This window comes from Okeania hirsuta, assembly GCF_003838195.1.
Lineage (GTDB): Bacteria > Cyanobacteriota > Cyanobacteriia > Cyanobacteriales > Microcoleaceae > Okeania > Okeania hirsuta.
Genome location: NZ_RCBY01000032.1, coordinates 1 through 49,058, shown reverse-complemented (window position 1 = coordinate 49,058; position 49,058 = coordinate 1). Strand labels below are relative to the sequence as shown.

27 protein-coding genes and 1 pseudogene are annotated in these 49,058 nt (G+C 35.6%); 15 read left to right on the top strand and 13 right to left on the bottom strand.

Annotated features, from left to right (window positions below):
- Nucleotides 1-51 precede the first annotated feature (51 nt).
- Entirely contained in the window at nucleotides 52-576 is a 525-nt protein-coding gene (locus D5R40_RS34850) for a hypothetical protein (RefSeq protein WP_161564762.1), read from the top strand.
- Nucleotides 577-1,290: 714 nt separating this feature from the next.
- On the opposite strand, the gene D5R40_RS08120 is transcribed toward D5R40_RS34850, so the two are convergent.
- The 7 genes from D5R40_RS08120 to D5R40_RS08085 form a co-directional block, all read right to left on the bottom strand.
- A complete protein-coding gene (locus D5R40_RS08120; protein WP_124142753.1) occupies nucleotides 1,291-2,442 on the bottom strand; it encodes an extracellular solute-binding protein in 1,152 nt (383 codons plus the stop codon).
- Nucleotides 2,439-3,005 (bottom strand): phycobiliprotein lyase, encoded by a 567-nt coding sequence (locus tag D5R40_RS08115; RefSeq protein WP_124142754.1) that lies wholly within the window; start codon nucleotides 3,003-3,005, stop codon nucleotides 2,439-2,441. The genes D5R40_RS08120 and D5R40_RS08115 overlap by 4 nt, the downstream gene beginning before the upstream one ends.
- A 303-nt stretch (nucleotides 3,006-3,308) precedes the next feature.
- A complete protein-coding gene (locus D5R40_RS08110; RefSeq protein ID WP_124142755.1) occupies nucleotides 3,309-4,448 on the bottom strand; it encodes an ABC transporter ATP-binding protein in 1,140 nt (379 codons plus the stop codon).
- Nucleotides 4,449-4,814: 366 nt separating this feature from the next.
- Nucleotides 4,815-5,909 carry a patatin-like phospholipase family protein gene (locus D5R40_RS08105; protein ID WP_124142756.1) on the bottom strand — a complete coding sequence of 365 codons (1,095 nt, stop codon included), beginning with the start codon at nucleotides 5,907-5,909 and terminating at the stop codon, nucleotides 4,815-4,817.
- Nucleotides 5,910-7,145: 1,236 nt separating this feature from the next.
- On the bottom strand, nucleotides 7,146-8,222 hold the full coding sequence (locus tag D5R40_RS08100; protein ID WP_124154478.1) for an ABC transporter substrate-binding protein: 1,077 nt from the start codon (nucleotides 8,220-8,222) through the stop codon (nucleotides 7,146-7,148).
- A gap of 823 nt (nucleotides 8,223-9,045) precedes the next feature.
- A complete protein-coding gene (locus D5R40_RS08090) occupies nucleotides 9,046-9,954 on the bottom strand; it encodes an ABC transporter permease (RefSeq protein ID WP_124154477.1) in 909 nt (302 codons plus the stop codon).
- 8 nt (nucleotides 9,955-9,962) lie between these two features.
- Nucleotides 9,963-10,850: an ABC transporter permease gene (locus D5R40_RS08085; RefSeq protein WP_124154476.1), complete on the bottom strand. Its 888-nt coding sequence runs from the start codon at nucleotides 10,848-10,850 to the stop codon at nucleotides 9,963-9,965.
- A 1,239-nt stretch (nucleotides 10,851-12,089) separates the two neighbouring features.
- Here D5R40_RS08085 and D5R40_RS08080 point away from each other — a divergent pair.
- From D5R40_RS08080 to D5R40_RS08070, 4 genes are all read left to right on the top strand, one after another.
- Nucleotides 12,090-12,341, top strand: a complete 252-nt coding sequence (locus tag D5R40_RS08080) for a hypothetical protein (RefSeq protein ID WP_124154475.1) — start codon at nucleotides 12,090-12,092, stop codon at nucleotides 12,339-12,341.
- A gap of 215 nt (nucleotides 12,342-12,556) precedes the next feature.
- Nucleotides 12,557-12,724 (top strand): hypothetical protein, encoded by a 168-nt coding sequence (locus D5R40_RS34845; protein ID WP_161564291.1) that lies wholly within the window; start codon nucleotides 12,557-12,559, stop codon nucleotides 12,722-12,724.
- A gap of 219 nt (nucleotides 12,725-12,943) precedes the next feature.
- Entirely contained in the window at nucleotides 12,944-14,314 is a 1,371-nt protein-coding gene (locus D5R40_RS08075) for an AAA-like domain-containing protein (RefSeq protein WP_124154474.1), read from the top strand.
- A gap of 70 nt (nucleotides 14,315-14,384) precedes the next feature.
- Complete coding sequence (locus tag D5R40_RS08070; protein ID WP_124154473.1) at nucleotides 14,385-14,879, top strand: hypothetical protein; 495 nt, start codon at nucleotides 14,385-14,387, stop codon at nucleotides 14,877-14,879.
- A 643-nt stretch (nucleotides 14,880-15,522) separates the two neighbouring features.
- Here D5R40_RS08070 and D5R40_RS08065 read toward each other — a convergent pair.
- The 6 genes from D5R40_RS08065 to D5R40_RS08040 form a co-directional block, all read right to left on the bottom strand.
- Nucleotides 15,523-16,656, bottom strand: a complete 1,134-nt coding sequence (locus tag D5R40_RS08065) for an agmatine deiminase family protein (RefSeq protein WP_124142763.1) — start codon at nucleotides 16,654-16,656, stop codon at nucleotides 15,523-15,525.
- 195 nt (nucleotides 16,657-16,851) lie between these two features.
- On the bottom strand, nucleotides 16,852-17,088 hold the full coding sequence (locus D5R40_RS39300; RefSeq protein WP_124154472.1) for a hypothetical protein: 237 nt from the start codon (nucleotides 17,086-17,088) through the stop codon (nucleotides 16,852-16,854).
- Between the two features lie 139 nt (nucleotides 17,089-17,227).
- Nucleotides 17,228-19,213, bottom strand: a complete 1,986-nt coding sequence (locus tag D5R40_RS08055) for a tetratricopeptide repeat protein (RefSeq protein ID WP_124142765.1) — start codon at nucleotides 19,211-19,213, stop codon at nucleotides 17,228-17,230.
- Nucleotides 19,214-19,439: 226 nt separating this feature from the next.
- Nucleotides 19,440-20,795: a vWA domain-containing protein gene (locus D5R40_RS08050; RefSeq protein WP_205127194.1), complete on the bottom strand. Its 1,356-nt coding sequence runs from the start codon at nucleotides 20,793-20,795 to the stop codon at nucleotides 19,440-19,442.
- On the bottom strand, nucleotides 20,758-21,876 hold the full coding sequence (locus tag D5R40_RS08045) for a hypothetical protein (RefSeq protein ID WP_124142767.1): 1,119 nt from the start codon (nucleotides 21,874-21,876) through the stop codon (nucleotides 20,758-20,760). Before D5R40_RS08045 ends, D5R40_RS08050 begins: the two co-directional genes overlap by 38 nt.
- Before the next feature lie 804 nt (nucleotides 21,877-22,680).
- Nucleotides 22,681-22,905: a hypothetical protein gene (locus D5R40_RS08040; protein WP_124142768.1), complete on the bottom strand. Its 225-nt coding sequence runs from the start codon at nucleotides 22,903-22,905 to the stop codon at nucleotides 22,681-22,683.
- A 22-nt stretch (nucleotides 22,906-22,927) separates the two neighbouring features.
- On the opposite strand from D5R40_RS08040, the gene D5R40_RS08035 reads away from it, so the two are divergent.
- The 10 genes and pseudogenes from D5R40_RS08035 (at nucleotide 22,928) to D5R40_RS08005 (ending at nucleotide 48,739) form a co-directional block, all read left to right on the top strand.
- On the top strand, nucleotides 22,928-23,254 hold the full coding sequence (locus D5R40_RS08035; RefSeq protein WP_124142769.1) for a hypothetical protein: 327 nt from the start codon (nucleotides 22,928-22,930) through the stop codon (nucleotides 23,252-23,254).
- A gap of 335 nt (nucleotides 23,255-23,589) precedes the next feature.
- A pseudogene (locus tag D5R40_RS43470) lies at nucleotides 23,590-23,723 on the top strand (hypothetical protein); the annotation flags it as partial.
- A gap of 33 nt (nucleotides 23,724-23,756) precedes the next feature.
- The gene (locus tag D5R40_RS08030) at nucleotides 23,757-32,321 is read left to right on the top strand and encodes a type I polyketide synthase (RefSeq protein ID WP_124154471.1); all 8,565 of its coding nucleotides are present in this window, start codon (nucleotides 23,757-23,759) and stop codon (nucleotides 32,319-32,321) included.
- Nucleotides 32,322-32,331: 10 nt separating this feature from the next.
- Nucleotides 32,332-32,853 carry a beta-ketoacyl synthase N-terminal-like domain-containing protein gene (locus D5R40_RS40875; protein WP_282433614.1) on the top strand — a complete coding sequence of 174 codons (522 nt, stop codon included), beginning with the start codon at nucleotides 32,332-32,334 and terminating at the stop codon, nucleotides 32,851-32,853.
- Nucleotides 32,850-33,785 carry a beta-ketoacyl synthase N-terminal-like domain-containing protein gene (locus D5R40_RS40870; RefSeq protein ID WP_339379477.1) on the top strand — a complete coding sequence of 312 codons (936 nt, stop codon included), beginning with the start codon at nucleotides 32,850-32,852 and terminating at the stop codon, nucleotides 33,783-33,785. Before D5R40_RS40875 ends, D5R40_RS40870 begins: the two co-directional genes overlap by 4 nt.
- A 34-nt stretch (nucleotides 33,786-33,819) precedes the next feature.
- Nucleotides 33,820-37,929 (top strand): SDR family NAD(P)-dependent oxidoreductase, encoded by a 4,110-nt coding sequence (locus D5R40_RS08020; RefSeq protein ID WP_124154470.1) that lies wholly within the window; start codon nucleotides 33,820-33,822, stop codon nucleotides 37,927-37,929.
- 54 nt (nucleotides 37,930-37,983) lie between these two features.
- A complete protein-coding gene (locus D5R40_RS34840) occupies nucleotides 37,984-38,133 on the top strand; it encodes a hypothetical protein (protein ID WP_161564955.1) in 150 nt (49 codons plus the stop codon).
- Nucleotides 38,130-45,524, top strand: a complete 7,395-nt coding sequence (locus D5R40_RS08015) for a non-ribosomal peptide synthetase (RefSeq protein ID WP_124154469.1) — start codon at nucleotides 38,130-38,132, stop codon at nucleotides 45,522-45,524. The genes D5R40_RS34840 and D5R40_RS08015 overlap by 4 nt, the downstream gene beginning before the upstream one ends.
- A gap of 224 nt (nucleotides 45,525-45,748) precedes the next feature.
- Complete coding sequence (locus D5R40_RS08010) at nucleotides 45,749-46,969, top strand: ScyD/ScyE family protein (RefSeq protein WP_161564292.1); 1,221 nt, start codon at nucleotides 45,749-45,751, stop codon at nucleotides 46,967-46,969.
- A gap of 390 nt (nucleotides 46,970-47,359) precedes the next feature.
- Nucleotides 47,360-48,739 carry a cytochrome P450 gene (locus tag D5R40_RS08005; protein WP_124142775.1) on the top strand — a complete coding sequence of 460 codons (1,380 nt, stop codon included), beginning with the start codon at nucleotides 47,360-47,362 and terminating at the stop codon, nucleotides 48,737-48,739.
- The last annotated feature ends 319 nt before the right edge of the window (nucleotides 48,740-49,058 follow it).

The following is a 49,058-nucleotide window of genomic DNA, read 5'->3' as shown; positions in this document are numbered from 1 at the left end:
TTCTTCCTTCTTCCTTCTTCCCTCTTCCTTCTTACTTCTTACTTCTGAATAATGACTAAATTTTTCCTTCTACCTTCTTCCCTGTTCTTGATTATTTCTTCCTTCTTCCTTCTTCCTTCTTCCCTCTTCCTTCTGAGTGCTACTGCCACACCGAAAATTATTTTTCCCACCTGCCCTAGAAATGAAATTTCTAAGCTACCTCAACCTCCTTTATCTCAAACTCAACCAAGTATTCCTAGTCTGTGGTTAACCCAAGATTTCTTTGGTGAAGAACTTATTTATACTTGGTTTGTTGACTCAGATGATATTTGGGTAATGTTGGTAGTCAGAAAATTAATTTGGGATAAAAAAGGCTACCTAGAACGTTATAAATTTATTAACCATTTTGGTAATGTAGCTAGAGAATATGGCTATAACTTACAAGTATGCGAACCTCGTAATAAAAAACCAATTGCTGCCTATTTTTGTGACTTTGAAACTGCTCCATTAAATTGTAATGTAGAAATTGATTATAGATTTGGTAGAAGTTTATTTCGTTCACCTAAAGGCTTTACATTTCCTCCCACAGTAGAGTGAATATTTATCATGACTAGATTTCTTTATTCCCAATTTTTCAAACAATTTTTAGAAGAATTATAGCAATTTCCATACTGGCGAGGTACAAAATTTTAGGTTTGAGGGAACACCGGATCTGGGAACGGGGAACAGGGAATAAAAATACGAAAAGATCACTGTACCTCACGAGCTTGAGAAACGCTATACTATCAATTATTCATACAGTAAAAGTACGCTATGATCTACAGATAAATCCGATAAATAGATGTTGTGGTAATAACGAATATCTTTGTTTATTTTTGTCGTGAAAATTATCAGATGTAAACAAGCGATCGCTCCCTAAGTAATAATATTAAATTCGATAGTATTGGCATTATTTAGGATACATAGCACAAGGAAGAAGGAAGAAGGAAAAATCTTACGTTATCTGGGTTTTAAGCTTTTTATCTGTCTTAACCTTTCCTTCGACTGCTATAGCAATAAGGTGAAAATTTTAGGGGCAAACGGCCGTTTACCTCTACTGATACTAGAAATTATATTACTCGGTAATATTATGTCCGCTTAATTAGTCAGAAAAAACTTTTTCCTCTCTCTCATTTTTGGCATTTTTTCCCTTTATTCCTTTTTTCATCTTCTCCAAATTTCGTTTATTCAGTATTCAAACAGAAATGATATAGGTACAAAAAATCAAAAACATAAAATTATATTTAATATTACAAGAAGTCATTAAAATATTTAACCAGATTTCATCTCAACAGATAGACGAATTTCTTGCCATAATTGGCTATATTGTTGAATAGTACTATCTGCCAGTGGGTAGAGAAAATCACTTTTTTCTAGAATATCTTCTGGAGGTAATAGCAAAGAATTATCTTTAATTTCTGAAGTTAATTCAGTTGGATTTATCCCTGGTATAATTGGAGAGGTAGTCTGAGTTATCAGAGACATTTGTTCTGCTATCTGAGGTTCCCAACAAAAATCAATCCATTTTTCTGTTAAGGAAGTCTCCACAGTAGCAGCAGGTTTTACCCATAAATTAGACCATAAAGCTGTACCAGATGTAGGTATTACCGCAGCAATATCTTTCCGTGTTTTAACCAATGGTAAAATATCGTTAGACCAACCAACAGCTAACCAAGTATCTCCAGTAATTAGAGATTGTAAATAATTATTGGAAGCGTAATATTTAACTTGTTGATTTAGTTTAACCAGTTCCGATTTTAAATTTTCAACTTTACTAAGATTTTTAGCATTATAAGATTTACCCAATTTTTTCAGAGTTAAACCAATAACTTCTCTAGGTTGATTTAACAAAGAAAATCTATGGCGTAACTCCTCTCTCCATAGATCGTTCCAGTCTTTAGGTTGCCATCCCAAAGTTTTAAATTTATCAACTCGATAAGCAATTAATGTTGTACCCCACTGATAAGGTGCTGCCCAAATTTTTCCTTGGGGGTCTGCATAACCTTGATTATTACGCTTCACTAACTTTTGCCATTTTTCCGGCAATTTATTCCAATTTTGTAAAGCTTCAGAATTAAGAGGTTGAATTAATTCTTGTTTAATAGCATTTGCTAACCAATAATCTCCTAAAGTAACGAGATTAGCAATATTTATATTTGTTTGTTCTGTAGATGATTTTTGCTCTTCTAATAAAAGTTTTCTCTGCCAACTTTGCAACAGAGAAAATAATTCTGTTAAATTTTCTTGAGGATTAAAGTTTAATTTAGGCTGAGATGTTAATTCCCTCTTAAACTTTGACACCATTTGAGCAGGAATAGTGTTTTTTAACAGTTGAATATTTAAATCTCCCTGACCTTCACATCCTGCTAAAAATTCAGCTAAAGTTATTGCTGTAGCTCCGATTAAAAAATTCCGTCGCTTCACTTTTTCTGATTATTTAATATACGCTTTTCTAGATATTGACCAATCATTTTTTGTTCGCCCGCACGGGAAATAATAGTTTGCCGTGTCCGGTATTTATGGCCGATTTGTTTAATTTCTTCCTCAAATACAGACCCATTGTACTCTGTTCTGAGACATAATGTGTTAGGGTCAGATAGATGATATCCAGCTATGATGGGGTTACTTGTAGCAAAACCGCGATCGCGATACAAAATTAAGCCTCGAACTCCGAATATTGTTGAACCTTCAGATTGTTTCTTACCTGATACGGAATCTTGACTAAGCCAACTGACTAATGAACCACAAATCATAGCTGTTTCAGGATTATGTAGTTTATGGAGTTTGGCTAATTCTATAAGTTCTGGACTTCCTAGCTCGAGAAATTTAATTGTTAAATGACTGACTATTTCTTGGGTATTTCCTTCGGGTAAAGTATAGTAACGTCTTTCTGAATGCCATTGACCTTCGGAGCGTTGAAAATATTCAGTAATTCTTGAATCTGCAACTTCTAATACTTGTGTGGTATTCTTTACGCCTAATTCCATTTAATTTTATCCTCTGGGTTTTCTTTTGTATCAAACTAACTGTGATTTGTCAAGAGTTTTGTTTAATTTGTTACTCCTATTAATATATCCTGTTTTTTTTAATAGTTTCCGGACTGGCCATCTGGTTGATGCTTAGTTTGACAGGAGGGGTTGATTTGCGCGGATGGGTAGCTGTACAAGATCAAGGGTGAAAAAAAATTGCTGAAGTTAAGTTTGGGCAAGGTTTAGAGCTTTGTGGAGGAGTATAGGTGATCGTCGCAATTTAGTAAATCCCTATTAGAGATTGAAACTTCAACCAAAATGCTAATTTTTTCCCAACTTCAACCTTTCTTTTTCTGATAAATTTTCTTCCAGCATACTAATATTTTCCACAGGAATATTAACTTTAACTGCCTCACCAATAGCATATTGATTGAGATGAAAACGATTAATATTTTGCCTGCGGATAACTATCTTAGTTTTGTAAGTTAAACGCACAACATAACGAGTATCCGTACCAATATAAACAATATTTTCTACTATCGCTGAAAAATCTGCTTCTTCTGTATAAGTTGATGGATAAATTTCTATTTTTTCCGGTCTGACAACTAAGGTAATAATTGTATCTATTGGCAGATGATTAGCAGAGGGTATTAATAAAGGCAAATCTTCATCTACTAACACCAAACTTTTATCCTCTTGATGTGCAGTTATTCGCCCAGTTAAAAAGTTACTTTCCCCGATAAACTCAGCCACAAAACGAGTTTTTGGTTGTTCATAAATTTCCACCGGAGTTCCCACTTGTAAAACTTCTCCTTGGTACATAACTGCTATTCGGTCAGACATAGTTAAAGCTTCTTCTTGGTCGTGAGTAACATATATAAAAGTAATACCCAACCTTTGCTGCATTTGTTTTAATTCTAACTGCATTTCTTTGCGTAATTTCAAGTCTAAAGCACCCAAAGGTTCATCAAATAATAGCACTGCTGGTTGTTTAATTAATGCTCTTGCTAAGGCGACTCTTTGTTGTTGCCCACCAGATAATTGTCGGGGATAACGCTTTTCCATATCTGTTAATTTTACTTGAGTTAAAGTATCAGTTACCCGACGATTTATTTCTGGGCGCGAAATATTTTCCATTTCTAATCCAAAGGCAATGTTTTCTGCCACTGTGAGATGGGGAAATAAAGCATAATTTTGAAAAACTGTATTGACTGGGCGATGAAATGGCGGACTATTTCCCATTAGTTTGCCTTGAATATAAATTTCTCCCGATGTAGGCACTTCAAAACCAGCTATCATTCTTAATGTCGTAGTTTTACCACATCCAGAAGGACCTAGTATAGAAAAAAATTCTGATTTTTCTATCTGGATATTGATGTTATTTACAGCGATAAATTTTTTTTGATTTTGACTTTTGAATACTTTGGAAATGTTGATGAGTTTGACGGTCTGAGATAGCATATTTTGGCGTTGGTGAATTAGTGTATGATATTAATCTTAATTATTGAGGAGTCAGGAGTCAGGAGTCAGGAGTCAGGAGGGAAGAAAGAAGAATAAAGAGGAATATAAGGAGAAAGTTTTTTGTTCGCGCTCTTATCCGGACATAATATCATACCTCTTTTCACCAACGCCCATATTTTTATGATTAACCCTTGAAATATAGAAGGAAGCACCCCTATTTTTTTCAGCAAATAAATGCAAATTAATATTTTCATAAAGTCCGGTATTTTTCAAGCATTTCAAATGCTACTGTATGACTTTTTTTTGTTCGCTCTACCTACAGAAGTTAGTTTTATCTAGACCAAATATCTACAGATTTATCATTTACTAATTAAGATTAATAAAACGAGCGATCGCTTCTTTAACTAAGGGATAATTTACTTGATTTTCTAAGTCTACATAAGGAACTTTACTTTGCTCAATAAATGCTTCTGTGACTCTGATTAATTGATTAATTTGAGGTTCTCTAGCATCATCTATTGCTTCACTTACTTTTTCATTTATATAAGAGTTAATTACCTTTTTCTCAGTTGTTCCTTGCTGAAAAATATTATTTAATTCAAACTGTAAACGTAAGTAACCTTCAGGATTCTTTGTAGACATGATTTGTTCTGCTACAAGGCTATTAGCTGAAGACTGAGAATTCATCAATATATTAATTAGTTTGATTGCCCATTCAGCTAGCCCCCATTCTACTATTTGCTTATAACTATATGGCTGGCTAGTTTCACCTGTGCCAATAGAAATTATCGAAATATCTTCTAGTTTATGACCTAGTTTAATTGCATAGCTTATTGCTGCTAATGTGGGATTATTCGCTGCTATTCCTCCATCTATATGTGGTAGACTCAAATCTCCATTTTTCAATTCATAAGCTGGAAAATAAGTAGGAGCTGATGAAGAACTAGCACAAATTTCCCACAGAGGGAGATTGTCATACCAAATCGTCTGTTTAGGTATTTCCGGATGATAATTTACAAAAATAGTCGGAGATTCCAAAAACATATTGTAAGCTACAATTAATAAGTTTATTTCACTAATTTCCTCAAGTCTAATTGCCGTTCCATCTTGTCGTAAAAGGTATTTTTTCAAGACTTTAATTAAGCCTTCATTGGAAAACTTAGGAGCAGAAATTCCATATTTCAAAATTAAGGGTAATCTTTTGGGCGACAAGCGACTTTGATATGGAAAAATATTGATTCCTTCTTCCTGATATAGTTTGAGAATATTAGCGCTGTCTGTTCCTGTAGCAACTAGCGCTGCGATAATTGAGCCAGTGGAAGTACCAGCTACTAAGTCAAAATATTCATGTAAAGATTGACCTTTTTGTTCTTTAATTTGTTTTTCAATTTCTATCAGAATTCGTGCTGCAATTACTCCACGAATTCCACCACCGTCTAAACTAAGGATTTTGAAAGTCATTATAGTTTTGCCTTCATAAATATAGTTATTGAACTACTCAATTATATCATTGCTATATAATTCCCAAGAAGCGTGAGGTACAAAATTCCTTTTTTTTAGGGAGTAGGGAGTAGGCTAAGACGCATTTAAAATGCGCCTTAGCAAGTCAGAAGTTAGAAGTCAGAAGTCAGAAGTAATAGGGGGTTGTACTTTTAATTAGGTACACAACAAATAATATTATGTCCGGATAATTAGTGATAAAAAAAACTTTCTCTTTTTTCTTGCTTCTTCCTTCTTTCTGTTCTCCTGACTCCTGAGGACTGACTCCTCTGTCGTTTATTTATAACTATTCAACCGGAGATGATATAAGTGGTTTAAATACACAACAGCTTAGGGAGTAGTAATTCGGGAAACAGGGGATAGAAACAAAGAAAAACAACTGTATCGCACTAATTTGAGAAACGCTATATATCTATAATTAAAGTAGGGTTTAGTACCTGATTTTTGTTAATAACAGGACTGGAACAGAGAGAAAGTTATTTGACACTCCCACCGTCATTTCAATTATCAGTTATCAGTTATCAGTACCTCTGCAATAAGGAGGCAAGGAAATACGGAATCTTCTTTTTTTTATCCTCTTAAAAGAGGAGGCGTAACTACCCAAATTTTTTGGTCAAATCAAAGATTATAACGGGGGATTTTTGTTTTGCTGGCGCAACGCTACGGGAACACAAATTTATAGCAATAAATAGATAGGTTAGGACATAGATTGTTAACGAAGTCAGAAGTCAGAAGTCAGTAGGAGCGAATGGCCATTCGCTCCTACAGAAGTTATTTTTGTAACGGGGATTTAAGCCTCCCTCCAAAAATATTTCGCCTTAAAAAGCGGGGTTTTAGATCCAATTATTTTGATAATAATTTTGTAAGCATTCAGCTATTAGCGGTCAGCTATTCTTAGGCCATGTTGCACAAACAGACTTTTAATGAATAAAGCAAGTATTCGTTTAATTTCTACTACATTCTTAACCTAAAGATTCGTACTCTGAAGCTTTGATAAAATTGCTTTTTTCTTCTTTAAAGGTAATAAAGCTGATAGCTGATAGCTGACTGCTGTTTGCGCAGCATTCCGGAGGAAATGCTTACATAATTTTTTAGACAGGGAAATGTTTTTCCTACTGTTCCCTGTTCCCTGTTCCCTATTCCCTATTCCCTGCTATTTTTAATATAAATCTCTCTCTAAAGTTGAGCTAAAAATTACTAAGTACCAACTCCTAATTTAACTTCTGTCCAAGCTTCATCATATAGAATTGTGGCTTGACCAACATCTTGAATATAATCAAGTTTTGCAAATAATTCTGGTGGGGGATAAATGGTAGGATTATTCAAATCAGCAGCTTCGATTAAACCTAAATCTTTTGCAGTTTGGTTTGGGGTCGCGTACTTAATGAAATTGGAAATTTTTGCCCCTATTTCTGGTTCGAGAATGAAGTTAATAAATTTTTCTGCAAGCTCTTTATTATTACTTCCTTTAAGAATAACCATATTATCAGTTAAGAGAATACTTCCTTCTTTGGGAATAGCGTAACGAAGGTTGGGATTTTCTTTCATAATCTGAAAAATATCTCCGCTCCATTCACAGGTTAAATCTACTTCTCCTTGGTCTAATAAATTTTGACCTGTGTCGGGCGCAAAAGCAGCGATCGCCTCTTTATTTTTAATTAGAAAATCTCTAGCTTCATTAATTTCTTTAGGGTTAGTTGTATTGGGGTCATAACCAAGGGAAATTAAGGCAATTGAAAAGCTACTTCGCATATCATCTAATAGAGCAACTCTGCCTTTAAATTTAGGGTCAAACATAGTTGACCAACTATTAATTTCACCTTCAGTAGCTTTGATGTTATAGCCTATTCCCATTGTGCCCCATTGGTAAGCCATACTATATTTATTTCCAGGGTCGTAAGGAGGATTAATAAATTTTTCATTGAGATTTTTAATATTAGGAATATTTTCCTGATTCAGTTCTTCTAGCAATCCTTCAGCTACCAGAATTTTTACCATATAATCAGCCGGAAAAGCTACATCATAACCAGGATTTCCTGGCTTGATTTTGGCATAGAGGTCTTCATTACTTTCGTAGGTATCGTATTGAATTTTGACATTAAATTTATTTTCAAATTCAGTAATTACTTCAGGAGCAATATATGTTGACCAATTATAAATACTCAGGATGTTATTATTGCTAATTTCTGAAGTATTAGGGCTATTATTGCTACAACCAATTGGTAAAATTACAGCCATAGTAAATAGCAGCAGAAAAGTCATCAGTTTTTTCATATTTACAGATATTTATTTAATCATTTTATATAGAATCCGGTTAGACCAAATCTCAGGCATTCTTGCTACATCTCCTTGAGAGTAGGGAGTAGGGAGTAGGGTTCAAAAACATAATATATTTTGGCTTAATGCCAATAATCCTTACAAAAATTATTGAACCACTATTATTACTTAATAACTGAAGTTGCATCGGAAGTATAGCATTATTTTTGGGAATTGGTATTATACCAATTTGATAAATTTTTGCCACAAATAGTTAGGTTATTTCTTAGGAGTCAGGAGTCAGGTGTCAGGAGTCATAACGAATAGCTTTTATATCATTTATTAGGTCTGAATTTATCTTTTTAGTCAAAAGGGCTTTTCCTGCACTTGTCTTTTAATCCCCCAAATTATTTGTAACATTCTTTTTCTAAATTGGTATTATACAGTATATGTTTATAATTCTATCCACACTTCATTATTAAATTTCTCCATCCCCTAATCTCCCCATCTTCCTACCTCCCCATCTCATATAATAAGTATTTAACTGGATTGAATATTAGGTGTTTTTTTGATTCCCTAATTCCTCAAGAAAAAGGACAGATATTACCAACATCAAAGAAGCTATTAACATCAAAGTAGATATAGCATTATTAAATCTCCCCATCTCTCTACCTCCCCATCTCATATAATAAGTATTTAACTGGATTGAATATTAGGTGTTTTTTTTGATTCCCTAATTCCTCAAGAAAAAGGGCAGATATTACCAACATCAAAGAAGCTATTAACATCAAAGTAGATATCCCATTATTAAATTTCCCCATCCCCTCATCTCCCCATCTCTCTACCTCCCCATCTCATATAATAAGTATTTAACTGGATTGAATATTAGGTGTTTTTTTTGATTCCCTAATTCCTCAAGAAAAAGGACAGATATTACCAACATCAAAGAAGCTATTAACATCAAAGTAGATATAGCATTAATTGCTGGTGTTACGGAAAATTTAATCATACCATAAACAAATAATGGTAATGTCGTCGAACCTACTCCTGCAGTAAAAAAAGTTATCACAAAATCATCTAGTGACAAAGTAAAAGCTAATAAAGCAGCACTAAAAATTCCCGGCCAAATCAAAGGTAAAGTAATACGAAAAAAAGTTCGCCATTCATTAGCACCTAAGTCTAAAGCTGCTTCCTCTAAAGCTGGGTCAAGTTCAGCTACCCGCGCTCTCACAGTTACCACAACAAAAGAGATACAAAATGCTATATGACCAATAATTACTGTCGGTAAACCTAGCACTAGACGAATGCCTAAAAAATTTTCTATTAGTTGAAAACTTAGAGAAAAGAAAACTAATAAAGAAAGTCCTATAGTAATTTCTGGAATAATGATTGGTAGAAAAAGTATTGCCTCCAATACAGTCCGTCCGGGAAAACGAAAACGTTCTAATGCTAAGGCAATCATAGTACCAAAAATTGTGGCGATGATTGTCGAAATTACTGCTACGAAAAGACTGTTTTTTAAAGCTTCCCAAATCATCACATCTGTAATAGTGTCATTAGTTGCTCCTTGTAATAAATTCCGATACCAATCTAAAGTGAAGCCTCGCCAAATAGCATTAAAACGAGAATTATTAAAAGAGTAAATTACTAATATAAAAATTGGTAAATAGAGAAAGGCAAAACCCAGAGCAGCATTTAGCCATAACCCAAACTTACCAAGAGAACGAATGAGTAAATCTAATTGTTTCATTCTAGCTTTTAAAGTGAAATTTTTTTGTCTTCTGAAATCCGGAAATATATAATAACTGGGATTAATACGATTACCATTAATAAAATTGATAATGCCGAACCAAACGGCCAATTTCTCGCTTTAATAAACTGATTTTGAATGAGATTTCCCACCATCATAGTTTTGGCACCGCCTAAAATATCAGGAGTAATAAAAGCACCAAATGCTGGAATAAAAACGAGTAACGAACCAGCAACTATTCCTTTGATTGTCAATGGTAAAACTACACGAAAAAAAGTTCGTAAATCATTTGCTCCCAAATCTTGAGCAGCTTCTAACAAAGAAAAATTAAAACGTTCAATTGTGACATACAAGGGTAAAATCATAAATGGTAAATAACCATAAACTAAGCCAATAATTACAGCAAATGGGGTGAAAAGAAGAGTCAAAGGTTCATTTATTAGCTGTAAACTTTGTAGAGCAATATTAAATACTCCTTCGGTACGAAGTAATACAATCCAAGCATAAGTACGAACTAAAAAATTCGTCCAAAAAGGGATGATTATTAGCATTAGTAAGACATTACGCCAAGGTGGTCTACGGGTAGCAATAAAATATGCTAAAGGATAGCCAATTAGTAAGCAAATAATAGTTGTAATTAAAGCTAAAAAGAAAGACCGCCCAAATATTCCCCAGTATATTCCTTGAGCTAGTTGTTGATAATTATCTAGGGTGAATTGCCAAACAACCCCACCGTAAGTACCTCTTTCTAAGAAGCTATAAATAAGTACAATTATTAAAGGGATGATGAAGAAAATTAAGATCCATATAGTTGCGGGAGATAACAGAATGAGTAAATTGGTTAATTTCCGAGTTTCAATGGTTGATTTTGATTGTTTTTTATGAGGTTGCCACATATTAATTAGTTGAAGACCAGGAGATTATAGCTATCAGATTTATGCTTGCTTGTCAATTAGTAAAATTAAAATTATGGCGGTTATTACTAAGTTAATTCTAGGTTGAACAAGAAGGTTAATATGTATACTAATAATCTTTCCACTTAACCAGAGCAAATTAGTATCAGTTAAATACAGCATATTCCAAGTATATGAAGTACAGATATTAACGATTAAATGTTCCCAGTGCGGGTATCTTGCCCGCTATTGGATGTATCTCACCCCTGATGGAATCTGCTGTATATAGCCTTTATATAAAACAGGACTTACGCAAAATATGAAAATATACACCACCTGTAGGGGTTAACTGCCGTTAACTCATACTATATATGGTGTATCTCCGTAAGTCCTGTAAAAATTAGTATTTTCGAGTACAAAAAATTTCTATAGATCAAAAACCTGAAACTATTACCACTGTTGCCAGATTAGCTATTTCCTTTCCCTTAAAAGTATATTTACAGCTCAAATGTAAATGTTAGAGTTTTTTGCTTTGCATTTACAGCAGTTTTCAGAAAGATGGAACGCACTCCTAAAGAATAAAAACCTTTGTATAGACCTTCCATGGAACCTTCCTACCGTAGTCTACTTAAGTAAAAACTACTATAATTCTTAATTGATAGGTAGAACTGAGATACCACTATCAGTATTCTACGCGATCGTCAAAATATCTTCCATAGCAGAAAACATCTCCAGAAGGCAACAGTGGGAAAAAATCTCCCTTTTTACAGCGCTTTTCAAATTGATGAACCACATCTTCACAAACAAAACTTTGTAGGGACGTTCCATGGAAAGTTCCTACTGTGGTCTACCCAAATGAAAACCGCTGTAAATTTCATTACAGTCCATTTCCTGACCAACTCTTTCTTTGTTATACCTGAACAATACTATCGGATAGTGACGATTATCAATATAAATCAACTTTTATATATTGACAAATTAACATTTTTATGATTAGATACTGCAATCTAAATATTGTAGAGCTAAAAGTATTAAATATTATCAACTTTTATATATTGACAAATTAACATTTTTGTGAAATAAAAATAATCAGTAATTTTACGAATCAAAGCAACCATGCTATGTAAAGAGTCTGTAAAATTATAGAGATTTTTTTAAAGATTTAATGAAGGTATAAAGTATCTTAAAAAATCGAAGATATCAACTTTTATATATTTTCATCTTGAGCAGTAATTGGCATAATTGAATAAGAAAAAATCAATGCTTTCTCTAGAAATAAAAGATACTCTATCTTCAATAAAAAATATGAAAAATTTAGCTCAAATTAATCAAGAAAGTATTTGGAAAAAACATATAGTTAAAACCAAGAGAAAAGGATATTTCCGAAATATACAGGAAGTAAAAGTTGTAGCTAAAGTAGCAAACATGGGTCTTGAACCATCAAGATCAAAATCATTTACATCAAAGGTTTGGGTAGTTTCTAGCTCTTTGTAAACATAATATCTGTATCGATCCGCTTGTTTGAAAAAACTGGCAATGGTACAAATATTAATCAAATATTAATAAGTATAAGGGTTTCCAAAAATTAAAAATTTGGAAACTTTTTTTATTCAATTAGTTTTTTAAGGAACTAGAACTTGATTAGTATTAACAAAATATCATCAAATGCGTGAATTTGGTATGAGATATTCCATAAGTCAAGAGTAGTAATGGCAATTGCTGTATATACAAAAAATCAAAACTATTTTCAAAATATCCATACCAATCACCGAATAATTGATGACACTGATGAAGATGATAACCGAGTAGAGGAGACAATATCTATCTCATACCATTTCTCCATGAAGTTGCCCTTAATAAAAGGTAAAAGCTATTAGTAAAATTCAGGTTTGGGTAAGAATTATTAAGCGCATTATTACAGAGAAATGGTATCATAACTTATTTATGACTGCTATAATTATATTTTTGTGTGTAAAAGTGTAAATTAAAAAGCGTGAGAGAAGAAATAGTATGTTATAATTATGATCATAAATGAATTCTGATTATTTTTAGGAAAATCACTCTATACCCTCATCAAGTGGAGGGTCAGAGTCAGCATGACAGCCATCGAATCAATATCATTATTTACTGAACAGTTAGTAACAGCTAAAACAGGTAAATCTCTGTCAGACATTGAAAGAGAAGTTCTACGACTATCTTTGTCTGGAAAAACCTATAGTCAAATAGCCTCCAAATCAGATTACTCTCGAGATTATATTAGCCAAAATGTGGCTCCTAAATTATGGAAGTTACTAAGTAATATTCTCAAAGAAAGAATTAGCAAAACTAACTGCCTTTCTGTATTAGAAAGACAACTATTGATTTATCAAGCAAATAGAAAGCAAGCTGCACAAACCAGCTTAATTAATACAAATATAATCCAATATTCAGAAATTTCCGAAATTAATGATTGTAAATTACTAGATGGTAGAATCCCTATGGGTTCTCCATATTATATAGAACGTAAGGAACAATTAATCTGTTATTCAGAAATTAATAAACCAGGATCATTTCTGCGTATAAAAGCACCCAGACAAATGGGAAAAACTTCTCTATTAATGAGAACTATTGGTTATGCTATCAAACAACAATATCAGACAGTACGATTAAGTTTACGAAGAGTTGATAGTACAGTTATCAAAGATATCAATAAGTTTTTAAGATGGTTTTGTGCTAGTGTAACAAGAAAATTACAGCTAGAATCTAAATTGAATGAATATTGGGACGAAGATATTGGTAGTATAGAAAGCTGCACTTTATATTTTCAAGATTATTTGCTTTCTATCATAGATGATCCTATAGTTTTAGCAATAGATGAAGTAGATTATATTTTTCAGTCTCCAGAAATAGCTAATGATTTTCTGTCAATGCTGCATTCTTGGTATGGAGAAACAAAGGAAGTTAAACTCTGGCAAAAACTGCGGATAGTTTTAGTAAAATCCACAGAAGTTTATATTGCAATGAATATTAATAAATCACCTTTTAATATGGGAATAGCTATAGATTTATCCCCATTTACTCTCGAACAAATCCAGGAATTAGCACATCGTTATCAAATAGAGCTATTACCACAAGAACAAAATCAATTAATGCGATTAGTGGGTGGTCATCCCTATCTAATTAATACTACTTTTTATCATATTAAATGTCATCATGCCAGTTTAGAAAGCTTAATCAAAACAGCAGCTACAGACACAGGTATTTATAGTAACCATTTGCATCAACATTTACAAAATCTGCAACAATATCCAGAACTTAAAACAGCTTTTGAACAGGTATTGCGAGCTATAACTCCTGTAGAGTTAAAACAGGTACTGGCATTTAAGTTAAAAAGTATGGGCTTGGTTGTACAATTAGAAGATAATTTAGTTATGCCTAGTTGTGACTTATACAGGCGATACTTTTATGATGTATTTGTTGGTGTATAGTTGGGAAGTTTAGGGGTTTAGGTAGTAGAAAATATTAGTTAATTTTTTAACTTGAATAAGGAAGGTAATTATGACATTTGATAATTCTTCTGGGTTGCCTCTTGAAGACCGCGAAACTAAAATTCGACAGGCAATAGCAACTGAATTGTTAGATTATTGGCAAAAGCGCTATACAGAATATATTGAAGATCGAGAGACTGATGAACAAATTTGGGACGATGGCGGACTTAACCCCCAAGAGTTGTCTGAAAACGCTTATGCTGCCTATCAATTTTATAGAGGAACGGTGGAAATGGGAGACTGGGGATCGGTAATAGTTTATAGGATGGAAGTAGAAGAAGAAGCGATCGAGATTATTTATGTCGTTACCGACGGTGATGATGGTTGGTTGGAAGCTTATGATTTGGATGGAAATCTCCTGGGTGCGGCGCGACGATATATTGAGTTATTAGCTTGGAAAAACGTAGAGGATGTGCGAGGACAGGTAGAAACAGGAGATTTTCCCCCCGAACTGAATTGCGAGTCAACTTTGTGGGGTCGTCCTGAAGTAGTAACAGAAGAGTGACATTATGTCCGGTTGAATACTTATATTACGTCCGGATAATTAGTGATAAAAAACTTTCTCCTTTTTCTGCTCTTGTTTTTTCCTTCTTCCTTCATTTCTTCTTCTTTATTTCCTCCTGACTCCTGAGTCATGACTCCTGAGTCATTTATTTATAGAACCCATTTGATATCTATATAATTATGCTAGTCAAGTCTTTTCGCGCATCAATTTTGAAGAAAAATCATCTGAAGGAGTGTTGAATTTTTTGTATTATTTCTCCCCACATCTTCCCTCTTCCTTCTTCCCTCTTACCTCCTGTCTCCTGTCTCCTGTCTCCTAGCTAAAAAAACGCGCATATTTATGAAGATACGCTTAGGGGTTCTATAAGTAGGACTTACTGAATAAAGCTAAAAGTCAGGAAAGCTTACAGTAATGGAGCTTTTTATATTCAGTTGATCTCCAAGTTTATGGCTCTTATTTGCATCAATTTACTGAAATTTTCTGCTGAAATTCAAGAAAATTCCTTCACATAAAATGGCCGAAACCGTTGTCTGTTCCCCCACAAATCGACCCGTCCCCGCGTCTGGTGCGTCCCCGTGTCCCCGTGTCCTACCCCCACCAACCAATTTTTTCAGCAGACCCTAAGTATTTAACCGATACCTAACTAAACTAATGGTTCTTGCTGAGTTGTGCAATGTATTCCTCCCCCTCCTGCCGCAATTTCATCAATATTAATTTGTACAATATCTCGACTGGGAAAAAGTTCTGCTAGAGTTTCTTTGGCACGACGGTCAGTCTGACGATCGCCAAATTCTGGGGCAATAACAGCACCGTTAATCACATAAAAATTAATATATCCTGCTGCAAAGTCATCACTTTCGTATCCCGGTCGTATTCTTTTCGGTGCTTCCAGCACAACAACTTCTAGTTTTTTCCCATCCGCATCTGTTGAGGACCGCAAAATTTCTAAATGTTTTTTGGTAACAGCATGGTCAAAAGATTCAGGGTCTGGATCGTATCCAGCAACAACAACACTGGGACGAACAAAACGGGCATAAAAATCTGTATGTCCATCGGTAATATCATAACCTCTGATACCTGGTAACCAGATGATTTTACGCAACCCCAATAAAGACTTCAATTCTGTTTCGCAATCAATTTTGCTCCAACCAGGATTGCGATTATTATTGATAATACAACTTTCAGTCACGATCGCTGTGCCGCGACCATCAACTTCAATACCACCTCCTTCAAATACAAGTTTTGTATTAACTAACGGTACTCCAGATTTTTGTGCCACAAAGCGAGCTACCTCAGCATCGCGGTTGTGATATTGCTTGTTTCCCCAACCATTAAAATTAAAATCAATGGCTGCTTTCTGACCTGCTTCATTCACCACAAAAACTGGTCCTGTATCCCTAATCCAAAGGTCATCTATAGGGCAAACAATCAACTCTACACTAGAGCTACATTTAGCTGCTGCCACATCATAGTCTGCCTCACGAACTAACATTTTTACGGGTTCATATTTGGCGATCGCTCTAGCGATGTTTGCTAGATTATCTTGTACTCCAGAATAGTATTTACGTCCCCAAATATCTTTACTTGCGCTAAATGCCATCCAAGTACACAAATGAGGTTCGGTTTCATCTGGCATATAAAACGAGGAATTTGATGACATAGAAGATGATGTTTGATTTAATAATTGAGGATTAGTTGTGGCAAAGCTGGCTAAATTATTGAGAAAAATATAGCTTGATGTTGTCGATATTAACTGGAGAAAAAATCGTCTATTCATAAACGAAGGCAGAAGGCAGAGGGCAGAAGGCAGAAGGAACAATGAGAATTTTCTTTTGCCTTTCCTGATAAATTATATCACACAGAGTAATGTGATTGTTTTTCTATTTATCTACTCTTCATTCTCTTCTTTAACTCCAGTGATAATTGCTACTGAAATTGTTATTAAGTCTTCTAAATCATTAGGTACTCGATATCAGCTTAGGTCTTGCTTAACTTGCTTTTCTTGTGGTTTCAACAGCGCAAATTGCAAAATATTTCCGATATAAACAGCTCCATATAATAAATTTTGTTCTGCTTCTTCTGCTTCTATTCCTATTCCTTTATCGAGAGCAATTAACTCAACCGCCAATTGCTTAAAGCCTCTTTCTAGGTTTTCATCTATTAATTGATAACCAAAATAATTTAATATATCTTCCGGGTAATAATTCAACTTTAAATAATCTGAAAAATTACAATTTTGAAAACTACTATCACCTATATCACTCCGAAAAATTCTCTGGGAACTTTTTTTATGACTATGAATACTTTCCCCCTCGGAGATATCTATTAATGAGCTAGTTTTACCCTGACTAAAATTCCACTACCTGGTTAAATTCACGCTCATATATTTTTATATCTTCCGCATATTTTTCCCTTACCATTACTTCTAGTTCCGGTGTATAGAAAACCTCATACTTAGGAAATCCACCTACCTTTTTAATCAGTTTTCTTAACTCATCGGGATGTTTTTTATGTAACTTATTTTCAAATTTATAATTACTATAATTAGTTCTTTTATATTCAAAGATATTTTCCGGGATTTTCAGTTGAGATTTTTGATTTAAGTCTTTTTTTACTCGATTGAGATTTTCAAACTGTCCAATATAGTCAAACTGAAATCGCCCTAAGCACAAAAATGTGTATTGTGGACGCCAGTGTGCATTTAAACGATCATTATCTGTGTTGGCTAGATAATTAATAAACTGACTAAAAGTAATAGACTTATAAATATCAGGCTCCATCCCTAAATCTCTATATACATCCATAACTAGCTTATAGGCAAAACTTATTGGTTTTGCTCTTTTAACAATTAAGTTTAAATAAGCACTCACTAATCTTTTAAAAGGGTTTCTCAAAATAACGAATTTAAAGTAGTCTGGATTTTGCATATAGGATGGATCAGTAAGTCTCATTTCTACCTCTAGTCTGCCAATATATTCATGAATATCTTGAGAAGACTCTTTGTATTGTTGAGCATAATCACTGTGTTCAACCATTATAGTATTGAACATAGTACAAGCATTTTTGGGAATGGGGCAATAGATAATTTTTAACTTGTGATTAATTAAGTATCTATTAATAATTGATTTCTGGTAACTTAATTCTGCTTCTTCTAGTTTTCCTTGCTTGAGATAAATTGACATCAACTTAGAATGTATTTGTTTTTCTATGTGAATATTGGTAGGAATATCCAATGCTTGGTTATATGAAGCGATCGCCTCTGAAGATTTTTCCTGTTGTTGTAAAGAGTCTCCCTTGAGCATAAGAACATTTGCTAAACCTAGATAAGCTTCTGAAAGTTTATGTTTCAAATCTATTACCTGATGATAAGCTTTTGTTGCCTCTTCCCATTTTTTTTGCTTAGTTAAAACATCTCCTAATTCTAGTCTAACTCCAGGATTTTTGGGATTAAGTTTAGCTAGTCGTTGATAGTAAGTTTCTGCCTCCTGATATTTTTGCATTTTCTTTTTTATCCCCCCTAATTGATTAAGTGCTGCAAGATGATTGGGATTCAAAAAAAGTACCTGTTCATATTCATAAGTTGCTTCCTCTAACCGATTTTGTTGAGAATATATTTGTGCTAATTTTAAGTAAAAATAAGGTTCTTGGATATTTACTGAAATAGCTTCCCGGTATAGTGTTTCTATTTTTTCTCCCTGCGCATTTTTCTGGTAAGCATCTGCAAGTTCCCGATAAATCCATGCAGGTTTTTCTCCAGGAATAATTAAAGCTTGTTGATATGTTTCTATCGCCTCAGTAATATTTCCTTCCTGCATTAACTTCTGAGCTAGTTTTCCTGTTGTTTCAACATTTCCTACAACTTTTTGCTCTTCTTTTTTCCTTAGCTGTTTTCGGAAATATGAAAGTTTTTTTTCAGAGATATTTAAAGCTTTTTGGTAAGCTACTATTGACTCTTTTGCTTTCCCAATTTTGTTTAAAGCAGACCCTAATTGAGAATATATTTCTGCTGGTTGCTCTGGGTTGATGGCTATGACTTGCTGATAATAATATATGGCTTCTTCCGCTTTTCCCACAGCTAACATTAATGATCCTAATTTGACTTTGGCATCACTATTTTTTGGCATTAATTTTACCACCTGCTCTTGGTAGTTAATAGCTTTATCTAGTTCTTGATTTTTCTCGTAAATATTTGCTAATGCTATAAGAGCATCGGTACAGTTTGGTTGTAATTCTAGAGCTAAAGAATATTGCTCTATTGCTTCCGATATCTTCCCTAGATTTATAAGTTGTTCCCCAATTTCTAGCTTCTCTTTCAATTTAATTTGTATATTCATAATTACTCAACTTATACTTTTATTATAAGCATTTAGCTGTCAGCTCTCAGCTATTAGCTTGAATTCTATGAGTTCAAAACTTAAACTTGTCGTTGCTGTGCTTCAAATTATCACTTAAAGAAGCGGTTAAGAGTCACCAGTCAGCCAGATTAAACCCTAGCTCTAAAAGCTGATAGCTGACCGCTAATAGCTGTTTGCGCAGCATTCCGCAGGAAATGCTTACCTTTTATTGATACTCTCGCTTAATTGATTTTGCCCACAATAAAAATGGTATTACACCACCCCCTAATAATACTGCTAAAGTAAATAAGAAAATGATAAATCTGGTCAAAAAAGGTAGGGAGCGCGACACCCAAGGAAATACATAAGGTTGTTGTTCTGAGTCTACTGAAATATTGGGTAAATTGAGACTAACTTGCACATTATGTAACGAACCACGGTCGGCATTTATTGGCTGAATATAGTTGATTTGATACTCATCAAATAAAGCCTCTAAAAATTCAGTTAAACTACTAGAAATATCCTCAGCATTACCAGAAAATTCAGCAATACCATTAGTTACTCCCGCTATTTGTTGTAGTCGTTTTTGGTCAACAAATTCTTCAGCAGCAAGTTCCGTTAATTCTGAATAATTATTACTTTTTTTTCCTCCTCTTACACTAATATCTCTAATAGTAGGAAGTTCCTCTAAATCATATTTTTGCTGCAACTGTTGGGGAGTCAAACCATAACCCAAAGTATGCACAGTAATATTAGGATAACTTTTCAACATAAACACAAGTTTTTCAAAGTCTTGTGCTTCTAACTCTGGTTCATTTTCTCTATTTCCATAAATACTATGATAGCCATCAGAAAGTAAAATTATCGAACGTCTTGGTTGAGATAAATTAGAATTTGGGCGTGGGTTAAAACGAGTATCTTCGGAATTACCAAAAAATTGTACTGCCTGACGCAAAGGTTCATAAATATCTGTAGCTGCACAAAGATTATCCAGTTGACTTTCTATTTTTTTGAGAGATTGTTCAACCTTTTTATTGCCTGCTAAAACAAAATTATCTAGTTCTTTTTTCGTCACTTGATTTCCCGGACAATTTTTACCTCCTTTGCCAAAAGGTACAATAGAAATTTTGGTATTTTCTCCCTTGTCAGCTAAATCTTGATTAAATTTTCTAATTGCAGCGATCGCCCCTTCTAATTTGGTTTTTTCCCCACTACTATCTAATTGCTTCATACTGCCACTAAAATCTAATAAAACAATTACCCAAGCAGGAGGTAATTCTTCGGGTAGGGGAATTTTCCAATTAATATCTATTGGATTTAAAGTTTGACATTCTCCAGTTTTTGGCTCTGTTTTAGGTGGGCAAACTGTTAAATTAAAATTCTCTTTTTGTAGATCTCTTACTGGTTTATTGTTTTGGTCATAGGCTTTGATTCGCAGGGTAACTTTACTTTCATTACGTTCAGGAATAGCTTCGATAATTTCTACATTTTTTACTTGAGCAAAGCTAGGATTAATGCAGGAAATTACTATTAACAAAGATAAACTAACCTTGCGGGTCCAAGAAGCGATTATAGTAGACAAATCTGAATAATTTTTTACCATTATAGCCCTCATTTTCGGCATAAAATGCAATTAAATCGTTATGTTTAAGTTTGATTGGCGTACTTTCCTTCAAGCGATCGCCTTGATATTCTATTCTATTAAAAAATTTGAGATTAGGTACTAAAATTGTTTGGCTAGATGCTAAGTCTAAGTCAGCAATATGCAGTGGCAAACCAGGGATACAAATATCTACACCAAATTGTTGACTGCCCATAATTTTCAACTGAGCTGAACCAATTTTAATTTTACCTCTTGCAGGTAATTGAATTGATAATCCTTCCTCAATTTTATCGGTCAAATCATTACTCACAAATTTAATTCTGGATGATAATTCTTTCTGAATATGGGGATAATTCCCTGGTGTTTCAGACTGATTAAAATTGACATTTTCAATATATTCAAAACCAGCTCCAGCTCTGAGGGCAACTAGATGACTAGGAGAGGTAGAAAAACTCAAGACGAAACCTAATAAACTCCCTAATAAAGAAAAACCTATTGTGTCTTCCCAAGCTTGTAATGCTGTGGGCATTCCATCCATTTTTTGTCGTATCCATTCAAAGATAATTGCTGCAACTAAAGCAGTCAAAATACTGGTAGTTAAACTAATGGTAAGTCGCTGCAAAAAACGCCGTTTATCTCCTGCTTCTATACTACGCCAGCGCCAAGTCAATCCTTCAGCTAAACCCACTGCTCCACCAATTAAAATCCACCCGACTATTCTGACAAATTTATCGGGTACAGTTATAACTTTATCTCGTAGTTGTGGATTGAGCAATATTTGTACTAATCCCCCAGAAGCAATACCAATTAATAATCCTAATCCCCCAGCAATACTTAGGGGTATTAAACCTCTGTTGAAGTTGCGTTTAAATCGAGTGGGATTGCTTAAAAATATATCTGTTGCAACTATGCCAACTGCTAGAGAAATTGCCACGCAAGGAAATAATGTTAATTCAGGAAACTTTTGTAACCAGCCTAAATCGCTGAGGATAAATTGCCCTATACTCCAGCCGATTAATGCTGATGTAATTCCTGATAGAATATATAGATATATTCTCATAATTTATAATTAATTTTAATTTAGATAGAGTCAGAATTAGCAGATAATTAGCAAATATACAAGTTTTGAATCTTTTGCATTTTAAATATTATCTTCCAGAATGTCAATAGTATATTGGCAGAAAGAAGGAAGCCACGGCAGGGATTTTGAATACATATTAGACGGAATGAAGAAAAAAAGAATAAGACTGTTTTTTTATCCTCTGGTTATCTTGAATCTTTTTGCCCTAGTTTTAACTAATAAATATGAGGAGGCCAACCAATTTTATTGCCTTCTATTAGCTAGTCGAAAATAATTACCACTTCTCAGCAACTAAGTTTATTTTTTAATGGGCACATTGCTTAAAAGCCTTATCAAAAAAATCTTAAAAAACGGAAGCTCTACCTTGACATACAATACTTGACAAGATATGATAAGCATAATGGAAAAGGTGCGCTCATATATAGTAGAAAAAAATCCAGAAAAATCAGCTTTACCCTCAGCCAAGAAAATTTAACTACCAACAAATTTCAGAAATAAGTATCGCATCGCTCACGGGGTGACAAGCCCTTCAAAACTATTGTATGATCAGGATTTAAAGGATATCCACTCTGCCTAAATTTGACGGTTTTTATGAGAATAATAATTATTCTTAGTAGTGATGTGGGTTCGCGATATAGCTGCCGCACTTGCTCCGCCAACGCGAACCCACATTACCAATTACGTTGATTCATTGTTCAATTAGATGAATCCTAGAAAATTTATGTAAGTCCTGTTAAAATTTGTTAATAATCAGATGAATGGTAAAACGTTTCGGGCAAATAATTAAATATTATCTAACATTGACAGAGCTTTTAATCCCCTTTGATAATGAGACTTTTTGTGAGGATTAAGGTTAATTATCTGTTGAACAATATCAACTAAATAGTCCCAGGCAATTCCCCAAAGATAACCATATATACCAAGCCAAAATTCACTTAGTTTAAGTGGCCGTAGTAGTGAACCACTACCACCACAAGAACCATCAGAAAGTTCAGAATTGCTAATCAATGTTCCTGAACCCTTGATAACCTTGCAATTACTTGAAGATTCCGATTTACCCACATATATCAATGCGATCACAACTCAGAAAAAACTTTATGCCAATCCTACAGCTTTGAATGCTCAAGGCCAGCCACCAGAAATGTTTCTTCAAGGTAATGCCTATGATTTAAATGATGTTGAAGAATTAGATTATAGAACAGCTAGGGTTGCTAGTGGTGAGAAGCTGGTGGAATATGAATATCAAGCTTGGCGGTGGTTTTTCGATCTTGAAGCGTATGCAGTTTCATTCCAATTTCAAGCAGATTCAGTTTTGTGGTCAGCCTTGCTGACTCGGACAAGTTTTGGAAGCTGTTGAGACAGGCAGTACAAGACTGTGATGGAACAGAGCAATTGCTCCAGTTTCAAGGTTGGATACCACATTTTCCGATAGTATTTGCTATCGGAAAAATAAATAAAAAAAAGTAACTATGGTTTTGAGTATGTAGTGTCTTTGTCTAAATCCTGAGAATACTTTTATTTCCCAATAGGCACCAAATGGGTTCTATATATTTAACTATTTAGTCTAAACTTCAAACAAAAATTATCTTGCCAAAATTCCTGATTACAAGTTATAGTTATAAACTTAAATAAAAGAAGATTATCAAAAATCTACCAAATTAAGAAGAAAGGATGAGAATCAATTAAGATAAAATGTTAGAGTTAATTAATCGTTACGAACACGGCTTTGTTTCTATTCCTGTAATTTTAGCCTGTAGAGAAAAGGGATTATTTGAATTAATCAAAAAAAAAAAATAACCCACCAGCAAATAGCTAAAGTCCTAGGAGCAAACACAGGTCATCTGCAAGTAGCCTTAAGAATGATGCAATCCCTAGGTTGGCTATCAAAAAATGAAGTTGGTGAATACTCCCTCACAGAAAATTCTCAAGCTTACTTGTCCATTCCTGAAAAAATATTAGACTTATACAACCTACCTATAGAATCCTACTTACTAGGAAAAGAAAAGCCTAGTATTCTCAAAAGTTGGATAGAGCTTTCTCAACAGCAGTGGCATATTAATGATATAACAATAGCAGATTTCTTAGATGGAGTTCTAATAATACCAATTATGCTAGCGCTTCACAAGCATAATTTATTAGCAGTAGACCAGGAAGAAAAACCTTTATTCTCTGGTGTAAGTCCTCATATACGAGAAGAATTATCAACATTATTTATAGCTAAAGGATGGGCTGAGAAAAGTTCGATAACAGTCCAAAAACATAGCCAAAAATCGAATGATTATGAAAATAATTTATGCCTGACCGCTCTGGGTAAATTTATAGTAGAGAGAATACTAATTACGGGAGTTACCGCTTCCTATACTCCCATGTTGTTGCAGATTTCAGACGTATTATTTGGAAAAAGTCAAACAGTATTTTGTAGAGACGAACAAGGAAGTGAAAGTCACATCGATCGAAAATTGAACGTAATGAGCAATGGTTTTCAACACCAGAAGTTTTTTGCTGATGTAGACGAATTAATTCTGAGTATTTTTAATCAATTACCCTATTACGAACAACCAAACTATATTGTAGACATGGGTTGTGGTGATGGTACACTACTCAAACGGGTTTATCAAGTAATCAGTACAAAATCTGCTAGGGGAAAAGTGCTAGACAAATATCCAGTGCAGATGATAGGAGTAGATTATAACCAAGCATCGTTGCAAGAATCTGCATTAACTTTAGCAGGTATTCCTAACTTGCTAATGAAGGGGGATATTGGAAACCCACAACAAATGATATCTGACTTAAGAACTCATGGAATTGACGAGCCAGAAAAAATTCTCCACATTCGCTCCTTTTTGGACCACGATCGCCCATTTATCCCTCCCCAAAACTTAGAAGCAGCAAAAAAGCGGAGTCAACTTTCTTACTCAGGGGTTTATGTAGATTCAGACGGCGGTTTGATTCCGGCCCAGATTATGATACAAAGCTTGGTAGAACATCTGGAAAGATGGTCTTCTGTGGTTACTAAAAATGGGATGATGATTCTGGAAGTTCATTGTTTAGAACCAGAAGTAGTAAACAAATTTTTAGACAGTAGTAATAACCTGCATTTTGATGCTTTACAAGCTTTCTCAAGTCAACATCTGGTGGAAGCTGATGTGTTTCTCAGTTGTGCTGCTGAAGTAGGTTTATTCCCCAAGTGGGAGTTCTCGAAACGATATCCTCAGAATTTTCCATTTAGTCGTATCACCTTAAATTGTTTTGAGAAAAAGCCTTACAAGTTGCGCCATCCTACAATTAAGGATTTACCAGAGCTAATAGTACTAGAGGAATTGTGTTGGTCAGAAAATCTCCGGGTTGACAGTGAAGAAATTCAGAGGCGGATTTTGAATTTTCCACAAGGGCAGTTTGTTTTGGAGCTTGAGGATAAGATTGTTGGAGCTATCTATTCCCAAAGGATCGAACGGACAGAAGTTTTGGAGAATAGAACCTTTGTAGAAGTGCCATCATTACATACTGAATCAGGAGTAGTGATACAATTACTAGCTACGAATATTTTGCCAGAGTTGCAAAACCAAGGGTTAGGGGATCAATTACTGGAATGGATGCTTCAGTATTGTGCTGTGATGGGTGGTGTGGAAAGGGTTGTGGGAGTAACTCGTTGTCGTAATTATCCAGACTATTCCCCAATACCAATGGCAGAATATATCCACAAAAAAAATGAATCAGGACTACTGGTAGACCAGATTTTGCGCTTTCATCAAATACATGGGGCAAAAATTCAAAAAGTTCTTCCTGGTTATAGGCCCAAGGATATAGAAAATCAAGGTTATGGTGTTCTGATAGAATACGATATCCATAATCGTCAACGTTTTGATGGTGTAGGAGTTGAAAAAAATCAGCAGGAAAAAGTAGAAATAGAAGAAGATGTAGATGAAGTTGTGGCTGGTTGTGTTCGGACAGTAATGAATAAGAAATGCTCTTTTGATTCAGATCGCCCACTGATGGAAATGGGAATCGAATCTTTGGAACTGTTAGAACTGAAATATTTATTGGAGAAAAAACTGGAAGTAAAAATCGAGCCGAACTTCTTCTTTAAATATGGAACTCCAAAGGCGATCGCTAGTTATTTTAAGGGAGAAACACAGGCTAAACACAAGAATATTTCTGAGTTGTTGCCAAAAATCGCACAACCAGAGCCAAAAGCCGAAAAAACTGATTCAGGTTTTTCGGCAGCTCAATTAGAAAATGGGATAGCAATTATAGGAACGGCTTGTCGGTTTCCTGGAGATGCTGATAGCCCCCAAAAGTATTGGTCACTGCTGTGTAATGGCATTGATGCAATTACGGAAGTACCTCTGAATCGTTGGGATATTGAAAAATATTACAATCCCGATAAAAATCAACCAGGAAAAATATCTAGTCGTTATGGTGGTTTTATTTCTGAAGTTGACAAATTTGATGCAGATTTTTTCCATATTTCCCCCCGTGAAGCAAAATATATAGATCCACAACAACGTATATTACTAGAAGAAAACTGGAAGGCACTAGAAAATGCTGGCATTAATCCAGAATCTCTTTCAGGAACAGAAACAGGAGTATTTGTAGGTATTGCTTTTCATGATTATGAACAGCTACAGAACAAACATAATCAGGAGCAAGATTTAAACCTATATTTTGCCACAGGTAGTTCTAATGCTATCGGTGCAGGAAGATTATCTTACTTTTTGAAATTGAATGGTCCAGCCATAACAGTAGATACGGCCTGTTCATCATCTCTAAGTGCTGTTCATTTAGCTTGTCAAAGTATACGGAATGGTGAATGTGAATTAGCTTTGGCATCAGGGGTGAATTTATTGTTGTCTCCAGAGTTGAGTATTAGTTTCTCTCAAGCAGGGATGTTATCGCCAGATGGACGTTGTAAGACTTTTGATGCCTCTGCAAACGGTTATGTAAGAAGTGAAGGTTGTGGAGTTGTAGTTCTCAAGTCTTTGAAACAGGCCATAGAAGATAGAGACCCAATTTTAGCAGTGGTGCGGGGCACAGCAATTAATCAGGATGGTGCTAGTAATGGAATGACTGCACCAAATCAATCAGCTCAAGAAGCGGTGATTCAGAAAGCGTTGTCTATAGCAGGAATATCAGCTAATCAAGTATCTTATGTAGAAGCCCATGGTACGGGTACTTCTTTGGGAGATCCAGTAGAAATTAAGGCTCTGGAAGTGGTGTATGGAAACAATCGTGGTTCGGAACGCCCTTTAACGATCGGTTCAGTAAAGACAAATATTGGTCATACTGAAGCGGCAGCGGGTATTGCCGGGTTAATCAAGGTGGTGTTGTCACTGCAAAATAAATATATACCACCTCATTTACATTTGAAAGAGCTGAATCCTTATATGAGTTTGACAGGGATTCCTGGTGTAATTCCGATGGAGGGTAAGCTATGGGAAAAATATGATGGAGATGAAAGTTGTGTAGGAGCGGTAAGTTCTTTTGGTTTCAGTGGAACAAATGCTCACGTTATTCTTGAGGAAGTACCAACTCAAGTTAAAACGCAACAGTTAGAGGAGCAACCTCATTTGTTAACTCTCTCAGCAAAAACAGAAAAAGCTTTGGATGAGTTAGTGAGTCATTATCAAAATTATCTGGAAACTAATAGAGAATTAGAACTGGCAGATGTATGTTATACAGCTAACACTGGGCGAGCTCAGTTTAATCATCGACTAGGAGTCATTGCTAGTAACCCACAAGAATTAACGAAAAAACTTTTGCAACACAAAGCAGGGGAGGAAGTCGTCGGAGTATTTTCAGGAAAACTATCAAGTGATAGTAGTTATCCAAAATTAGCCTTCCTATTTACAGGTCAAGGTTCCCAGTATGTGAATATGGGAAGAAAACTATATGAAACTCAGCCAACTTTCCGTCAAGCTTTAGAGGAATGTAACCAAATCCTAAGTTCGTATCTAGAACATCCGCTCTTAGAAATTCTATATCATCAAGATGCTGAAAATTCAAGTTCATCTTTAATAGATCAAACTGCTTATACTCAACCAGCTCTGTTTGCTATTGAATACTCTTTGTTCAAGTTATGGGAATCTTGGGGAATAAAACCAAATGTGGTAATGGGCCACAGCGTAGGAGAATATGTAGCAGCTTGCGTTGCAGGAGTTTTCAGTTTAGAAGATGGTCTCAAACTAATCGCTATGCGGGGCAGGTTAATGCAAAAGTTACCCTCCGGTGGTGAGATGGTATCTGTTATGGCATCAGAATCTCAAGTGACAGAGGCCGTAGGCGAATATAGTTCCCAAGTGACAATAGCAGCGATAAATGGACCAAAAAGTATAGTAATTTCAGGTGAGAGTGGAGCGATCGCTACCATTTGTAGTAAGTTAGAAGCAGTGGGGGTTAAAACCAAGCAGTTACAAGTTTCTCATGCTTTTCATTCACCATTGATGGAACCAATGTTGGCAGAATTTGCAGCAGTAGCTAAAGAAGTAACCTATAGTCAACCTAAAATACCACTAATATCAAATGTGACTGGTGAAAAAGTAGGTGCGGAAATAACTATTCCTGAATATTGGACTCGTCATGTACGAGAACCAGTAAGATTTGCCCAAAGTATGAAAACTCTTCATCAGCAAGGATATAAAATATTTCTAGAAATCGGACCGAAACCAATCTTATTCGGCATGGGAAGGCAATGTTTGCCAGAGAGTGAAGGAGAATGGTTACCATCATTACGACCGGGAGTGGATGAGTGGCAACAAATACTATTAAGTTTAGGGCAGTTGTATGTACGGGGTGCGAAAATAGATTGGTTAGGGTTTGACCAAGATTATGCTTGTCAGAAAGTAGAATTGCCTACTTATCCATTCCAACGAGAACGTTACTGGATAGAAACAGCACAAACCAAAAATCATCAATTTGAGTCATCGTGTAATGTTTATTCAGTACCAAAAATAGATTTTCCTCTTCAAATTTTTTGCTTGTCTGCTTCTAGTCAACAGGAATTATTACATTTAGCTAAAAATACTATACTTAGTATAGAACAACATCCAGAAGTTAAATTATCAGAGCTTTGTTTCTTAGTGAATACTAAGCAATCATTGTCAGAATATCGTTTGGCAGTTATAGCACAATCTACTTTAGAAGTACTTGCAAAACTCACAGATTTTGTAGCTGGAAAAGATGTAGAAAATCTTTGGAATGACAGGATTAAAAATAGTGATTTTTTGAAGGTAGGTTTTATTTTTAGCCCCTACAGTACTTTTTACCCAAATATGGGCAAAGAACTATATGAAACTCAACCAAAATTCCGTCAATCAATTGACCAATGCCATAAAATTATTAGTGATTATACAGGTCAGTCTTTACTGGAATTATTGTACTCAAACAAAGTTGATAATTTGTCAGAAATAAAACATATTTACAGATTACCAATGTTGTTTGCAATTCAATATGCTTTAAGCGAATTGTGGAAGTCTTGGGGAGTAGAGCCAAGCTTAGTAATGGGTCATAGTTTTGGAGAGTACTCGGCAGCATTAATTGCAGAAATATTTAATTTAGAAGAAGGCTTAAAATTATTAGTTTCTATTGGAAAGCTTTGGGATAGTAAATTAGAAATAAATTGTCAAGCTATTGGTATTATAGCCAGTGAAAAATATGTTGAAGAAACAATTGAACCCTACATTCAAGAAATTAAAATTATTTCTTATGGTGGTTATCGCAATACTGTAGTCGGCGATCCTCAAACAATTCAATTAGTAGCTGAAAAGCTTAGAAAAGAGGGTGTATTAGTAAAAGAACTCCCTTTTGCCGAAGGATATCATACTGACAGAATTAAACCGATACTAGGACTTGTCGATCAAATTCACCAAGGTGTAAATTACTCTAGTTCAAAAATTCCTTTTGTTTCAGCTATCTCAGGTGAATTACTGAATGAAGAGGTAGATTCTACATACTGGAGGAAGGTATGGGGAGAACCTGTAAAATTTTCTACTGCTATAGAAACTGCATATAAACAGGGTTGTAAAATCTTTATTGAAATTGGTCCAAAAGCAGTTACTTTGTCAATGGGGAGATCTCATCTGGGAGAAGAAGCAGGAATTTGGCTTTCTAGCCTTCGAGAACAATATTCAAACTGGCAAATAATGTTGCAAAGTTTATCTCAATTATATGTTCTAGGAATGCCGATAAATTGGTATGAATTTTATCAAAACTATCCACAGTATCAAGTAAAATTACCAATCATATTTTTACCGGAAGAAACAGAATTATTAGAGAAAGAAAAACAAGAAAATATCAGTAAAGATTCAAGTTTTATTACTTCCATTGAAACCAGGATCAATCAAATGCTTATTGATGGAAATGTGGAGTATTTAACGCAGCATTTAAAAGAGAAGAATGAACTATCAGAAATTGAGTCAAAATTTATCCCAAAGTTGTTAGAATTAATAGCAAAAACCCATCAAAAAGAAATTATCGAAAATCAAGTTAAAGATTATTTTTATCAATTACTTTGGCAACCCTTAATACCTAACGAAGATAATTCTGCTATTCAACTGAGCCATTGGTTAATTTTTGCTGATTCTACAGGAGTAGGGAAAAAACTAGCAACAAAACTGAAAGAACAAGGACATAAATGTACTTTAGTTTATCGTGGAAAAAGTTTCAAAAATCCTGAAAGTGGAACCTATCTACTAAATCCATGTAATTTTGATGAGTTTGAAAAACTTTGTCAGGAAATAATAACCTCAAAGCAATTATCTTGCCAGAGAGTCATTCATTTGTGGAGTTTAGATGCTCCTACTTCGGAAAATTTAAGCATTTCTCAGTTAGAGCAAGTACAAATATGGGGATGTGGTAGCTTACTGTACCTGTTACAGAGTTTGGTTAAAATTTCCATATCCAGTTCCCCTCAATTGTGGATAGTTACAAGGGGATCTCAGCCTGTATTATCTAAAATTGAAGAACTAACAGTTGCAACATCACCTTTGTGGGGTTTAGGTCGAGTAATATCTCTCGAACATCCACAATTATGGGGAGGATTAATAGATTTAGATTTGCAAGGTTCGCAAAATGAAATAGAAACACTTGTAGAAATTTTGACGAGTAATCAAATAGAAGATCATCTAGCTTTACGAGAAAAACAGATTTATGTAGCTCGTTTATTCAAGCAATGTCCTAAATTATCTGCTCCAATATCATTTTCTTCTAATGCTACCTATCTTATTACTGGAGGACTTGGTGCTTTAGGATTACATGTAGCTAAGTGGATGGTATCCAAAGGAGCAAAATATTTGGTTTTGATAAGTAGATCGTCTCTCTCGGAGGACAAACAAAAATATCTAAGTGATTTGAAACAGCTAGGAGCTGAAGTTGTTACAGTTCAAGCTGATGTATGCAATCCGGAAGAAATGTTGAAAGTACTTGACAAAATAGATAGTTATATGTTTACCTTAAAAGGAATTATTCATGCAGCAGGAAAACAAAGAAGTGAACGGATCGAACGGATGCAAGTAGAACAGTTATTAGCAGTAATGAGTCCCAAAATTATTGGTGGATGGATACTTCATCAAATTACTAAAGATCGAGAGTTAGATTTTTTTGTCAGCTTTTCTTCCATTGCCTCTGTTTGGGGAGCAGTTGGTCAAGCTCACTATAGTGCAGGCAATCATTTTTTAGATGTGTTATCTTCTTATCGACAAGCTCAGGGATTACCAAGTTTTACTGTTAATTGGGGACCATGGTCTGGAGGTGGTATGGCATCAGAAGAATTTTTGAGAGAATTAAAAGAAAAAGGTATAGAGTCTTTATCCCCTCAACAAGGAATAGCTGCTTTAGAATTACTATGGAACAGTCATAGTGTCCAAACAACTGTAGTTAATGTTAATTGGGATTTATTCAAACAACTTTATAGTACAGGAAGACAGCGATTACTTCTAGAAGAAATTAATGTCAAACAAGTTGAAACAAAACGTTCAACTTCCAAGCAAAAGCTCGAAATTATTAAAAAAATGGAGACTGCTCCTAAAACTGAACGCAGAAATCTATTAATCACATATCTTCAAAAAGAAATAGGAAAAATATTAGGATTAAAAATAGATCAATTGCCAAGTTTAGAGCAAGGTTTTTTTGAAATGGGTATGGACTCTCTAATGGCAGTTGAACTCAAAAATCGACTAGAAGATAGCCTGAATTGCTCTTTACCTACGACTTTGATTTTTAATTTTTCTAACGTTATTAGTCTAGCCGATCACATTGCCTCAAGTATACTGGGATGGGAATTAGAAAACATTGAACGCTCTGAATTTTCCAAGGCTGAATCAAATAAAATTCAAGAATTGTCAGAGGTAGAAGAGTTATCTGAAGAAAGTATCCAACTCTCAATCGCAACAAAACTTACCAAGTTAGAAACTTTGTTGGAGGAGAATTAAAATAGAAAACATGGAAGAAAAAGAAAATCACCTAGCTGATTCTAAGCGAGTATTTATAGCTCTTAATAAAGCAGTAACAAAACTAGAAGCAATTGAGCGAGCCAAAACAGAACCGATTGCTATAGTTGGGATGGCATGTCGTTTTCCAGGTGGTGCTAATGACCCTGAAAAATTTTGGCAACTTTTGTCTAAAGGAGTGGATGCAATCACAGAAATTCCTCCTCAGAGGTGGGACGTCGATGCTTACTACGATCCTAATCCAGAAATCCCAGGAAAAATGTATACTCATCGAGGTGGTTTTTTAGATGATTTCGATGTAAGTCAATTCGATCCAGGTTTTTTTGGGATTTCACCTCGCGAAGCGATCGCCATAGATCCCCAACATCGTTTATTTTTAGAAGTTTGTTGGCAAGCTCTCGAAAATGCTGGACAAATTCCTCAACGATCGGAGGGAAGTCCTACAGGGGTTTTTGTTGGTATCACCGCTTATGATTATGCGCTACCCATCGCGCAAAATATGATAGTAGTATAGAACCTTATCTGTTAGGGGGATCTTTCTTAAATCTTGCTGCAGGCCGTATTTCTTATATTTTAGGATTTACTGGTCCTTCTATGACTATAGATTCAGCCTGCTCCTCTTCTTTAGTAACTATTCATCAAGCTTGCCAAAGCCTACGACAACAAGAATGTCAGATGGCTTTAGCAGGGGGTGTCAATCTAATGTTATTGCCAGATAGTATGATAGTTGCTTCCAAAGCGAAAATGCTTTCACCAGATGGTTACTGTAAAACTTTTGATGCAGCAGCTAATGGCACTACCTGGGGTGAAGGCTGTGGTGTATTAGTTCTCAAACGTCTATCAGATGCTTTAGAATCAGGAGATCGTATCTTGGCACTGATCCGAGGTTCAGTTGTGAATCAAGATGGACCAAGTAGTGGTTTTACAGTTCCTAATGGGAATTCTCAGAAACAGTTAATACATCAAGCTCTAAAAGCAGCAAAAATAGAACCTTCTCAAGTAAGTTATATAGAGACCCATGGCACAGGAACAGCTTTGGGAGATCCTATTGAACTAAATTCTTTGGCAGAGGTATTTGGAGCAGAAAGAACTAAGAAAAAACCATTAATGATTGGGTCGGTAAAAACTAATATCGGTCATTTGAGTTCAGCCGCTGGAATAGCAGGAGTAATCAAAGCAATACTTCAATTGCAACATCAACAAATAGCTCCTCATCTACATTTTAAAAATCCAACTCCTAAGTTTAACTGGAAAGATTTTCCTCTAGTTGTACCCACTGAATTAACTTCTTGGCAAGTTAAAGATGGTACAAGAATTGCGGGAATTAACTCCTTTGGTGCAAGTGGAACTAATGCTCATTTAATCTTAGAAGAAGCCCCTGTTCAAGACGAGATGCACCCCCCTATCCTTAATCAAGGAGGATTAGAACAACAATTAATAATTTAGTCACTCTAAATTATTAATTGTTGTTCAAGACGAGATGCACCCCCCTATCCTTAATCAAGGAGGATTAGAACAACAATTAAGAATTAAGAGTGAGAGACCAAAACATTTGTTAACCCTCTCGGCAAAAACAGAAAAAGCTTTAGCAGAATTAGTCAGTTGTTATCAAAATCATCTGCAAATTCATTCAGAATTAAAACTAGAAGATATATGTTACACAGCAAATAGTGGACGATTCCATTTTCACCATCGACTTGCTATTCTTGCTTCCAACTTAGAGGAGTTAGTCTCAAAACTAGCTCATCACCAAAAAGCAGCAAAAGTAGCAGGATTATACACTAATAAAGTTTCTGACAACAATAGTCAACCCAAAAAAGCGTTCCTATTTACAGGACAGGGTTCCCAATATCTGAATATGGGAAAAGAGTTATACCAAACTCAGCCACTATTTCGCCACACAGTTGACCAATGTTCCCAGCTCTTGCAACCCTATCTAGAACATTCCTTACTTTCCGTAATTTATCCAGATACACAAACAACACAAAACTCAGATTTAATCAACCAAACAGCCTACACTCAACCAGCCTTATTTGCCATAGAATACGCTCTGTGTCAACTATGGCAGTCATGGGGCATCAAACCAGATATACTCATGGGGCATAGCGTAGGAGAATATGTAGCAGCTTGCATTGCCGGAATATTTAGTTTAGAAGATGGCTTGAAACTAATTGCTCACAGAGGCAGGTTAATGCAACAATTACCCTCTGGTGGTCAAATGGTAGTAGTCAGAGCAGCAGAAGCAGAAATTAAATCAATAATTGCACCTGATTCAGAGCAAGTAGCCATAGCAGCCATCAATGGACCAGAAAATGTAGTCATATCAGGAGCTACTCCAGAAATCGCAGAAATAGTGTCCCTGTTGACAGCAAAAGGAATAAAAACCACAACCCTGAAAGTATCCCACGGTTTTCATTCACCCGTGATGCAAGAAATGTTAAACTCATTTGAAACTCAAGCAAGACAAATAAGTTACCATGCACCAGAGATTCCCATAATTTCCAATGTAACAGGAGAAAGAGCCGCTCCTAGTATAGCCACAGCAGAGTATTGGGTGAATCATGTAATGAAACCAGTCAGATTTGCAGATAGTATCAAGACATTAGAAACAGAAGATTATGGAATATTTATAGAAATAGGACCAAAGCCGATCTTATTAGGAATGGGAAGTCAATGTGTAGGAGAAAACAAGTACTTATGGTTAGCATCTTTGCGTGAAGAAGTAGGTGCATGGGAACAGATGCTGTGTAGTTTAGGAAAATTGTATGTACAGGGGGTGGATATAGATTGGACAGGATTTCACCGAAAATCTTTATGTAACAAGGTACTATTGCCTACTTATCCTTTCCAACGGCAACGCTATTGGGTGGAGACAAATAGTTGTTTACCTAAAAAGGCTGTTCTGCATCCTTTACTGAGAGAAAGATTGCATATAGTTGGCTTGGAAAATCAAATTTTATTCCAGACTCAATTAAGTGCTTCTGAGCCTTCTTATCTCAACGATCATCAAGTTTTTGGTCAACCAGTTTTACCTGCTGCTGCATACTTAGAGATGGCTTTAGCTGCAGGAGTAGCTATTTTCCAAGATTCCAATCTAATACTAGAAGAAGTAAATATTTACCAGGCTTTAATTTTATCTGAGAAAAAAGCAAAAACTCTTCAGTTAATATTGAAACCCGATCAAAAAAATGGTTATACCTTTGAAATTTTTAGCTTAAATATAGCTGAAGAACAACAAGCACCTGTGTGGACACTTCATATTTCAGGTAAACTCCTTAGAGGAGAAATACCAGAGGAAAAGAGAGGATTCGACTTATCACTTATTGAACAAGAATATGGCAAACAGATGAGTATTTCTTCCTTCTATGAAAGTTTAACTGAGTTTGGAATGTATTATGGTTCTAATTTTCAAGGAGTACAAAAACTTTATGTAAGTCAAGAAAAAGCTCTTAGTTTCAGCCAGTTACCACCTCATCTCTCTCTACAATCTCAATCTTACCAAATACATCCAATTCTCTTAGATTCCTGCCTTCATTCAGGATACGCTTTGAGATTGGCAAAAAAAGATGAATTATCTAAAAATATAGATATTTATTTGCCCATAGAATTAAAACGGTTAAAATTATATCGTCCCTTCACCTCCCAACTTTGGAGTCAAGTACAACTAAGCTCTCCTCAAGAACTCGATCCAGAAACTGTTTCTTCAAATTTTAACTTGTTTAATGAGGAGGGAGCATTAATAGCTGAAATTGAGGGTCTTACCTCTAAACGTACTAGTAGTAAAGCTCTGCTTAATCTGATTTCAACTCAACGACAAAAAGAACTCCAAGATTGGTTTTATCAACTACAATGGCAGCCTATTTATTCTGTATCTGGGGTGTATCAAAACATAATACCGGAGATGGAATTAAGTCATTGGCTAATTTTTACGGATACTAAAGGAAAAGGAAAATCTTTAGCAGCACATTTACAGCAATTAGGTCAAGAAATTACTCTAGTCTATCCTGGTGAGAGTTGGCAAAAATTAAGCTGTGGAGTTTATCAAATTAATCCCAGTAATTCTCAAGATTTTGAGAGTTTATACCAACAAATCTTAACAGAAACTAAATCACCGATAAAATATGTTATTCATTTGTGGAGTCTAGACTCTTTGCCTTCAGAACAATTAACAATTACAGGACTAGAACAAGCAGAAAAATTAGGATGTGCCAGTGTCTTGCATTTAGTTCAATCCTTAGCTAAAAATCATCAATATTCTATTCCTAAGCTGTGGCTAGTAACTGAAGGAGCACAATTAGTTTTAAATCTAGAGGAATTAGCAATAGCTCAAACTCCATTATGGGGATTAGGGAAAGTAATATCTTTAGAACATCCGCAGCTCTGGGGAGGATTAATCGATTTAGAACCTACTGGTGGAGAAAAACAAATAGAAATACTATTGAATCAGATTACTTCTAATTCAACGGAAGATCATCTTTCTATTAGAGGAGACAAGACTTATGTCGCTCGTTTAGTTAAGCAATCTCCAAGAAAATCTCAATCTTATCAATGGCAATCAGAGGGAACTTACCTGATTACAGGAGGATTAGGAGCTTTAGGATTACATACTGCTAAGTGGATGGTAGAAAAAGGAGTAAGAAATATAGTCTTCATCAGTCGTAGCTCTCCCGATCAAACAAAGCAAGCAGCGATCGCTAATTTAGAAGAACAAGGAACGCGGGTTTTAGTTGCTCAAACAAAGCAAGCAGCGATCGCTAATTTAGAAGAACAAGGAACGCGGGTTTTAGTTGCTCAAGCAGATGTATCCCATCAGGAAGAATTAAGGGCAGTACTTGAACAAATCCAACTAACTATGCCTCCTCTTAAAGGGATTATTCATGCAGCTGGAGTAGCAGAATTTGAACCACTAACACAGATGGGACTAAGCCAAATGAGTACAATTTTACAACCAAAAGTGAGAGGAGGATGGCTTCTTCATCAACTAACTAAAGATATAAAGATAGACTTTTTTATCTGCTTTTCTTCAATTGCTGCTTTATGGGGTTCAGTTGGTCAAGCTCATTATGCTGCAGCTAACCATTTTCTTGATGGGCTTGTTCATTATCGTACCTCCATAGGATTACCGGGATTAACTATCAATTGGGGGCCTTGGACGGGAGGAGGCATGGCTGATACAGAACAACTATTAGAATTAAGGAAAAGAGGCATTAAACCTTTATCCCCTTCTCAAGCTCTAGTCGCTTTAGAACAATTGTTAGATAGTAGTGAAATCCAAACTGGTTTAGCTAATGTTGATTGGAGTATCTTTAAACAACTTTACGAGATAGGAAGAGTCAGGTTACTTCTAGAAGAAATTGAGGTAAAACCAGGCCAAACACAATTGCTAAATGATTCAAATCAACTAGCGACAAAAGCAAAACAAGAAAGAATTTTATCACAATTAAAACTAGCTAACGATGAAGAAACAGAAAAAATTTTATTAGCTTATCTTTTAGAGGAAATAGCTCAGGTATTGGGAATAAAAATTGAAAAAATCGAATTAGAACAACCATTGACCATGATGGGAATAGATTCTTTGATGGCGGTATAATTACGCAATCAGGTACAAAAAGCTCTAGGAATAGAAGTTCCTTTGAGCCAATTTATGGAAGGCTTGACTGTAGTTGCTCTAACTAAAGAAATCCAAAAGCAACTAAAGGAAACCCATCCAACAATTGGAGTTGAATTAAAAAATAATCAACAAACTTTGTTAACTAATGTAAAAAATAATGATTGGATAGAGGTAGACCTATGAACTTGATTGAATTTTTACAAGACCTTTCCCTAAAAGGGGTAAAGTTGTGGATTGAGGGAGAACGGCTACGCAGTGGCGGTTCTAAAGAAGTGTTGACTGCTGATGTAATCGCTCAACTAAGACAACACAAAGACAAAATCTTACAGTTGCTGCGGGAACGCCCAGATATTTTCAACGTTTACCCCCTTTCCTTTGGTCAAAGGGCACTATGGTTCTTGTGGCGATTAGCGCCTAAGAGTTCAGCTTATAATGTAGCCTTTAACTGCCGTATCTATTCTCAAGTAAATCTTGATACTTTACAGAAGGCATGGCAATTATTAAGTGAACGTCATTCTTTGCTGCGTACTACTTTTCTTCAGCAAGAGCAAGAGCCATTCCAAAAGATACATTCTAATTTAGAGATTGATTTTAGACAAATTGATGCTTCTAACTGGAATGAAAACGAACTCAATGTTAAAGTTGTTCAAGAATACCAACATCCTTTTAATCTTGAAGACGGACCTGTAGCGCGAATCAGATTATTTACATACTCTCATGAGGAACATATCCTCTTGCTTGTACTTCACCATCTTAATTGGGATGCTTGGTCTATAGGTATAGTAGTACAAGAATGGCTCAGTATTTACCAGTCACTAATTGAAGGGACTAAAAATAGCCTAACTCCTATTGACTATACTTACTTGGATTATGTTCATTGGCAAAAAGAATTATTGGCAAGCGACAAAGGAAAAGAACTTTGGGAGTATTGGCAACAGAAATTATCAGGAGAATTACCTGTACTAAATTTACCAGTTGATAAACCTAGACCTAAAATTCAAACTTACAATGGTGCTTCTTATTACTTCCAATTACCAGAAAATTTAACTAAAGAAATTAGGGAAGTAGCTAAAAGAGAAGGAGTAACTTTGTACATGATGTTACTAGCAACATTTCAAGTTCTTCTTCATCGTTATACAGGGCAAGAGGATATTTTAGTAGGTTCACCAACTTCGGGAAGAACCAGGTATGAATTCACCAATATTGTCGGTTATTTTGTTGACCCAATGGTTATGCGGGCAAATCTGGAAGGAAATCCGAGTTTCTCTGAGTTTTTAACTCAGGTGCAACAAACAGTAAAAGAAGCAGTTGCTCATCAGGATTTTCCTTTTGCTCTGTTAGTAGAACGATTGCAGCCAGATAGAGATTTAAGTTATTCTCCAATTTTTCAAGTTAGCTTTGTTCTGCAAAACTTTAAACAATTTGAAAAACTACAACAGTTATTCTTAGGACAAGAAATAGTAGAAGTAGAAGGTCTCAAATTGAAATCTTGGTCAATGCCTCAGCAAGAGGGTCAGTTTGACTTGGAGCTAGAAATGGTGGAAAGTAACTCATCTCTAGTAGGATGTTTCAAGTACAATGCCGATCTCTTTGAGGAGCCAACAATATGTCGTATGGCTGGGCATTTTCAGACTTTGTTAGAAGGTATTGTTGTTAATCCTGAACAAAAGGTAAGACAATTACCTTTGCTAACAACAGAAGAACATCATAAGTTATTAGTTACATGGAATAATACCAAAACTGACTATTTATTGGACAAATGTATTCATCAGTTATTTGAGGAGCAGGTTGAAAGAAGTCCTAATAGTGTAGCTTTAGTATTTGAAACAGAGGAACTAACTTATCAACAGTTAAATGAGCAAGCTAATCAATTAGCACATTATTTGCAAGCTAAAGGTATTGGATCAGAAAAACTTGTTGGTATTTGTGTGGAGCGATCGCCTCTCATGGTAGTAGGTTTGCTAGCTATTCTTAAAGCAGGTGGAGCATACATACCATTAGACCCAAACTATCCTCAAGAGCGACTATCCTTCATACTGGAAGATTCCCAAGTATCAGTATTGTTAACTCAAAAGCAACTGGAAAAATCCTTGCCCCAACACCAAGCTCAGTCAGTTTTTCTTGACACTGATTGGGAAAAGATTGGTCAATACCAACAAGATAATCCTAATAGCGAAGTAACTATTAAAAACTTGGCTTATACAATCTACACTTCCGGGTCTACTGGTCAACCAAAAGGAGCAATGAATACTCACCAAGGTATTTGTAATCGATTGTGTTGGATGCAAGAAACTTATAAACTCACTACAGTAGATCGTGTTCTTCAGAAAACACCTTTCAGCTTTGATGTATCAGTTTGGGAGTTTTTCTGGCCACTTATAACTGGAGCTTGTTTAGTTCTTGCAAAACCAGAAGGTCATAAAGACAGTGCATATCTAGTTAAACTAATTGCTGAGAAGAAGATAACTACGATCCATTTTGTCCCCTCTATGCTGCAAGTTTTCTTGGAAGAAATTGGCTTAGAAACTTGTGATTCTCTCAAGCAAGTGTTCTGTAGTGGAGAAGCGCTATCGTTACAACTGCAAGAGAAATTTTTCAATCGTCTTAAAGCTAAATTGCATAATCTTTACGGCCCAACTGAGGCTGCAATAGATGTTACATTTTGGGAGTGTACTCACCAAAGTCAGCAACACACTGTTCCCATTGGTCGTCCAATTGCCAACACGCAAATTTATTTACTGGATTCTCATTTACAACTGGTACCAATTGGAGTTCCAGGAGAAATCCATATTGGCGGGTTAAATTTAGCTCGTGGCTATCTCAATCGTCCTAAACTTACTGGTGAGAAGTTCATTCATAATCCATTTAGTGAAGATCCGGAGTCTCGCCTTTACAAAACTGGCGATCTAGCTCGTTACCTCAATGATGGCAGCATTGAATTTTTAGGTCGAATTGACTATCAAGTTAAAATTCGTGGCTTCAGAATTGAACTGGGAGAAATTGAGACTATTCTTAGCAAGCACTCCGCTATCAAGACAGCAGTGGTAGTGGTACGGGAAGACATAACCAATGATAAGCAATTAGTAGCCTACATCGTTCCAGAATCTGAACAAGCACTGACTTCACAGGAACTACGAAGTTTTTTGAAAACAAAACTACCAAGTCAAAACATTCCTTCAGCTTTTGTTTTTATAGATACTCTACCTTTAACTCCCAATGGAAAATTAGACCGTCGGGCTTTACCTACTCCCAACCAAATACGACCCGATTTGCAGAATACATATATAGCCCCCAAAACTTCTACAGAGCAAAAATTAGCAGATATCTGGGCTAAAGTTCTTAACCTCAAAAAAGTTGGTATCCATGATAACTTCTTTGAACTAGGAGGAGATTCGATTCGGAGTATCCAAGTTCGTGTCTTAGGGCAAAAAATTGGTTTGGATTTTTCGATTGAGCAAATATTTCAGCACCAAACAATTCACGAGCTAGCAAAAGAGGTAAGTACGCTCAGTCCTGGTTTTTCTGAGATAAAAACGGAGCCTTTTAGTCTAATTTCAAATACAGAGCGACAGAAGCTACCTGATGATATAGAAGATGCCTATCCTTTAGCAAGGCTTCAAGCAGGAATGATATTCCACAGTGAATATAATCATGGTGTGGTATATCATGACATTTTCAGCTATCACCTAAGGAGTATTTTTAAACAGGAAGTTTTTCAGGAAGCTATACAAAATTTAGTTAGGCGTCATCCAATACTACGGACATCTTTCGACCTAGCTGCTTCTGAAGAACCAATACAACTTGTTCATCAGAAAGTTGATATTCCATTACTGGTAGAAGACTTGCGCCATCTGTCCGGAGAAGAGCAAGAATTGACTTTAGCGACATGGGTGGAAACTGAAAAGAAACAAAATTTTGATTTAAGTCGTCCACCCCTAATACGTTTTCAAATCCATCTTCGTACAGAAGAAACATTTCAACTAAGTTTGAGCTTTCACCATGCTATTCTTGATGGGTGGAGCGTAGCCTCTTTATTTTCTGAATTGCTTCAAAAATATTCTTTCTTGCTTGAAGGAAAAGCCTATGCTATCGAGGATTCACTAGCTTTTGAGTTCAGGGATTTTGTGGCTCAAGAGCAAAGAATCCTCAGTAATTTAGAACATCAGGAGTATTGGCTCAAAAAACTTGAAGGAATAACATTTACAAAACTTCCTCGCCCCTTTAATCCTTATGATGGAGCTGATGCTGGGCAACATCGTAACTATGATGTTGATTTGCCATATGATATTTCTGATGGTTTGAAGCAGATATCTTATTCTCTAAGCGTTCCCCTCAAAAGTGTTTTGTTAGCTGCACACTTAAAAGTGTTAAGTGTATTAAGTAATCAGTCAGATATAATAACAGGGTTGGTCTCTAACAGCAGACCAGAAGCAGATGATGTTGAGAAAGTTTTGGGACTTTTTCTAAATACCTTACCTTTCTCTTCCCAACTACAAGAGGGAACTTGGATAGACTTAATTCGTGAAACTTTTGAGAATGAGTTAGAGATACTCCCTGTTAGGGAGTATCCTATGGCTGAATTGCAGAGAATTTTGGGTGGGCAGCCTTTGTTTGAAACGGCTTTTAATTTTATTCATTTTGATGCATATAAAAAAGAAACAGGTCTGACTGGTATAGAGTTATTAGGTGGGAATACTTTTGAAGCAAATAATTTAAGCCTTTTGGTTAACTTTATGGTAGACCCTGATTCATCTTTGGTTAAACTGTTCTTTAGCTACAACGCAGCTCAGTTAGATGAGAATCAGATTAGCCGTTTGGGAGACTATTATGCTAACACTTTAGCTACAATTGTGAACAAACCAAACGAACAATATTTATCCTATTCTCCTCTTTCAGAAGCAGAGCAGCAGTTACAGTTAGTAGAGTGGAATAAGACACAAGCAAACTACCCTCAAGATAAATGTATCCATCATCTATTTGAAGCTCAAGTAGAAAAAACACCAGAAGCTGTAGCAATCGTATTTAAAGAAAAGCAACTAACCTATCACGAGTTAAATATTCGTGCAAATCAGCTTGCTAATTATCTGCAATCTTTAGGGATTGGATCGGAAACACTGGTGGGTATTTGTGTCGAACGTTCTTTAGAAATGGTTGTGGGAATACTAGCCATTCTCAAAGCTGGTGGAGCATATGTACCATTAGATCCAAATTATCCCCAAGAGCGTCTTTCATTGATTTTAGAAGATTCTCAAGTTTCAGTACTGTTAACTCAACAGCAATTGAAAACATCTTGGCCCCAAAACAAAGCTCATATAGTCTTTTTAGATACTGATTGGGAAATTATCGCTCAACATAAGCAAGATTGTCCTATAAATGAAGCAAAACCAAACCATCTTGCTTATGTAATTTATACATCAGGCTCTACAGGAGTACCTAAAGGAGTAGCTATAGAGCATCGTAATACTATCAATTTACTCTATTGGGCAAAAGAAGTATTTTCTCCAGAATCTCTTGCAGGTGTTTTAGCTTCTACTTCTATCTGCTTTGATCTTTCAGTCTTTGAATTGTTTGTTGCTTTGTGTTGGGGAGGTAAATCTATTCTTGCTGAAAATGCCCTAGAGATAACTAATTTACCTGTAGCAAAAGACATTACTCTTATCAATACTGTTCCTTCAGTCATAGCTGAGTTACTCAAAGTTGATGGGATACCAGAATCAGTTAAAACAGTAAATTTAGCTGGTGAACCTCTGCACACATCGCTAGTCAAAGAACTGTATAAGCAAGACACAATTAAGTCTGTTTTTGATTTGTATGGTCCATCAGAAGCAACTACCTATTCTACATTTGCTCTCAGAAGTAGCGAAGGACTAGAAACAATTGGTCGTCCAATTGCTAATACGCAGATTTATATTTTAGACTCAAACCTAAAGTTACTACCCGCTGGTGTTCCTGGCGAATTATATATTGGTGGTGACGGTTTAGCTCGAGGATATCTCAATCGTCCTCAATTGACTGGTGAAAAGTTCATCCTTAACCCTTTTAATCATGAGTCATCTTGCCTTTACAAAACTGGCGATCTAGCTCGTTACCTCAATGATGGCAACATCGAATTTTTAGGTCGAATTGACAACCAAGTAAAAATTCGTGGTTTCCGAATTGAACTAGGGGAAATTGAAGCTGTGCTTAACACCCATCCCCAAATTGAGCAAGCTGTAGTCATGGCAAGAGAGGATATTCCCGATCGTAAAACTTTAGTAGCTTACGTAGTTTACGATCAAGAAAAAGAATCTGAAATCACCAATTTACGAAGTTTTCTCAAACATAAATTACCAGAGTACATGATACCGAATGTTTTTGTACATCTTGACACATTACCATTAACACCAAATGGCAAAATAGATCGTAAAGCACTACCAATAATTGATTCATCTAAAATTCAACGAAAAGAAGCTTACTATCCTGCAATTACACCGATAGAAGAGCAATTACTGGCTATCTGGAGGGATGTCTTAGAAATACAACATATCGGTGTTCGTGATAACTTCTTTGATCTTGGCGGTCATTCTCTTTTAGCGGTACGCTTGATGGCTCAGATACAAGCACAATTTAGCAAAAATCTACCCCTAGCCATGCTTGTTAGAAATCCAACTATTGAAACGCTGGCTGCAATTCTTTCCAGACCAAGTTCTTCATCAGAGTGGGACTCTTTAGTCAAGATTCATTCCCATGGTTCAAAAACACCTATATTCTGTGTTCCAGGTGCAGGTGGTAATGTTCTTTACTTACAAGATTTAGCCCGTCTTCTTAAACCAGACCGCCCATTTTATGTCCTGCAAGCACAAGGTCTTGATGGCATACAAACTCCTCAAACTAGAGTTGAGGAAATGGCAGCTAAATATATTAAGGCAATACAAAGTGTTCAACCAGAAGGGCCTTATATCCTAGTAGGTCATTGTTTTGGTGGCTATGTCACATTTGAAATGGCTCTACAGTTAACTAAGCAAGGTCATAAAATAGCACTACTCGCTATTTTAGGAATTAGTGGCCCTCTTCGTGATAATTATCCACTAGTAGTTGATGAAGATATTGACGATGATGCACAAATGCTCATCAAAATTGCTACAAGAGCTTCTCAAGTAAGACCTAATGACAATCCGTTGTTAACATCCTATGATGAACTCACGCAAATAAGTAGTCTAGATGAACAATTGGATAATTTGATAGCCAACACAAATACATTTACACTACTAGACCCTGTTGCTAACCGTTTAATGGCAAAAGGTTTAATGGAAGTCCGTAGGGGAAACCTCATAGCTCTTTTAAGGTATAACCCTCAGGAAACTTATTCAGATCGCATTACTCTATTTCGGGGGATGCAAGATATTCCTCAATCAGCGAGGGATCTAAACGCTGAAGAAATCAAAGATTGGTCTTATGACTGGAATAACTTTTCAACTGAACCAGTTGAAGTTATATGGGTTCCAGGTGATAGGACAACAATGTTAAGTGACACTAATCTTCCAACACTATCTGAAAAGCTACAAAAATGTCTTGATTTTCTCGATAAAATTTAGTACAGTTATAAACTGTAAAAACTAGTCAAAAAAGTCAAGAACTCTTACTTATATAAGTAGACTGTTCCCCTATCCCAAAGGCAAAAGTTACTCCAGTTAGGGGTATTTGGGAATAATCCCCGGTCTGTAAGGAAACAGCAACTAAAGTCGCTCGTGTTGCTTTTATGACTCTGATTAAAATACCGAGGTTTCCAAGCTTCCCGATTTTTCTAGGTGAATTAAGAATGTTGAAAAAAATATCAATAACTGCTGCTACCTCATTATTCGTAATGCTAGGTTTTCCAGAAGCAGCACAATCAATAACGTTTACAAGTAGTATATTTGCTAGTGGTCTGGATAATCCATCAGGTCTAGCTTTTGGTCCAGACGATGCACTCTATGTTACAGAGGCAGGTAAAGGTGGACCAGGACCTTGTGTTCCATCTCCGAGTGTACAAGGAGCAGAGATATGTTATGGTCCAACAAGTGCTATCACCAGAATTAAAGATGGAGTGCAAGAGCAAGTAATTACTGGTTTACCTTCTTTAGCATTACCTGATGGAAGTGAAGCAAATGGAGCTAATGATATAGCTTTCGATTCAAATGGTTTAGGCTATGTTGTTGTTGGTTTTGCTACCAATCCAGCTAATCGCGATCCTATAGTAGGAGTTCCTGATTTTGGCTCTTTGATTAGTCTGGATTTCAATCAAGGAACTTGGACAAAACTTTCCGATCTATCAAACTATGAACTTCTCAATAATCCAGACCAAACTGATATTATTAGTAATCCCTACAGTCTTTTGATTGAGGATAATATTGCTTTTATTATTGATGCAGGAGCAAATGATTTACTTAGTGTTGACCTTAGCGAGAATGAAACTGCATTAGAAGCAGTATTTGAAGAGATAATTGCAATTAATCCTTTCTCAGGATTAGAAATTCCCGTACAATCTGTACCAACTTCAATTACTAATGGCCCAGATGGCGCTTTCTACGTCGGTGAGCTTACTGGTTTTCCTTTTCCAGACGATGGTGCTCGTATATTCCGCGTTGTCCCTGGTAATGAACCAGAGGTTTATCTTGAAGGCTTTACACAAATTATCGATCTTGCTTTTGATAACCAAGGAAATTTGTATGTTTTAGAATATGCAGCTCAATCTCTATTGACAGGTAATCCTGTTGGTGCTCTTATTCAGATAAGCTCTGATGGAACCAGAAGAAACATTGGTGGCGATCAATTAATCTTGCCAACTGCCATCACAGTTGGAGCTGATAATGCTATCTATGTTGCCAATAATGGCCCTTTCTCTGAATTAGGAGAAATCATTAGGTTCAAGTCTACTAATGAAGCAACTCCAGTCCCTGAAAGTAGTTCGATATTGGGTCTATTAATTTTTGGGATTAATATAGCTCTCTTTCGTTACTCTAGGAGAAGTAAAATAAACAGGAAACCTCTTCAAACCTGATTTGACAATCTGCGATTACAGCAGTTTCGGAGTTAATGGGGTACAAAATTTTATCACTTTAGTAAATAGATAAGTAGTTATTCAAAATTAATTACACATACTCTAAAGTTTTGATAAGCGTACAATAGTAGATTGATTTTTAGGCGTTGATGAATCAGGCGTTGCATATGCGGGATGAATTGTAGGCTTGGAGAAAGAGAAATTATAAAGATTGAGTTTACCTGACTCCAAAAGATTCATCCCTTGATTCATCGGCGTTGCTGAATCAAGCTATGAAATCTAAATTTGTAAAATATAAAATGCTTTTTAATTAGGATTTAGGTAATCACCATTTCCAGAAAATCACAGCCAAAATCACAAATGCCGATTTTTAGTTTTTTATTTTGAAAAATGAGTGTAACAGATAACTTAGTTAGAAATATTCCTTGTGAGAAAAGGCCCATCATCTTACAAACTTTACAATGGTTCCTAAACCCTGTTGATTATCTGGAAGCAAACATCAAGAGTTTTCCTGATATTTTTATTGCTAAACCTCTTCCTATAGGTGATGGTGATACCTTGTTTGTTATCGATCCGAAAATATTAGAGTATATTTTTACTCATGATCGAAAAGAATTTACTGCTCCTGGAAACTTAAATGCTATTGTTTTTGAACAATTCGTTGGAAATAATGCTCTAGTTACAACAGAAGGCGATATCCATCGCCAACGTCGTCAGTTAATAATGCCATCCTTTCATGGAGAACGTCTCGAAGCATATGGAATATTAATTCGGCGGATTACTGAAGATGTGATGAAAAATTTACCTATTAACCATCCATTTTTAGCTACGGAAATTATGCAAGAGATCTCATTAAAAGTGATAGCGCAAGCAGTTTTTGGAATTATTGAAGGAGAACGCTATCAAAAACTAATAGCACTACTGAAAAAGTTTACTGAGATTTTTGCTTCTCCTTTCACTTCTTCTTTATTCTTTTTTCCTTCCTTACAAAAAGACTGGGGAAACTGGAGTCCCTGGGGAAAGTTTATCCGTATACGAGAAGAAATAAATAACCTCATCTATGCTGAAATCAATTACCGTCGCGATCGTCCCAATTTTAAACACTCTGATGTATTGTCTCTCTTAATGTCGGCAAGATACGAAGATGGACAAGCAATGACAGAAAAAGAATTACGAGATGAATTAATAACTTTATTAATTGCTGGACATGAAACAACTGCTTCATCCATGGCTTGGGCTTTATACTGGCTTCATCGTACTCCACAAGTGCTGGAAAAATTGCTAGCAGAATTAAATACACTTTCTTCTACAGCTACTTCAATGGAAGTTTTTCGTTTGCCTTATCTCACTGCTGTTTGCAATGAAACTCTTAGGATTTGTCCTGCTGCCATGACAACCTTTCCAAGGATGGCTCAAGAGGTCGTTAATATTTCAGGATATACGATTAAGCCAAGAGATATTATTTTTGGTTGTATATATTTAACTCATCACCGCGAAGATATTTATCCTAATCATGAACAATTTATACCAGAGCGATTTTTAGAACGTAAATATAGTCCTTTCCAATTCATTCCTTTTGGTGGTGGTAGTCGTCGTTGTATAGGAGAAGTATTAGCACAATTTGAAATGAAGTTAGTGATTGCTACCATTCTCTCTCAACATCAATTAATGTTAAAGGAACAAAAACCTGAAAAATTAAAAAGAAGAGGCTTTGGCTTATCACCAACAAGAGGTGTAAAAATGACGGTAGTGCATCAGCAAAGTGTGTGAATGCTCATGGGGTGAGTACCTCAAAGGTATTGTGGGATAAGGGTTTAAAAGCTCACGGGGTGACAAGCAGCTCTAAACTATTGCTAGATAAAGGCTCATATCATGTCCGGTAGCATCGTTTGCTCACGGGGTGACAAGCCCTTCAAAACTATTGTATGATCAGGATTTAAAGGATATCCACTCTGTCAAAATTTGACGGTTTTGATGAGAATGATAATTATTTTTAGTAGTGATATCAAATCCGGTAGCATCGGAGTAATTATATCAAATCCGGTAGCATCGGAGTAATTAAACCTGAATTTTCGGCCACCAATGGTAC

Bases quoted from the DNA above. Each gene is read 5' to 3' on its own strand.
- D5R40_RS34850 (WP_161564762.1), top strand. From the start codon at position 52: ATGACTAAATTTTTCCTTCTACCTTCTTCCCTGTTCTTGATTATTTCT.
- D5R40_RS08115 (WP_124142754.1), bottom strand. From the start codon at position 3,005: ATGGAATTAGGCGTAAAGAATACCACACAAGTATTAGAAGTTGCAGAT.
- D5R40_RS08110 (WP_124142755.1), bottom strand. From the start codon at position 4,448: ATGCTATCTCAGACCGTCAAACTCATCAACATTTCCAAAGTATTCAAA.
- D5R40_RS08105 (WP_124142756.1), bottom strand. From the start codon at position 5,909: ATGACTTTCAAAATCCTTAGTTTAGACGGTGGTGGAATTCGTGGAGTA.
- D5R40_RS08100 (WP_124154478.1), bottom strand. From the start codon at position 8,222: ATGAAAAAACTGATGACTTTTCTGCTGCTATTTACTATGGCTGTAATT.
- D5R40_RS08090 (WP_124154477.1), bottom strand. From the start codon at position 9,954: ATGAAACAATTAGATTTACTCATTCGTTCTCTTGGTAAGTTTGGGTTA.
- D5R40_RS08085 (WP_124154476.1), bottom strand. From the start codon at position 10,850: ATGTGGCAACCTCATAAAAAACAATCAAAATCAACCATTGAAACTCGG.
- D5R40_RS34845 (WP_161564291.1), top strand. From the start codon at position 12,557: ATGGCAATTGCTGTATATACAAAAAATCAAAACTATTTTCAAAATATC.
- D5R40_RS08075 (WP_124154474.1), top strand. From the start codon at position 12,944: ATGACAGCCATCGAATCAATATCATTATTTACTGAACAGTTAGTAACA.
- D5R40_RS08070 (WP_124154473.1), top strand. From the start codon at position 14,385: ATGACATTTGATAATTCTTCTGGGTTGCCTCTTGAAGACCGCGAAACT.
- D5R40_RS08065 (WP_124142763.1), bottom strand. From the start codon at position 16,656: ATGAATAGACGATTTTTTCTCCAGTTAATATCGACAACATCAAGCTAT.
- D5R40_RS08055 (WP_124142765.1), bottom strand. From the start codon at position 19,213: ATGAATATACAAATTAAATTGAAAGAGAAGCTAGAAATTGGGGAACAA.
- D5R40_RS08045 (WP_124142767.1), bottom strand. From the start codon at position 21,876: ATGAGAATATATCTATATATTCTATCAGGAATTACATCAGCATTAATC.
- D5R40_RS08030 (WP_124154471.1), top strand. From the start codon at position 23,757: ATGATGCAATCCCTAGGTTGGCTATCAAAAAATGAAGTTGGTGAATAC.
- D5R40_RS40875 (WP_282433614.1), top strand. From the start codon at position 32,332: ATGGAAGAAAAAGAAAATCACCTAGCTGATTCTAAGCGAGTATTTATA.
- D5R40_RS08020 (WP_124154470.1), top strand. From the start codon at position 33,820: ATGCACCCCCCTATCCTTAATCAAGGAGGATTAGAACAACAATTAAGA.
- D5R40_RS34840 (WP_161564955.1), top strand. From the start codon at position 37,984: ATGGAAGGCTTGACTGTAGTTGCTCTAACTAAAGAAATCCAAAAGCAA.
- D5R40_RS08015 (WP_124154469.1), top strand. From the start codon at position 38,130: ATGAACTTGATTGAATTTTTACAAGACCTTTCCCTAAAAGGGGTAAAG.
- D5R40_RS08010 (WP_161564292.1), top strand. From the start codon at position 45,749: ATGTTGAAAAAAATATCAATAACTGCTGCTACCTCATTATTCGTAATG.
- D5R40_RS08005 (WP_124142775.1), top strand. From the start codon at position 47,360: ATGAGTGTAACAGATAACTTAGTTAGAAATATTCCTTGTGAGAAAAGG.